The sequence below is a fragment of the Candidatus Chryseobacterium colombiense genome (assembly GCA_029203185.1).
Lineage (GTDB): Bacteria > Bacteroidota > Bacteroidia > Flavobacteriales > Weeksellaceae > Chryseobacterium > Chryseobacterium colombiense.
Genome location: CP119310.1, coordinates 288,358 through 346,028 on the forward strand (window position 1 = coordinate 288,358; position 57,671 = coordinate 346,028).

The following is a 57,671-nucleotide window of genomic DNA, read 5'->3' on the forward strand; positions in this document are numbered from 1 at the left end:
CAGTTAAAAAAGGAGACGCTGTTGTTTCTAACGGAGGTAGAGTACTGAATATCGTAGCTACCGGAGCAACTTACGAAGATGCCCGTAAAAAAGTTTACGAAGATGCAAGTCATGTACATTTCGATTACGGCTTCTACAGAGAAGACATCGGAAAGTTCTAAATAATAAATCAAAAAAAGATTTGGAGAAATCCAGGTCTTTTTTTGTAAAGATTTCATCAGTAGAATCGGACTTTAGTCCGATTAATTAAAAGAAATCAAATTGCCTTTAGCCAAAGCTTAAAAGATTAATTTAAAATTGAGTTTTTATATACAATTTTTGTCTTTCCGAAGGAATCCCTGCAGAAGGCTCCCTTAAAACATTGAAAACTCATCAATTATCAATCATCATTTATCAATTATAATATAATAATGAATAACGGTATTATCATATTAGATTTCGGATCACAGTACAACCAGCTTATCGGAAGAAGAATCCGTGAGATGGGTGTATATTCTGAAATTTTACCTTTCAATACACCATTAGCGACTCTTTTAGAAAAACAACCAAGAGGAATTATCCTTTCAGGAGGTCCAAGTTCTGTAAACGCAGAAAATGCTCATTTGGTTGAAAAAGAATTATATGAACAGGGAATTCCTGTATTGGGAATTTGCTATGGAATGCAACTTACTGCGCATCTTTTAGGAGGAAAAGTTCATAAAGGAGTAAAAGGAGAATACGGAAAAGCACATCTTGAAATTGTAAAAGAATCTTCTTTACTGAAAGGAGTTTCTAACAATTCAGTAGTTTGGATGAGCCACTTTGACGAAGTTGGACAATTGCCTGCTGGTTTTGAATTAAATGCCACATCAGGAGTTATTGCTTCTATGTCCAATGAAGATAAAAAAATCTACTGTGTACAGTTCCACCCGGAAGTTTCTCATACGGAAGAAGGTGGAAAAATGCTGGAGAATTTCGTTTTCGGAATTTGTAATGCAGAGAAAAACTGGAAACTAACCAACTATATTGAAAAAACAGTTGAAGAAATCCGTGAAAAAGTAGGAGATCAGAAAGTAATCTTGGGACTTTCAGGAGGGGTAGATTCTTCTGTAGCAGCAGTTTTGATCCATAAAGCAATCGGAGATCAATTGACTTGTATTTTTGTTGACACAGGTTTATTGAGAAAAGATGAAGGCAAAAAAGTAATGGATAATTACGGTGAGCATTTCCATATGAACATTAAATTGGTTGATGCTAAAGAAAGATTTTTATCCAAGCTAGCCGGAGTTGATGATCCTGAAGCTAAAAGAAAAATCATTGGAAACGAGTTTATTCATGTCTTTGATGAAGAATCTCATAAAATTGAAGGTGCTAAATTCTTAGCTCAGGGAACAATTTATCCTGATGTTATCGAAAGCCAGTCAGTAAACGGACCTTCTGCAGTGATCAAATCTCACCATAACGTTGGCGGACTTCCTGAAGATATGGAGTTTGAATTGCTTGAACCTTTAAGAGAGCTATTCAAAGATGAAGTAAGAAAAGTAGGAGAAGAGTTGGGAATTCCTCATCATTTGGTACACAGACATCCTTTCCCTGGTCCTGGATTAGGAATCAGAGTATTAGGAGCGGTAGATGCTGAAAAAGTAAAAATTCTTCAGGAAGCGGATGACATCTTCATCGAAGAATTGTACAAAAATGATTTGTATGAAAAAGTTTCCCAGGCTTTCGTTGTACTTCTTCCGGTAAAATCTGTAGGAGTAATGGGAGATGAAAGAACATATGAATATACTGCAGTAGTTCGTTCTGCAAACACGATCGACTTTATGACGGCAACGTGGAGCAGACTTCCTTACGAGTTTTTAGATACGGTTTCAAGCAGAATTATCAACGAAGTAAGAGGAATCAACAGAGTCGCTTACGACATTTCGAGCAAACCACCTGCAACGATTGAGTGGGAATAATTTTTTGACTTGAATTTAAATACAAATCCTGCCTTTTGGCGGGATTTTTTTGTTTAATATTTTCTACATTTGTTCTATGAAGATAGCATTTCTTGGTCCGCAGGCGAGTTTTACACAGTTAGCGGCTTCACAGATATTTCCGGAAGAAGAATTAATACCGCAATCAAGTATTTTGGATTGTTTTAATGCCGTAATGAATAATGAGGTGGATAAAGCAGTTGTACCCCTTGAAAACTCAATTGAAGGAACGGTTTCAATGACGCTGGATTACTTATACAATTTCGATGTTTTTATAGAAACGGAATTGGTGATGCCTATTGCCCATCATTTGATGGTGCATCCTGAAAATTCAGTAGTGGAGAAGATCATTTCTCATCCGCAGGCTTTGGCACAAACCTATCATTTCAGACATGAAAATTATCCCGGAATTCCATCGCAGGATTTTAACTCAACTGCAGCCTCTGCAAAACTGGTATCTGAAAATCCAAATGAAAAGTGGGCGGCTGTAGCCAACCGTTCTGCCGCTAAATTATATGGTTTAAAGATTATTCATGAAAATATTCAGGATTTTGAACAGAACCATACCAAGTTTGTGGTGATATCTAAAAGTAAAGAAAGTCTAGATCTCCCATTACAGAAAAGTTCAGAAAAAACATCTTTAATTATTACCCTTCCCGAAGATCATGCAGGAGGTCTTCATCAGGTACTTTCCGTGTTTGCATGGCGAAACATGAACCTTTCAAAAATCGAAAGCCGTACCCTGAAAACAGGATTGGGAAACTATTTTTTCTTCATCAATATTGCAAATGAATGGCATCCTGTTTTATCTCAAAATGCGATTGATGAATTAATTTCACTTAAAGCCAATGTGAAGTTTTTGGGACATTATAATGAATATCTGTTTGTGGAATAAATTCTAATAAATTTATTCTTTAAATTGAATATTGGTGCATTTATTTTTTTCATACCAATTGATCCAGATCTTTCTGTCGTGTTCATAAGCTACTCCAGGATATATTCTTGCATAATTGAGTGTGCTTTCAAATGAGACATGACTATATTTTGAGAGAAACTTTAAAGTTTCATGAAATTTTCTTCCTTGAATTGAATAAATCAATGTATCAATGAATTTTACGGATGTTAAGAATTTTTCTTTAAACTCAAGATTTTCTTTGCAGTTAACAGTTTGTCCGCAAATATCAGGACTATCTAAAAGAATTAATCTAAAATCATCGTAATTAAATGTATCACTATTTCTATCGAGAAAATATGACATGTCTCTAGTTTTTGAATCATAATTGTATTTGGCATCAGTTTTAATCGTCAAATTGTAATTTTTTGCAGTATCGATCACTGTGTTGAAATCCTTGTCACATTGTTTAGGCTTAGTAAAAAATGCCTGTAATGTGTCATTTTTCAGAAAGTATACATAATCATTATCTGTTGAATCAATTCTTGTAATTCTTGCGTTAACATTCAATGTTTCAGATTTAAAATAAACATCTTTTATTCTGTAAGATTTACAGGAAACAACAATGAAAAATAAAAGAACAAGGATAATAAATCTTTGCATATTTAATATTTTAGAGAAGAATTAGGATCAATATATTTTAGAAGAGTAAATCGGGGATTAATCATGTTACCAGTAACATTTTCACAGTCAACAAAATATTCAGATTTCATTCCCCGTTTCCAAACTATAATATCATTTTCTATAATTTTAGTATTAATCACTTCTGTCCTTAAATTAGCGTGAAGCTCTTTATATAAAATTAATGTATATTTTTTATTAAGTTTTATAGGATAGTAATTTTTATGAGCAAAATTAGAATCTATTGCTTTCACGAAAACACCCTCAATAGAATCATTTCTAAAATGAAAAATATGTATTCCGTTCTTTGTTTCTATTTTAAAGAATTTTGCTTTTGTAATGACTGTATTTTCCCGTAAAACATATTGAGTTTCATTTCTCGAAATGCAATTTGTGAAAAAGCTTACAATCATTATTAGTATTATATTTTTCATCATAAATCAAAAATATAAATCTTTTTAGAATATGCATTAATATTTTTATTAGGAACATTTTTTGAATACCTTAGAACAATCTTTTTCATAATAATTATGTTCGATAAACAGCAACGAAAACTCAAAAGATCAGCCAAATTATTTTCTGTGTTAAGCAAATACGGATTCAAGGATGTATTGGCGAGAATGCAGGGGGGAAAAAAGATAGAAGATGCTTCGGATGAAATAGTTTCCAAAGGAAGTGTTTACGAAAGAATCAGACTGGTTTTAGAAGAATTAGGACCTACTTTTGTGAAGCTGGGACAAACGTTCAGCAATAGGGAAGATTTGCTCCCTAAAGAACTGATTCAGGAACTACAGAAGCTGCAGGATAAAGTTGAAACGGTAGAGATGAATGTTGAGGAGATTCTGGAAAATGAATTTGATATTTCTGTGAATGAACATTTTAAGGAAATTCAGAAAGTTCCTTTGGCAACAGCTTCTATTGCACAGGTGTATAAAGGAATTCTGAATGATGGAACTGAGGTGATTTTAAAAATTAAGAAGCCCGATGTTCAGACCGTCATTGAAGATGATCTGTTGTTGATTAAAGACCTTGAAAAACTCGTTTCCTCTTACTCAGAAATAGGAGAGAAGCTTAATCTGAGACAGGCGATTTCCACTTTTGAAAAATCTCTGCTTGAAGAAGTTTCACTCATTAACGAAAAAGAGAACATCCTACAATTCAGAAGAAACTTTAAAAACAATAAAGAAACTTATGTTCCGAAAATCTATCAAGAATTTTGTAACAATAATGTTCTTTGCATGGAATTTATCGATGGAATAAAAGTTACCGATACTGTTTCTCTTATAGAAAATAATATTGATCCGGTCTATATTTCAGAAGTAGGTTTGAGGCTCTTTGTTTCCCAAATCATGGATTATGGTTTTTTCCATGCCGATCCTCATGCAGGAAATATTTTAGTGACAAAAGACGGAAAAGTTGTTTTCATAGATTTCGGAGCGGTAGGAAAAATTCCACCTAATGATAAAGAAGTGTTGGAAAATCTTATTGTAAGTTTTGTAGCTAAAAACCCTCATAAGATTGTAAGATACCTTAAAAAAATGGCAATAAGCTATGAAATTCCGGATGAGAGAAGGTTTGAAAACGACGTAGAAGATATCCTGAATTTTGTTCACAGTACTTCTTTAAAAGAGATCAATGCACAGGTGATCATCAATAAAATGAAAGATGTCCTTACGGATAACCGGCTTCAGATGCCCGATTATTTTTATCTTTTATTTAAAGGAATTACTTTGATAGAAGGAGTTGGCCGAAGTATTAATCCGGATCTGGATGTTGTAAAAAGTTTAAGCCCGTTTACCAAAAAGATTTTCGCACGAAAGATCAGTCCTCAGAACCTTTTTAAGACCGGAGTTGACAGGGTGATGAATTTTACGGATAATGTAGATGAAATTCCGAGAGAGTTGCGTTCTGTTTTACAAAAATTGGACGAAAATAAATTCACCGTATCCAGTGAAATCAAAAATCTGGAGAAAACCAATCAATTAATAAAATCAAGTATTATTAATCTGATTCTGACGATGGTTTTAGGAGCTAATATTATTGCAACAGCGATTGTTTTTGTTTCGGAAACTGGTCCCAGAATTGGAGAACTGTCATTGGTTGCTGTATTAGGATTTATCTTTTCAATATTTTTAGTAATTGTCATTTTGCTGAGAATTACACGAAAATAATTATAAATCATATCTGTCATTCTGACGCAGGAAGAATCTGTTACTTTTATTGAGATTCTTCCTACGTCAGAATGACAAACTTACTGTTAAGCTTTATCTTAAAACTTCCTTTCAAACTTTAAAAAATTAAATACCTATCTTTGCAAAATGGAAAAACTCACTTTTGCAGATTTTGACCTTCCGGTCAAAATTCTTGATGTTTTAGCTGACCTTAATTTATTTGAACCTACTCCAATTCAGGAAAAGAGTATAAAGCCGATACTTTCCGGAAGAGATGTAATGGGAATTGCACAAACCGGAACAGGAAAAACATTAGCTTATCTTTTACCGGTTTTAAAAACCTGGAAATACAATAAATCTGGAAATCCAACGGTTTTGGTACTGGTTCCGACCAGAGAATTAGTGGTTCAGGTGACAGAAATCCTAGAAAAATTAACAGAAAATATTACTGCAAGAGTTATAGGAATTTATGGAGGTAAAAATATCAATACACAGAAGCTTTTATTTAACGATGGCTGTGATATTTTGGTAGGAACTCCGGGAAGAGTAATGGATTTGTCTATTGATAATGCGATTTCATTAAAAGAAGTTCAAAAATTAATCATTGATGAATTTGATGAAATGCTGAACTTGGGATTCAGACCTCAATTGACCCATATTTTTGAGATGATGAAAGAGAAAAGACAGAATATCTTATTCTCTGCAACCATGACCGAAGCTGTTGATGAAATGCTGGATGAGTATTTTGCAAGTCCTGTTGAAATTTCATTGGCAAAATCAGGAACACCACTGGAAAAAATTGAACAGACCGCATATAAAGTTGAAAATTTCAATACGAAGATCAATTTGCTTGAAAACTTATTGAAAAACCATGAGGATATGTCCAAGGTTTTGATTTTCAATAACAATAAGAAAAATGCTGATTTGTTATTTACCAAAATTGAGGAACTTTTCCCAGGACAGTTTGACGTCATTCACTCCAATAAATCTCAGAACTACCGATTGAAAGCAATGAAACGTTTTGAGAATGAAGAAATAAGAGGATTGATTACAACAGATGTCATGGCAAGAGGTTTGGATATTTCTGATATTACCCACGTTATCAACTTCGAAACTCCTGATATTCCTGAGCAATATATTCACAGAATTGGTAGAACGGGTAGAGCGGATAAAGATGGTAAAGCAATAACTTTTGTAACAAAGAAAGAAGAACCTTTGATTCTTGACATCGAGCTATTGATGGATAAAGATTTAAAATTCATCGATTTCCCTGCAGATGTGAAAATAAATCCTAAAAAGATTGCTTCTGAAGAAGAGCATATTGCGATGAAAAATCCAGCTCCGGTAAAACTAAATGACGGAGGAGGAGCTTTCCACGAAAAGAAAGCAAAGAATACTAAAGAAAACTGGGGAGGACCTTCGAAAAGAAAAGCACCCAAGAAATTTGGAGCTAACAGATCACAACAGAAAGCAATTTCTAAGTCTAAGAAAAAGAAATAATAAAAAATCCCTCAATCTGAGGGATTTTTTTATCTGTATAATGTTCGATTTTGAAATGGATCTGCTATTTCATATAAGGGTTCATCACAGAAGTCCAAAGTCTGTAACCTTCGGGAGTCATATGCAACCTATCTTCTACAAAAAGTTCTTCACGGACGTTACCGTTAGCGTCATTCATAACACCGGTAATGTCTATGAACTCCGAATTTTTTTGTTTCTTAAGGAATTGGGCGATTTTTTTATTGGCTTCTTTCATTTGAGGCCATAGCTTTTCTCTGCTTGGCGAATACTTGATCGAAATATAATCGACCTCTATTTTCGGGAACTTTTGGCGAATTTTCTGATAGAACGTTTTGAATCTGTTAACAACAACATCTGCTTTTAGCTTGTCATCATCTGCAAAATCGTTTTCACCACAGTAGATAATGATTTGTTTAGGCTGATAATTGAGAAGATCATTCGCATAATAATTGAGATCTGTTAATCTGGAACCTCCGAAACCTCTGTTAATAATAGTTTTGGTAGGAAAATAAGTGGCAACATCCTTCCATTTTGTGAAAGAGGAACTTCCGATCAAAAGAATGGCGTTTTTGGGTGGAGTGTTTTCCTGATCAAGTTTTTTAAAATTTTGAATGTCCTGCCAGAACATGGGCTTTTTTTCCTGTGAAAAGAAAAGGGCAAAAGTCAGCAATAAGAATGCTGATAACATCTTCTTCATTGTTCTAAAATTTTTGTAGGATAAAGGTATAAAAAAACTCCCGGAAAAACCGGGAGTTATGTATTATTATCTTTTAAACGACATATAAACTCGATCATTTACTCCATCTCCATTATAGTCAATATCAGTGGATAAATCTAAAATTTTAAGCTCAGAGCTTGATAAAATTTCTACTTTATAAGGTTGGTCAGGGTTATTATTATACTTTATGGTAAGAAGTTTAGTTTCTGTATCATAAGTATATTTACCTTCGCTTTTACCTGCGACTTTACAGTCTGCACCGGTACCGTTATAATATGTATATGAAGTAGAATAATCAATGCTGAAATAAGTAATGTCTTTTGTACTGCATCCGGTCACCGGAGTTGTTAAAAGAACTGTTTTGCCATCTTTTCCTGATACAATTTCCGTTTTACTTGTCTTCCAATCTCCTTTTAGAATATCTAATTCGTATGCTTGCATATCGTCATCTTTACAAGAAGTAAGCGCCAAGGCTGAAAAGGCAAATAAAAGTAGCTGTTTTTTCATTATCACAAATTTAAGAATGTGCTAAAATATAAATAAATTTGTAATATCAGTAATGAAATAAAGGATTTTTAAATGAATGTTTGCAAAAAAAATGAATTTATCTGTTTAAGGTTAAAAGTTTAGAGTTTCATGTTTAATATTTTAACTGTAAACTGAAACCCTAAACCTTATTTTTATTAATAACTCATTTCTACAATCTTGTAGGCATCTTGCGGAGTAAGTTTTTTGTATTCTCCTAAACCTAACCAGTTGCGGTCTGTAAAGGCCTTTTCCACTTTTTCAGCGGTTCCCTTATAATCTTCTGTATATTCTGAAAGTTTGGTCTGGATATGTAGGCTGTGAAAGAACTCTTCCAATTTTTTTATTCCCAATTCTGCTTTTTCTTCTGTACTACCGTCTTTAATTCCCCAAACTCTTTCTGCATACTGAGCCAGCTTCCCCTTTTTAGTTTCAAAATTATAACGATAATGTGAAGGTGCGATAATTGCTAAGGTTCTTGCGTGATCAATTCCGAAATAAGCAGTTAATTCATGTCCCATTGCATGCACGGCCCAGTCTGTAATCACTCCTTTCTGGATAAGTCCATTAAGAGCCATCGTACAACACCACATAAAGTTTCCGGCTGCTTCATAATTAAAATCATCTGCCAATACCTTCGGAGCTGTTTCCTGTAAGCTGATCAGAATACTTTCAGCAATTCTTTCCTGTAAATCTGCAGAAGAAGGAGCGGTCATATACTGTTCCAAAACGTGCGTGTAGGCATCCGTTAATCCATTTACAATCTGGTTTTTAGGAATAGATCTTACGACTTCAGGATCTAAAACAGAAAATTGCGGAAAAAGTCCGGGACCTCCGGAAGATAATTTTTCATTGGTCTCTCTTCTTGAAATCACATATCCCGAATTCATTTCAGAACCTGTAGCCGGCAATGTTAAAATACTTCCGAAAGGCATTCCTTCACCTTCAAAAGTTCTCACAGGTTTTGTAAGGATTTCCCACGGCTCACCATCATAATTCGCAGCTGCTGAAAGGAATTTTGTTCCGTCAATTACAGAGCCTCCGCCGACTGCTAATAAGAATGTGATGTTTTTTTCTTTAATAAAGTCTAAAGCATTGATCAGAACTTCATATTCAGGATTCGCCGGAACACCACCGAACTCATAAAGGTCGTGATCTTTTAAAGCTCCTTTTACCTGATCGTAAACACCGTTGTTTTTGATGCTTCCACCTCCATAAATCATTAAGATTTTAGCATCTTTAGGGATTTCGTTGGAAATTTTAGCAATTTCACCTTTTCCGAAAAGTATTTTTGTTGGATTTTTAAACTCGAAATTAAGCATTGTTCTTACATTTTTTGTTACCCAAATGTACGGAATGCTTTTTCAAAAATAAGTTAAGATTGTTTTAAAATTCCAATGATGATCTTAAATGATACCTATTGAAACTTTGCCTTTATTTCTTCCAAAGTATAAGTAGCAGGTATTATTTCTTTTCCCGTTCTGTCCACGAAACCATAAAGATCTGATCTTGATTTAACCAAAGCACAATCTTTTTTGATGGCATCAAATTTTTCTATTTTAGAATAGATGGCAGGAACTCTTTCTTTTCCTGATTTATCAATCAATCCATACCCATCAGATATTGATTTAACCAAAGCAAAATTATTATCCAAAACTCCAAATTTTTCAATTTTGGAATAAATAGGCTGTACAATCAGCTTTTTTTGTTTGTCAATAAAACCAAAAGTTCCAGAAGATGTTTTTACTAATGCCCAATCCTTGTTGTATTCATCATATTTATAAATTTTTTGATATTGAGCAAACATAAAATGGCTGAAGAAAACAAATAGCATGAGGGCTGCTTTATAGAATGGCCCAGTTGCGGATCTTTTGAAGTTCTGATTTTTCATAGTTTGTAAATTGGTAGAGCGAAACTATTGAAAAAAGGTGTATAGACAAAATTAAATTTATCAGTATTGATGAATTATAGAATAATCAGATGTTTTTTAATAGAATCCTTTACTTTTAGAATCTATTTTTCCTGTTTTCCTATTTATCTTAACCAGAAATGATTCTTTTGTGACGGAAGAAGAGTTACTGAGCTTTGAGAGATACATAATGATATAATGATCTTCAATCTTATAAGCGCCTCCGGATATATTGGAGGAATCAAACAGAAAACCATATGTTTGGGCAATCAGAATAGCTTCCGGAAGATTATCAACATAGCCGATAAAATTTCTTAATTGCTGTTCATTTGAAAAGTATCTAGACTGGCTGTTTTCACAGGCAATAAGGTAAGAAAAGCAGTTTTCACCTAAACATTTCTGAAAAAAACCTTTCTCGGGAGCAGGATCATTAATCGTCATGTATTGCGGTGCCTGGCTTTCATAGATGATAGCTTGGTCAGGATCCGGATTGTTATGAAATACAGACCAGTATTCGTATTTTTTATCAGGAACAATAAAAGGATAGAGCAGTTCGGTATTATCCAGGATTTCAGGGATTTTTCTGAAATAGGAAGGAACTGTATTTTGAGAAAATAATAAACTCGATACCAGAAAAGAAATGATTGAAATAATTTTCATACTATTTTCTCAGATAAATTAATGCCAAAGTAAATTATTGCAATACAATTTTATAATATCCTTTTTCATCCGTTACATCTATACCGACTCCTGTAAAGGTTAGTTTGTTGATCTGATAGCCATTGCAGCCTCCTTTGAACTCTGATGACTGAATGGAGAAATCAAAATTTTTGATATTGGAGCTAAATTTATAGTTTTTTGTGCCATTATAGGCGCCTACATTTTCCAGAATTATTTTATCATCAGAAGTTTTAGTCAGTTGTATTCCTGTTTGGTTTTCCTCAGCAATTGAATATGATGTTAAAGTTCCTTTTGTAATCAGGTTTTCGTCATTAGAGTTAACGAATTCAAAAACGATTGGTTGAGGAGCGTTATAGCAATCCTCTCCACAAGCTGTGAAAATGAGAGCCATTACAAGGAATATGAATATTTTTTTCATGGGATTAATTTCTGTGAAAAAGTAAAATTAATCATTAAGTGGTTTAATTCAAAATTATTATAAAGCTGAATTATTATATTGAGATCTGAATATTTTTAAAACCTGGGAAAGCTGATAATCATTAATATCAAACTCATCAATGTTAATCTCTATTTTTTCATTGTTGTGAAAAAAATACAAATAATTATTTTCAGGAGTATAATCGTGTCTGGAAGGTTCGCGACTTACTCTACGTTTTACAATAATTTTTTCAAGCTGAATATCATTCCATAGATATCTTTTGTTGTTCTTTATTTGTATTCCTTTTCCATTGATAGAGAGTATAATTTGGGATATTTTTTTACTTCTGTAATGATTTTAAAAATAAAATAACCTGTAAATCCGCTAAGTATAATTAATGCAAATATCGTTGCTCCGTTGAGTTTGAATCTAATGCCTACAAGAAAAAATAATCCTAGGATCATAAAAATACTATACATCGTAATAGCAATAATTCTACCTGAACGTGAATATTTGATAATAACTTCTTCTGGAGGTGTATTTTCATTGTATTCTATTTTTTCGTTTTTATGAACAGAGTATTCTTTATAAATGAAAACACCGTTAATAAAGGTGCCAATAAAGAAAATAAGTGAAATTGGAATGGAATATTGTAATAAATAGACACCTAATAAAAATACTAAAATTCCTAAGATCGCGTAAAAAATAATTCCGAATTTCATCTATAGTTATAGTTTTTGCGAAGATACATATAAACTTAATTTACTTTAGGTTTCTAAAAAAAGTATTTTCATTTCTGTAATATTCATGGTTTCAATAAAAAAATAATATAACTGAATTGAATTTTTTAAGAAAACACTTTGCAATGGGATAGTCTATATATCCTGCAAAAATATTCATAAAATTTATATAATTTTAAACTAAACGTGATTTGAATTCAAAACAAAATCTCCTACATTTGTTATATGATACACGACCAACGCGCAGAAAAATTCAGGCAGATCGTGGAAAATAAGTTCCAGATCTACAATTCATTATTTATGAGCCTGCCTTATGATAAAATGACAAATATCGGGATGTTGCTTCCATTCCTTTGTGAAGAAAGCAAGATCGGTTATGAAGCCGGAAAAACACCCGAAGAAATTGTTGAAGAATTTTTTAAAAATCATACCGATTTACAGACCGAAGAGCAGAAGCTCGAACTGCTTTTTAAAATCATACAATATATAGAGAGGCAGGTTGTGTTGTTTGACAGTATTGAAGATGCCGCATTTCCGAATCTTCACTCCGAAAGTGATAACGGAACAGTAACTAATATGTATGAACGTTCATTGCAGGATCATAAGCTTGAAAAAATCCGTGAAAAGCTGAAAGATTTTGCGGTGAAAATTGTTTTTACGGCTCACCCAACGCAGTTTTACCCGAATTCGGTCCAGAGAATCCTTCATGATCTTAGAAATGCAATTACAACAGATTCTATCACGAATATCGATATGTTGCTTCAGCAGTTGGGGAAAACTCCTTTTGTAAATAAAGAAAAACCAACTCCTATTGATGAGGCTTTGAGTATTATTTATTACTTGAGGTACGTATATTATGATACTATCGGAGAGCTTTTCACCAAAATAAAATCAACTTTTGGAAGCGAGCATTTTCATTTACATGAAGATTTGATTCAGCTTGGCTTTTGGCCGGGAGGAGACCGCGACGGAAATCCTTTTGTGACCGCAGAAGTAACGAAAAGAGTTGCTGAAGAACTTCATTCAGCTATTTTAAAGGCTTATTATAATAATCTGAAAACGGTCCGAAGAAGGTTAAGTTTCAGAGGGGTTTCAGATGTTTTGACCCAACTGAGCAATGAGCTGTATTCAGCAATTTTCAGAAATGAAAAAATTACGTCCGATGATATTATCAAAAGGCTGGATGAAGCTGAAAAGATCTTGGTAGAACAGCATAATTCGTTATTCCTTGACTTGCTGGTAAATTTCAGAGATCGTGTAAGAATTTTCGGGACTCATTTTGCAACGTTGGATGTTCGTCAGGACAGCCGAATTCATCAGAAAGTCATAGATGAAGTATTTGCTAAAGTTTACGGTGATTTAGAAGTAAGTAATGAAGATAAGTTTAATCGATTGATTCAAATATCCGAAAAGGTAAATGCTGATGATTTTGAAGATATTGTTAAAGATACTTTACTGACGGTTTCTCAGGTTTCAGAAATTCAGCAACTGAACGGATTAAGAGGGATGAACCGTTATATTATCTCCAATTCCGATGCGATAAAAGATGTGATGAATGTGTACGCATTTTTCAAAGTCTGCGGCTATAAGGATGAAGATATCAATATGGACATTGTTCCGCTTTTCGAAACCATGGAAGGTCTTTCCAATGCTGAAAATGTAATGAAGGAATTATATCAGAACCCAGTTTACAAAAAGCATCTGGAGAAAAGAGGAAATCAGCAGACGATTATGCTTGGTTTCTCAGACGGAACAAAAGACGGAGGATATCTGAAAGCAAACTGGGAAATCTATAAAGCCAAAGAAGTATTAACGAAACTTTCTGAAGAAAACGGAATTAAAGTCGTGTTCTTTGATGGTAGAGGAGGACCACCGGCAAGAGGAGGTGGTAAAACACATGATTTCTACGCATCTCAGGGAAAAACAATTGCGAATAATAAAATAGAATTAACGATTCAGGGGCAAACCATTACCAGTATTTTTGGGAATAAAGAGCAGGCGAAATATAATTTCGAGCAGCTTCTGACTGCCGGAGTTGAAAATGATGTTTTTAAAAACGCTAAGAAAGATTTAACGGAGAAAGAAAGAGCTTTAATTATAGAATTGGCAGAAATCAGTTATCAGAAATATTCAGATCTGAAAGCACATCCAATGTTTGTTCCTTATCTTCAGGAAATGAGTACGCTCGAATATTATGGGAAAGCCAATATTGGAAGCCGACCTTCGAAAAGAGGAAACGGAAACGAGCTGAAGTTTGAAGATTTAAGAGCTATTCCATTTGTAGGTTCCTGGGCTCAATTGAAGCAGAATGTTCCCGGATTCTTTGGTTTTGGTTTTGCCATGCAGCAGATGAAAGAGCAGGGAAGATTTGATGAAGTAAGAGAATTGTATAAAGGTTCAGATTTCTTTAAAACTTTGGTGCTGAATTCAATGATGAGTATGAATAAGACCTATTTTCCGTTAACTTATTACATTAAAAACAATCCTAAATTCGGTGCGTTCTGGAATGTACTGTTTGATGAGTATAATCTTTCTAAAAATATTATGCTGGAATTAACAGGGTTTAAAATGCTTCAGGAAGAAGATCCGCTTTCAAGAAAATCGGTGAAAATCCGTGAAAGAATTGTGCTTCCGTTATTGAGTATTCAGCAGTATGCTTTAATGAAAATCCAGAAAGGAGAAGGTGATAGGGAAGCCTATGGGAAACTCGTGACACGTTCGTTGTTCGGAAATATTAATGCGAGCAGAAATTCAGCATAAAAGCTATTCCAACTGTCATTCTGAACGAAGTGAAGAATCTCTAAATAAAACAAATTATAATAAAAATAAAAACCTCTCAAATCGAGAGGTTTTTTAATTTATTCCTTTATAAATTTCTCATAATATACTTTATCCTTCGTTTGAATTTTCAGATAATAAACTCCTTTTGCAAAACTTTCAACTTTTACAGATTTTTGATTGTTAACTTTAGTGATTAATCGCCCCAAATTATCATAAATTTCAACAGAACTCACTTCATGCTCCGAAGCAATATTTAAAATGTTTTTTACTGGATTCGGAAAGATGGCAATAGAATTTTTCTTAACGAGGTCAGAGGTATTTAAAACCGAGTTATAAAAACTTCCGAAATTAAGAATTCCAAAGCCCATTTGATCGGTATGACTGGGAAAGAGCGAGGCGGTCTGCCGCAGTTTGTTTCTCATCAACTCTCTGTTCATGGTAGAAAATGCCTGGATAAGACAGGCTACTCCTCCTGCTGCAATCGGAGTGGCAATAGAAGTTCCTGAAACAGTAATAAGTGATCCGTTATCTACGGTTATAGAATTGGTTCCTCTTGCCGCAGCATCTGGTTTGATTACTCCAGCCGAATTTGGACCGTATGAGGAAAATGCTGATGATAAATTAGCAGAATCTACCGAACCTATTGAGAAAACTTTAGCATTATCTGCAGGGGTTGTAATATAATGCCATGTCTGTTCTCCGGAATTACCGGCTGCAATCAGTACAAATATTCCTTTATTAACCGCAATTTCAGCACCTCTCGCAATAAATGAAGTTGTTCCGTTCATATTGGAGTAGGAATAGTTGTACTTAGGATCGTCAAAGACAGAATATCCTAAGGACGAGGTAATAAGATCCACCCCTTTTCTGTCTGCTTCTTCTGCAGCTTCAATCCAGTACATTTCCTCTTCGGGGATTTCTACTGTAGTATTTTCGCTTCTGTAAAGATAAAAATCTGCATCCGGAGCTGATCCTACAAAACTGTTCTGAAGGTAACCTCCGATGGCTCCTAATACTACAGAACCATGATTATTCAGTGAAGTATTGTAAATGTCTGTGCTTTTTGCAACAAAATCATAACTGGCTTTTATTTGATTATTGGTCCATAATCTTGAAAAAGCAGCACCAGTATTTACGAAAGGAAATCCGGTATCAATTACAGCGATAGAAACTCCCGTTCCTGTATATCCTGCAAGGTGTAATGGTTTAAGATTGATTTGATCAATCTGTTCTAAACCAGAGCCATAATTAAAAATTGTAGATATTGTATTGGTTTTCTCAAAACCGTTCCATTTATTTTGATTCTGGACTTTTAACGTTAATGCAGAGTTTTTGGCAAAACTTTGTACAGACGATACAAACGGAAGTGTTTTTATCAGATTTACCTGTGTCTGATTAACAGTGACAGCGACCCCATTTAACCATTTGGAATAATCAGTAACAGGAATTCCTAAGTTCTGTATGCTTTGTATGTAAGACTGTTCTATAGGAGCGTCCTGATCGTTAAGTGCAATACCAAGATTGGTTCTACGGTTTAAAGATTTTTGGGTAAGTTCTAATAGTGGATTGGCATAAAATGCAGCTTTATTCGGTTTATCATTAAAATAAACAAAAACAAGTTCCGTCTGAGCAGAAAAAGAAGAGCAAATTGCTAAAAAACAAAAAGATAGAAATTTATTCATGCATTTATTTTGTATAAAGATAAAACAAAATCAATAAAATTTTTGAAAGGATATTAAAATCCTTATTTTTACAGAAATAAATTATTACAGAATCCTGATATAACAAATTTATAAGTAAATATTAATAATTAGGAGGCTGTGTATAATTAAAAATAAATTTATATATGAAAAAAATTCAGATGGTTGACTTACAGAGTCAGTATTACAAAATAAAGAATGACGTAGATAATGCAGTTTTAAATGTAATGGATTCAGCGGCTTTTATCAACGGTCCTGAAGTAAAGTCTTTCCAGAATGAATTGGAGTCTTATTTAGATGTGAAGCATGTGATTCCTTGCGCCAATGGAACAGACGCTTTACAGATTGCTTTAATGGCGCTGGATTTACAGGAAGGTGATGAGGTAATCACGGCAGATTTCACTTTTGCTGCAACTGTAGAGGTGATTCATTTGCTTAAACTTAAATCAGTATTGGTAGATGTGGATTATGATACCTTTACCATTTCAACAGAAGCAATTAAAAAAGCTATTACTCCAAGAACAAAAGCAATCATTCCGGTTCATATTTTTGGACAATGTGCGAATATGGAAGAGATCCTGAAAATTGCTGAAGAGCATAATCTATACGTTGTTGAAGATAATGCACAGGCAATTGGTGCGGATTATACTTTTGCTGATGGAACCGTGAAAAAATCGGGAACGATGTCAACAGTTGGGACAACTTCATTTTTCCCTTCTAAAAACCTGGGTTGCTATGGTGATGGTGGAGCTATTTTTACCAATAATGATGAATTGGCACACCGTTTAAGAGGAATTGTTAATCACGGAATGTATGAAAGATATTACCATGATGAAGTAGGAGTAAATTCTCGTTTAGATAGTATTCAGGCTGCAATTTTAAGAAAAAAACTTCCTAATCTTGATTCTTACAACGATGCGAGAAGAAAAGCGGCTGACTATTATGATGAAGCTTTTGCTAGTCACGAACATATTTTAACGCCGAAAAGGGCAGAAGATTCTACCCATGTTTTCCACCAATATACCTTGAGAATTTTGAATGGTAAGCGTAATGAATTACAAAAATTCTTAACGGAAAAAGAAATTCCTGCCATGATCTATTATCCTGTAGCTTTGAGAAAACAAAAAGCATATTATCAGGAAAGTAATGATGCAGATTTCGTAAATACGGATAAGCTTTTAGATCAGGTGATTTCTTTGCCAATGCATACAGAACTTGATGACGAACAGCTGAAGTATATTACGGATGCTGTGTTGGAATTCATGAGTTGATCTGATGAAAAAAAGGATATTTAAATATAAGCTGGTGTATTACTTAGCTGTTATGACCAGCTTATTTCTTTTTATAATATCAACATTTTCGATTCTCGGATTGTTTAATGATTTTAGCATATTTAAAACATTAATCACTTGTTTTTCAATTATTATTAATTCATTTGCATTTATTAATTTAATTGAGAAATATAATAAAGCAGTTTTGTTTCTAAACCTTAGTCTATTTTTATCCATATTTATTGTCGGGTATCCCTTGCTATTAAATTTTCTTAATGGATATAATGCTTTAGAACATTTTAGCTTTAAATTCTTAGTTTTGTTTACATTAGTTTTAATTGTTGTTAATGTATTTAAAATAAAGGAATACAAAGGAATTAATGAAATAGAAGATATAGGAATACACAAAGATTAAAAAAATATTACTAAAAAAATGGCAATACTCGTAACAGGTGGTCTTGGATATATCGGTTCTCATACGGTTGTAGAACTATTAAATAATAATTTTGAAGTTGTCATTGTAGATGACCTATCAAATTCTGAAAAGTTTATTTTAAAAAATATAGAGGAAATTACGGGAGAAAAACCAGCTTTCTATCCTTTTGATTTAAAGAGAAAAGAGCTTTTAACTCAGGTTTTTGATGCTTATACCATTGAAGGTTGTATTAATTTTGCGGCTTATAAAGCAGTGGGAGAGAGCCAGGAAAAACCTATTGATTACTATGAAAATAATTTATTTTCATTGATTAATATTCTGCAGGAATTTAAAGAAAGAGGTATTTCAAATTTTATCTTTAGTTCTTCCTGTACAGTTTACGGACAGGCAGATCAAATGCCGATTGACGAAAGTACACCGCTAAAAATGCCGGAAAGTGTTTACGGAAAGACGAAACAAATGGGAGAAGAGATTTTGATTGATTTTGCGAAAGCATATCAACGTAAAATTTCTTTATTGAGATATTTTAACCCAATTGGAGCGCATCCGTCAGCAAAAATCGGCGAACTTCCGATTGGAGTTCCCAATAATCTTGTACCTTATGTAATGCAGACTGCTGCGGGAATAAGAGAAAAATTAAGTGTTTGGGGAGATGATTATCCTACAGAAGACGGAACAGCAGTGAGAGATTATATCTATGTTGTTGATTTGGCGAAAGCCCATGTTGCAGCCCTGAAAAGGTTATTGGAGAATCAATCCGAAGAGTCTGTAATTGATATTTATAATTTGGGAACAGGAAAAGGTTCTTCTGTGTTGGAAGTAGTAAAAGCTTTTGAAACGGCCAATAATGTTGAGGTTCCATATCAGATTTGTCCGAGAAGAGAAGGGGATATTACGATTGCTTATGCCAATGTGGAAAAAGCTGAAAAAGAGCTTAACTGGAAGTCAGAGACAACTTTAGAAAATGCTTTGAAAACAACTTGGGAATGGCAGAAATATTTGAATTCGAGAAATTAAATTTTTGAAATTTGTAAAGAAATTATAAATTTAAATAATACCTTAGCTAAATATTGGTTGATTAAAAGCCCTTATCATCGAAATTTAATACACATTATGAAAACAGAAAAAATAGGCATTACATTTTCCTCCTTTGATCTGCTTCATGCCGGTCATATAAAAATGTTGGAAGAAGCCAAAACGGTATGTGATTACCTTATTGTAGGACTACAGATTGATCCTTCGCATGACCGACCTAGTAAAAACAAACCTACCCAGACTATTGTAGAAAGGTATATTCAGCTTAAGGCAGTCAATGCGGTTGATGAGATTATTCCTTATTATACAGAAGAGGATTTAGAAGATATTTTGAAATCATTCGTAATAGATGTACGAATTATCGGTGATGATTATATGGATAGAGATTTTACCGGTAAAAAGTACTGCGAAGAAAAAGGAATTCAGATTTTTTACAATAAAAGAGATCACAGATTTTCATCGAGTGATTTAAGAAAAAGAATTTTTGAAGCTGAGAAATTAAAATTAACAAAATAAACAAAAAAATCCCGAAATTTAATTCCGGGATTTTTTTATGTTATATAAAGAAGGATTACATTGGTCCTCCTTGCTGATCGTCTCCTGTTGCATTGGAGTTGATATCTTTCTTTCTTTTAGGCTGGTCTACTTTTTCTCCCTGCTTAAATCTGTAAGTTAAAGAAACTGAGAACTGTCTTGGCTGCCATTGCATGTATGAGTCTCTAACACTATTTGCTGTATATGTTGTAGATCTCATTGATCGGGTATTGAAGATATCCTGAATATTAAATGCTAAAGTCCCATCTCCTTTCCATATTGTTTTTGATGCTCCAAAGTTGATGGCATACATATCTTTTCTGTCTTGGTAAGCTGTTTTTTGTCCACCTCTATAAAAACCTTGTAATTGGAAGCTGAAGGTTTTGTCCACTTTAACTGTTGAGGACAGCCTTGCTCTTGTTGAGAATCCTTTACCTTCAAAATTAGCAACTGCCTGGATAGGATTTCCGTTTATATCAAAAGTATCATATAATGTACTTCCTTTTGTATTGTATCCAAATAAATCAACATTTCCTAAGAACTTTAGCCAGCTTGTTGCATCCCAGTTGAAATTGAAATCTAAACCATAACGGTCATCCGTACCCAAGTTTATTGGTTTTGTGTGAGACTCTATACGTTTTGGATCACTAATATTTCCATTGTCGTCTGTTGCTAAAATATTATAAACCAACATTTTTGTGTCATCTGTCTGATGTCTGTAATATAAAGTAGGATTTAGTGTAAATTTCTTTTTAGAAATACTGTATCCAAATTCAAAAGAGTCAACGTAAGAAGGATTTAGATCTATATTTCCGTCAAAGATATTTTGATTGTCACTATAATTTGGGTTAGGAATCATAAAAAATGATCTTGGACGATCTATTCTTTTTGTGTAATTCAATAAAAATTGATTGTCTTTTGCAAATTCATAACTTAAATAAACACTAGGAAATAAGTTATTATAATTTTTAGTTGTTACAACTGTATTTTTTTTAGGATTTGGATCAAGACTTAAGTAATTAATATCTACATTCGATAGTTCATCTCTCACTCCAACCTGATAACCAAATTTTCCTATTTTACTTTTAAATTGTAAATAAAAAGCATTAAAAGTTTCCTTATATGTCGCATCATAAGTATATGGCTTAAGGAAATCCAAAGGTTTTTTAGAAGTGCTTTCACGAACATCATTACTGTAGTCATTAGTATTGAGATCAATTCTATATCCTGCTTCTAATTTTGAATTTTCGCCAATAGGTAACTCATAATCGACTTTACCAATAACAGATCTATTAATCGTATTTTGATTAATAATATCTTTTAAACTATCGATAGTGTCATCAATATTGGTGTCATTATATGATCGGCTTCGTTGTAAACTCAATGACAGTGATAAATTCTGCCCTTTATCATCAAATTTATGATCTAGTCCGAAATCACCTTGAAAAGCTAGATTGTTATTTGTACCAAGAGTAGTTCTCCTTGATGTATAAAAAGGATTTTTAAAAGGAGTGTAAGCATAATCAATATTACCGAAATTTTCACTGTCGAATGTTCTTACTGTCCCAGAAGCATTTACCGATGTCTTTTCAGTGATATCATATACTATTCCTGCAGAAGCGTTATAATTGTTATTTTTACTTTTAGTTTCAGAATTAGTATCTCTTTGTACCAAGTCATCATTTAAAATAGCATTGTTAAAATAATCATTATTTCTACTGATGTTTTTAGATTCTCTGTAGCCTCCTCCGCCATTTAGAAACCATGTAAAATTACCCTTTCTCCAATTAAGGTTAGCGTTTAAGTTGGTTTGAGGAAGGTATCCTAAAGTTCCGATAACACTACCGTTAAAACCGGTTTTCTTACTTTTCTTTAAAATAATATTTAAAATACCAGCAGTTCCGCTTGCTTCAAATTTTGAAGAAGGATTAGTAATGACTTCAATTTTTTCAATCTGGTCAGCAGGAATACTTTGTAAAGCATTCGCACCATCATCAATTCCAAGAAGAGCAGAAGGTTTACCATTGATAAGGAATTTCACATTTGAGCTTCCTCTCATAGAAACCGTTCCGTCTGTATCTACAGAAACTGAGGGTACATTAGAAAGTACATCCTGAAGATTTCCTCCTTTACTTACAATATCCTGAGAAGGATCATAAGTTCTTTTATCAAGTTCAACTTTATAAGGTTTTGTGGATTGAGCGGTGATGACAACCGCTTGAATATCTCCGGTTTTTATATTGGTTGCACTTTTTTCAGGCTCAATAGATAAGGCTCCGATATTTCCTGCTGCTGCAATCTGTTTGTTGATTACATTTTTTTTGTAATCGATTGCTTCTACTGTAATATCATAGTTTCCAGGAGTAAGGTCTAATTTATACTGACCTTTTTCATCAGTAAGAGCAGCATCGCTGAGAAGTTTACTTGTCTTGTTGCTGAAAGTAACTGAAGCATAGGGTACAGGCTGATTATTTTTATTAACCACAGTTCCTGAAATTCCTACTTTTTCCTGCCCAAAAGCAAAGGCAGCCGCAGAAAGTACAAAGGTAAGTCCTAAGGTTTTTTTAGTGAAAATGTTAATGATTTCCGTCTGATTCATAACGTTTTTTTTGTGTAAAATCGTGAAATATTGCCATTAATATTATGAAATTATAAATGTGTAAAATTTTCAGAATATTAAGATTGTTTATTATTTATAATGTATATGTCGCGTTTTAAAGCTGAATGTTAATTATTGATTAGTTAAAATAAAGTTAAATTTATTTTTTATTTGATATTGTTTGAGTTAAGCCAATCCTGATATGCTTTTGCATTAATTGCATGCTCTTCGGCATTATCAGTAAACTTATGATAGCCGGGTTTTGCCGGGTTTGCACACATATAAATATAGTTGTTGTTTTCAGCGTTTAAAACGGCATCAACAGAATTTTTATCAACCACACAAATTGGTCCCGGTGGAATTCCCTTGTTAGCATATGTATTATAAGGAGATGGAGTAGACAAATATTTATAGAATACTCTTTTGATTTGCTCCTTAAAATTGGTCTGTTTATTTATGGCATAAATTACTGTTGGATCAGACTGAAGCTTCATTCCTTTTCTGTAACGGTTGAGATATAACCCGGCAATTGTTTTCTGCTCATCTTTTTTACCTCCGGATTCCTTATAAACGATAGAAGCAAGAGCATAAATCTGATCTCTCGTTAAACCTGATTGTTGTTCTTTCGCTTTTCTCTCGCTGTTCCAGAATTCATTGTACTGATCATCAAATTTTTTGAAGAATTCTTTCGGAGTTACTGTCCAGAAAAAATTGTATGTATCAATGAAGAAATATTTTTTCAGATCTTCCGCGTTATTGTAACCTTTTTCGACTGCAATGGCATTCAGATCGTTCACAAATTTTAAAGAGTCCAGTTCTGTTTTTTTAGAAACTTTACCGATCATCTGGTAAACGTCTCCAAAATCACCAATTCTAAAGCTGTTCTCGCTTTGGTTTCCGGCTTTGATCATATTTACCAAATTCGCATTCCCTAATCCTTTCTGAAAGTGGTATCTCCCTGCCTTGAAATATTGAGCCAAATCTTTTTCTTTTGCTACTGCTTCGAAAGATTCTTGATTATCAACATATTTTGATGCGGAATCCAGGATTTGTTTGAAATTCGCTTTGTGAGGAATCAAAACATATCCGTCTTTTTTAATATTGTTTCCGTAATATTTTTTATAAAATCTAAATCCAAAAAATCCGCCTACTCCCAATACGAGCAGGATGATAAAAAGAATTGCTTTTTTCATTTAAATGGCGATTAAAGTTTTTGTTTTTTAAATAAGATCTACTTTTCCTCTAAAAACCTGTTTTGCGGGACCTTCCAGCCAGATGTTTTGAAAAGAATTTCCGCTTTTTTCAGCATAAACCTTAAGATTTCCTCCCAGGGTTTTTACTTTTACAGAAATTAGATTGTTATTTTGAAGAAAAGTTAAAGCAGAAGCCGTAACTCCTGTTCCACAACTGTAAGTTTCGTCTTCAACGCCTCGTTCATAGGTTCTTACGAAAATTTCTTCATCAGAAATTTTTTCCACAAAGTTGACATTAATTCCTTTTTCTTTATAGTTTTCAGAATTTCTGATCCCGTTTCCGTGGGCAAAAACATTATAATTGATAATATCTTCAACATATTTTACATAATGAGGAGATCCGGTATCCATTACCATATCTTCTCCATCATTGGAAATCGTTTCTACATCTCTCATTTTAAGTTTTACAATCCCATTATGGATTTCTGCTTCATGCTCCCCATCGATGGCCATGAACTTACACTTTCCTTCAAAAATGTCAAGAAAAAATGCAAAAGCCACTGAACAACGGGCCCCGTTTCCGCAAAAGCTTTTTGAACCATCAGAATTGTAATAATCCACTTCAAAATCGTATCCTTCGGCTACATTAATTTTAATAAACCCATCTGCGCCAATTCCAAAACGGCGGTCGCATAGTTTTTGAATGTTTTCGACCGAAAGATCATTCCATTCTCCTGAACGGTTGTCTATCATGACGAAATCATTTCCAGTGCCCTGATATTTATAAAAATCCATATTTTTTGTCTCAATTTGAACTTGCAAAATTACTATAATTAATACAAAAAACGAACAGTGTTAGCTGTTCGTTCTCTTATTTATAATCGTTTTATCTAAATCCTCCGCCGCTTCTGTTAGGAGTACCGTTTTGCTGAGAATTATTCTGGGGTGTGCTTTCCGAATTATTTCTGAAGCCACCGTTTGAGTTGTTATTTGGCTGATTTTGATATCCGCTGTTTGAATTATTATAAGTAGAAGTATTATTTCTAAATCCTCCCTGATGGTTATTATTTTGGTTTTGATTCTGATTTTGGTTTCCCTGATTACCAGGATTTCTAAATCCGTTATTAGGTCTTTGACCTCCCTGGTTGTTTTGTCCGGTGTTAGGTCTGTAGCCGCCATTATAAGAACCGTCATTTACTCCGCCTCTAAATCCGTTATTAGGTCTTTGTGAGGTAGTATTTCTTCTTTCTACATATACTTTTCTCCTAGAATTATTATAGTTGTAATAATAATAAGGCATTCCGTTGTCGTAGTAATAGGTATAATCATTTCGGTAATAATATCCGTCATTTCCCCAATATCCTCCATTTCCGTAATATCCGCTTGGAGCATAGTAATATCCGTTATTATAATATGGGTCTCCATATCCTCCGTATCCTGTATCTGAATATACTGCACAGGAGGTAAGGCTACTCATCATTAAAATGCCAAATGCTATTTTTAATAAATTTTTCATGACTTTATTGTACTTTTTTTTCTTTATAATTTTTTTTCCAAGTGAGGTATCCTAAGATAGCCATTATAGTAAATACCAAATATTGAACCGAAGTGATTCCGAGACCTTTATAAATCATCATAGGCATACAAATAAAATCTCCTATAATCCAAAAAATCCAGTTTTCAATGCGCCTTTTAGCCATAAACCACATTCCGACTAAAAAGATGGATGTTGTGACAATGTCTAACTTATTTCCCCAATCTAAATGATATAAACCAAGATTCGTGCCTTTCATAGAAAAATGGTTGTCTATATAAGGTTTATAATAATAGATGATAGTAACTAATATTAAACTGAACAAGAAAAGGATAATTCCATACATCCATTCTTTTCTGGAAGCCCATGTTACTTCCACATGAATATGATCTTCAGAGTTTTTTGCCCATAATATCCATCCGTAAATACTCATTACAGTATAATAAACATTAATCATGCAATCTCCCAATAATCCAAAATTGAAAAGAATGTAAACATATATTAAAGTGGAAATAATTCCGGTAGGATAGACCCAGATGTTCTTTTTAATGGAAAAATATACGCTCAGGATTCCGAAGACCGTTGCAAAGGCTTCCAGGAAAATCTGGAGAGAAGTGTAGCTTTCATAGGGTTTTATGAAAAGATCGTATATATTCATGAGCCCAAAAGTAAACAAAAAATAAGAGAGTTGAAAATGATTTAAATGTAGTGGTAATCAGTTTTTTAAGCTTGATTGTTTAAAATTAATGACGAAAAATTGTCAATAAACGTTAAGGTTTCTAAATTTTTTATATTTTCGTAAATCTTTAATAAATAGTAAAATATGTCAAAAATCTGGACGAAAAAGCCAATGAGTGCTTTTGAGAATGATGTTAAAAGTAGTCAGCTTAAAAGAGTACTTGGTAAATGGAGTCTTACAGCTATCGGTATCGGAGCGATCATTGGAGGCGGAATTTTTGTGTTAACGGGTACAGGGGCTTATTATCATGCAGGTCCTGCATTGGCACTTTCCTTTATTATCGCGGGAATTGCGTGTGTTTTCGCAGCTTTATGTTATTCTGAATTTGCTTCTATCCTGCCTGTAGAAGGCTCTGCTTATGCTTATGCGTATGGTACTGTAGGAGAAATTTTTGCATGGATTATCGGTTGGGGACTTATCCTTGAATATGCGATGGGGTCCATGACGGTAGCGGTTTCGTGGTCCGGATATTTTAATAAATTGTTGAAAATGTTCGGCCTTCACTTGCCGGATTATCTTACTTCTGATCCAGCAAGTTATACTGGAGAGGGATTTTCCATGAATTTACCTGCTTTTGTTATTGTTCTGGTTGTGATTTCTTTATTGATAAAAGGAACTAAAGAAGCAGCAAAAGCGAATAACCTTATTGTAATCATGAAGGTTTCTGCAGTATTATTTGTAATTATTGCAGGGGTATTCTTCATCAATACTTCCAACTGGGATCCGTTTATTCCGGCTCAGAAAATGGTAATGGAGGGTGATAAAATGAAAGAGGCTTACGGAATCCAAGGAGTTATTTCGGGAGCTGCTGCAATATTCTTTGCATATGTTGGATTTGATGCTGTTTCCACTCAGGCCGGAGAAGCGATTAATCCAAAGAAAGACGTACCGTTTGCAATCATTGTTTCACTTTTGGTATGTACGGTATTATATATTTTGGTTTCATTAGTTCTTACGGGAATGATGAATTATACGAACTTTGATCCTCATGGCAAATTCCCTGATGCAATCAAAGCGCCTGTAGCGTATGCATTTGAAATTGCAGGTCAGGGATGGGCAGGATATATTATCACAATTGCAGCAACGGTAGGTTTGATCTCTGTATTGATGGTAATGATTATGGGGCAATCAAGAATTTTCTTAGGAATGTCTAAAGACGGACTGATTCCTAAAATGTTCAGCGATGTACATCCGGTAAGAAAAACTCCTGCAAAAAGTTTGATGCTTTTAGGAATTGTAATTGCTACGGTAGCTTCTTTAACGCCGATCAGTAAATTAGCTGATATGACGAGTTTCGGAACCCTGTTTGCCTTTACTATGGTATGTGTAGCGGTTTGGATTTTAAGAAAAAGAGAGCCTAATTTGCCTAGAAACTTTAAAGTTCCTGCATTGCCTGTGATTGCAACATTAGGGATTTGTATCAATGTGTATTTGATTTGGAATTTAAGTCATGAAGCGAAACTATTATCAACAGCATGGCTTGCTTTAGGGGTGATTATCTACTTTGCTTACAGTCTCAGACATTCTAAATTACATAAAGTAGGATATGGCGAAACGTTCAAAGCAGAGCAGGAGCCTTTGCAAAAACCTGATTTAGATCTATAAAAAATTAAAATCATACAAATCCACAGATTTTTCTGTGGATTTTTTATTTTTGTTTCTATGAAAAAAATATTCCCTCTGTTATTTTCTTTTTTAGGAATACTTTCGTTTTCTCAACAGGTAAGTTTAGAAACCGTCTTTAATGATAAAATTAGTATCCGTGCTATTGAGTTATATGATCGTAAAGTCTGGTATAGCGGAACGGATTCTAAATTTGGTTTTGTAGATATAAAAAATCCTCTAAATCAGAAGCAGATCAGGTTGTCAGAGAAAAAATTACAGTTCAGAACCCTGGCTCAGGATAACAACTCGTTTTATGCCATCAATATTGAAAGTCCGGCAGAGTTTTTTAAGATCAGTAAAAAAGATTTAACCTCTGAAATTATTTTTAGAGATACAGTAAAGACTGCTTTTTATGATGCCTTACATTTTGTAAATAATAAATTGGCCTATACTTTTAGCGATGCAGAAAAAGATAATCATCTGAAATTAGCTGTTTTTAGAAATGGGAAATGGAGCAATTTTAAAAACAATATAAGTCTGAATACAGGAGAAGCAGCTTTTGCTGCGAGCAATACAAATATAGCTTCAACAAAAAAACACCTTTGGATTGCAACAGGCGGAAAAGCATCAAGAATTTTAAGAATGGATTTAAAAAATGAAAAAATTGAAGTTTTTAATACTCCATTTGTGCAGGGGGAATCTTCCCAGGGAATGTATTCGATAGATTTTTATGATGACAAATTTGGAATAGCTGTTGGTGGAGATTATACAAAACAAGCTGATAATATCAACAATATTGCAACTACGAATGATGGAGGAAAAACATGGAAAATTCAGGCGTCAGGAAAAAATGCAGGGTATACGACTTGTGTGAAAATTAAGCCCGGTTCTAAAGGAAAAGAAATGATTTCCGTAGGAGATCAGCATATCAGTTATTCAGCAGATTTTGGAAAGACATGGAAAAAGATTTCTGATGAAAAAGGATTTTTTGTTTGCCAATGGATAGATGAGAATACCGTAGTTCTTGCGGGAAAGGATAAGATTTCGGTGATGAAATTAAAGTTTTAAAGGATGTACTAAATTTAAATTTTAAATCCTTATTATAGATCATATCTTTTCAAATACAGTCTATTCAATTTTCCTTCAATTAAATTTGCTTAAAATTTCTGCATGAAAAATTTAAAGATATTTTTCCTTTTATTGATTCCGACACTATTTTACACTCAAAAAATAAGGGTTTTCATTTTGGCCGGACAGTCGAATATGAATGGTTTTGGTTTTAATAAAGATTTAGTGAATGATCTGAAAACATTTAAAGATGTTTACATTTTTCAGGGAAACTCTGTTCCTGATGGGGATTTGAATGGTGGGATAGGTAAATGGGATATTTTAAAACCAGGAAATGGAACAGGTTTTAAAACAGACGGTAAAATAAATGTACTTTCCGATAGATTTGGGCTAGAGATGTCTTTTGCGAAAAAGATCAAAGAGCTATTCCCCAATGATAAAATTGCTTTAATAAAATATGCGAGAGAGGGAACTTCTATCGACAGTCTTGCTGCTGGACCTTTCGGGTGCTGGGATGCGGATTTTAACGGTAAAAACGGATTGAATCAATATGATAACTTTTTAAAAGCCGTAAAGAATGTTTTATCCGAAACTGATATTGACAAAGATGGTAAGAAAGATCAGATCGTTCCGTCCGGAATTCTCTGGATGCAGGGAGAAGGTGATGCCAGTTATGATGAAGCTATTGCCAATCGCTATTATGATCATTTAAAGATATTGATGAATCAAATGAGAGCTGCAATGCTGACGGATGATCTTCCTGTCGTGATCGGAAAAATATCAGATTCAGGGAAGGATAAATCAGGTAAAGTATGGAAAATGGGAGAGCTTGTACAGTATGCTCAGGAGAAATTTGTAAGAAATGACAGCAATGCAGCAATTGTCCGCTCAACTAAAAATTACGGTTATGGTGATGATCCATGGCATTACAACAGTGCAGGGTATATTGATATGGGACAAAAATTTGCAGAAGAGGTATTTAGACTCATTATAAATTTCGAAAAAAGACCCTAATATATTTCATGATTAAATATTCATAAGATATATTTAATTTTGCAGTAAGAAATTTCAATTTGAAATTCAGTTTAAAATTAAGCCTAAAATGAATTCTTTAATAGATAAATACAATATTCCCGGACCTCGCTACACCTCTTATCCTACTGTTCCATACTGGGATGAGACAGGTTTTTCATCTGAAAAATGGACAGAAAGTGTAATCAGGACTTTTAAGGAAACCAATGCAGAAGAGGGAATTTCTATTTATATTCACTTGCCTTTCTGCGAGGCGCTATGTACGTTCTGTGCATGTCATAAACGTATTACAAAACAACACAGCGTTGAAATTCCGTATCTGGAAAGCGTTTTGAAAGAATGGCAGTTGTACCTTCAAATGTTTAATGAAAAGCCAAAACTAAAGGAACTTCACTTAGGAGGAGGAACACCGACTTTTTTCTCTCCGGAAAACTTAAAAACTTTATTGGAGGGTATTTTTGAAACGGTTGAAATTGCGGAACATCCTGAGTTTTCCTTTGAAGGACATCCTAATAATACCTCTAAAAAACATTTACAGACTCTTTATGATTTAGGTTTCAGAAGAGTGAGTTTTGGAGTTCAGGATTATGATCCTAAAGTTCAGAAAGCCATCAACAGAATACAGTCTTTTGAAAAAGTAAAAGAAGTGACGGAATGGGCAAAAGAAATTGGCTATAGAGGAATAAGTCATGATTTGGTTTTCGGGCTTCCGCATCAAACGTGGGAAGCTATGGAAAATACTATCCATAAAACAATGGAACTGAGACCCGATCGTTTGGCGTTTTATTCTTATGCACACGTTCCATGGGTAAAAGGAGTTGGACAAAGAGGATTTGACGAAAATGACCTTCCAAGTGGTGAAGAAAAACGACGGTTGTATGAAGATGGTAAAAAACTGCTGGAAGAATTAGGCTATATTGAAGTGGGAATGGATCATTTCTCTCTGGAACATGATGATTTGTATCAATCTTTAATTCAGAAAAAACTGCATAGAAACTTCATGGGCTATACTTCAAGCAAAACTCAATTGATGGTTGGCTTGGGAATGTCGGCCATTTCAGATTCCTGGTATGCTTTTGCTCAGAATGTGAAAACCGTGGAGGAATATCAGAAAATAGTGGAAGAAGGAAAAATTCCTGTAGTAAAAGGACATATCCTGAACGAAGAAGACCTTATCGTAAGAAGACATATCTTGAATTTGATGTGTCAGCTTGAAACGACTTTTGATGTCAACAATTCTTTTCCTGAATTAGAAAATGCTTTTGAAATGTTGAAGGAAATGGAAAGTGATGAATTGGTTGAAATTCATGATCATCAGATTAAAATAACAGAAAAAGGAAGAGCGTTTACCAGAAACGTAGCCATGGTTTTTGATTTGAGAATGATGAGAAATAAACCTGAAACTAGAATTTTTTCGATGACGATTTAAAAATTAAAATTATTATTATACTGAAAAAATCCAGCCATTTATTGGTTGGATTTTTTATGATATTTGAATATATTTTATTTAATAATTAATTTTTGACTGTAATATTTTAAATTTTCTGAATTCAGACTAATAAAATAAACTCCGGCCGGAATCCCTGAGATGTCAATCCCCTTATTCTTTTCTACTTTTTGAGATTGTAAAACTGTTTTTCCATCAACACTAAAAATTTCAACAGAAATATCTTTGTCTTTTACGCCATCAATAAAAACTCTTTTTGATGCGGGATTGGGATAAATTTTTATTTGTGGGGCAAGAGTATTTTCCTGTGTAGCCAATGTTCCTGAAGTAATTTTAAATATTTTTCCATTATTAACGGCAGCTACAAATAATTCATTTTGATTATTGAGTCCAAATGTTGAAAAATTGTTTCCGGAGAATGCTGAAGTCCAGGTTATGGAGTCGTCTGGATTTAAAATTCCAAGCTGGGTAGAGCAGTAATCGGCAAAAATGTACCTTCCCTGCAAAGCCGGGTATTGTGTACCTCTGTAAACATATCCTCCGGTAATTGAACATTTCCCTCCGGTATGATTATACGCCGCAACTGGGAAAGTCATCGTAGAAGTACTTGGACAGCCTGTTGTATTGTAGGGTGTATTTCCTTCATAACATCTCCAGCCATAATTGAGACCCGCTTGAGAAATTGGCTGCCGGTTAATTTCTTCTATCTGACCTTGACCTACATCTGCAATCATTACATTTCCGGGAGTAGTATCAAAATTAAATTTCCAGGCATTACGCAATCCGTAAGCCCAGACTTCATCGGCCCCATCTACACCAACAAAAGGATTCGTAGGTGGAATATTATAAGGCCCTGTAGAATTGATATCTAGTCTAAGCAGTTTTCCCAGAAGTGAATTTTTATTTTGGGCATTATTGTTAGGATCACCACCGCTTCCTCCATCTCCAGTTACGATCCATAAATATCCATCCGGTGCAAAGTGAATACTTCCTCCATTGTGATTATCAAATGGTTTAGGGAGATTCAGAACGATTTTTTCTGTTGTTGCATCAGCGACATCAGGATTAGAACTTCGCGTATATCTTGCTACCGTTATATTTCCGTTGGTATCATTATAATATACAAAAAAATAGCCGTTTGTTGCGTACTGAGGATGGAAAGCAAGTCCTAAAAGTCCCCTTTCGCCGCCATAAGTTACTTTTGAGCTTATATCCAGGAAATTAGCGGAATTAATGGTTCCGGTAGGTTGTACGATTCTGATAATTCCATTCTGCTGAACAACAAACATTCTGCTGTCATTCGCATGGGCGATTTCGACGGGAGCTGTAAATCCCGTGGCAAATTCTTCTATATTAATGCTTTGGGCATTAACAATAACGGAAGAAAAAATACCTGCATAAAAAAGTAAATTTTTCATAATATTTTGATATTTAGTGTATTAAATCTGAATGAAAATTTCATACCAATCAAATGTTGAAAAATTCACTAAAATATTGTCAAAAAATTATTAAATCTTAAATGAAAATGAGAATGCCGATATATCTGAAAATAAACGATTTCTGTTGTTAAAAATTCATAAAATTCAATAAAATGATTATATTTGCCGACTTAATTTAACGTAGTTATAACAAAATGCAAGGAAAAGGACTTATTACAATTGTTGCTATTGTACTAGGGTTGATTTGCTTAAATGAGCTATTACCAACATGGTACGCCAGCAAAATTGAAAAGCAGGCAACTGCTATTGCAGGAGACAATCCGGAAAAGTATCAGAGAGAGATTGCAAAGCTTTCTAAGGATACTCTGAACCTAGGATTCACAAAACTTTATTACACTAAAGCCAAAGACAAGGAAATGAAACTTGGTCTTGACTTGAAAGGAGGGATCAACGTTCTTTTGGAAATCAACCAAAGAGATCTTGTGAATGATTTAACCAATTATTCTACCAATCCTGTTCTTATTGAGGCTTTAAACAAAACTGATGAAGCACAAAAGAATTCTACAAAAGCCTACATCGACAATTTCTTCGAACAGTTTGATGCAGTAAACAAAGCTAAAGGTACTAACCTGAAGTTGGCAGATCCGGAAATTTTCGGAAATACAACACTTACTGAGGTAAAGTACAATACACCGGATGAACAGGTAAAAAGCATTGTTAAAAGAAAGATCGATGCATCTGTAGGAACAGCTTTCGAGGTGATCAGAACGAGAATTGACAAGTTAGGTGCAATTCAGCCAAACGTTCAGAGAGTGCCTGGAACTGCTAGAATTTCAGTGGAAATGCCGGGGATGAAAGACATCGACAAAGTAAAGAAGATGCTTCAGACTTCTGCAAAACTTCAATTCTGGGAAGTACAGCAAATCACTGAGATCGCTCCTTATTTCCAAACATTGAGCACAATGGTAGCTGCAAAAGGAGATTCTATGGGGGTTGCAAAAAACACAAATTTTGCAAATATCATTCAGGGAGGAAAATCTATGAGTCCAAGTGCGGTTGGAAGTGTAAAATTATCTGATACAGCTGTTGTAAACAAAATTTTGAACAGCAAGGTAGCTCAGTCTTTACGTCCGGCTAATATTAAATATACCCAATTTATGTGGGGATACAAACCTGAAGCTTCAGATGCTGAAAGCTTGGTATTGTATGCAATCAGAGGTAACATCAACCAAAAAGCTCCAGTAGATGGTGCTGTTGAAACTGCAAACATTAGCTATGATGAGCTGAGCAGAGTAGTAGTAGACATGCAGATGGATTCTAAAGGGGCGAAAGAATGGAAAACTTTAACAGAGAAAAACGTTGGTAAACCAGTTGCGGTAACATTGGACGGTAGAGTTTATACTGCTCCGAACGTTGTAGGTGCAATTCCTAACGGTAGAACTCAGATCTCTGGTAACTTCTCTCAGGAAGAAGCTAAAGAATTGGTAGACGTTTTAGGAGCGGGTAAACTACCTGCAGGTGCAAAAGTAGTTCAGGCTACAGTTGTTGGACCATCTCTAGGACAGGAGTCTATTGATGCTGGTTTAATGTCATTCATGATTGCATTTGCGATCATTATCGTATATATCATTTTCTACTACGGTGGAGCTGGTGTTTATGCGGTAATTGCGATGGTTATTAACTTATTCTATATTTTCGGTATTATGGATTCGGGAGATTTCACTCTTACCCTTCCTGGTATCGCGGGTATCGTTTTGACGATGGCAGTTGCGGTCGATACGAACGTTATCATATATGAAAGAACAAAAGAAGAATTATTTGCAGGAAAGAGTATTCTTGAAGCGTATAAAGATGGTTTCAAACACGCATTGAACGCGATTATCGATGGCCACACAACAACTTTCTTAACGGCAGTTGTATTGTTCTTCTTCGGAACAGGGCCTATCAAAGGTTTTGCTTTGACCTTGATGATCGGGGTTGCGATGACATTGTTTACTTCTGTATTGCTTTCGAGAGTAATGATCTTCGCGAGATTAAATAAAGGAAAAGGACTTTCTGTTTGGACTCCTGCAACAAAGAATCTATTCAGAAATACTTGGATCGATTTCATCGGAAAAAGAAAATATGCTTACATTTTCTCAGCAGTTTTAACAGTGGTTTGTATCATTTCAATCGCTACTCACGGTTTCAAATATGGTATCGACTTTACCGGTGGTAGAAATTATGTGGTAAGATTTGATAAAGACGTTAAAGCGGAAGATGTTGAAGAAAAATTGGTAGCATTATTCAAAACTGAAGACGGAAAAAACTCTTCAGTAGAAGCTAAAACGTTTGGAAACAACAATCAATTGAAGATTTCTACAGATTATCTTATCGAAGATGAATCTTTAAAAGCCGACCAAATCATTGAACAAAAATTGTTCGAAGGATTAAAATCAAACTTGCCTGCAGGAACTACTTTAAAAGATTTCAAATCTGCAGATAAAGACCATGCAGGAATTATTTCTTCTGAAAAAGTAGGACCTTCCGTTGCAGACGATATTCAAGTTCACGGAATCTATGCAGTAGTAGCTGCATTGGCAATGATCTTTGTCTATATTTTAGTAAGATTTAGAAAATGGCAGTTCTCTTTAGGTGCGGTTGCAGCATTATTCCACGATGCGATAATTATTTTGGGAGCGTATTCATTGCTTCATAAATATATGCCGTTCAACATGGAGATCAACCAGGATTTCATTGCTGCGATCCTGACTGTATTAGGGTACTCCATCAACGATACGGTAATTATCTTCGACAGAATTAGAGAATACCTAAGAGAGAAAAAATCTTTAACATTAGCTGGATTATTCGATGACTCTATTTCTAGTACATTGGGTAGAACATTCAACACCTCATTTACTACAATCTTGGTAATTTTGGCGATCTTCATTTTCGGTGGAGATAACTTAAGAGGATTTATGTTTGCAATGTTAATCGGTATCGGATTCGGTACGTATTCATCCATCTTCGTGGCATCAGCAATCGCTTATGACTTCCTTAAAAAAGGAAAAGAGGAGGAAGTACATGGTAAATCTACTTCAAACAAAGAAGTACTTGCTTCAAAATAACTTATACTACAATAAATAAGAAAAAGCCTTCCAATTTGGAAGGCTTTTTTGTTGTTCAAAATGTTCCGTTTTGAAATTAATACTTTCAAATTTTTGTAATACACTATTAACTTTTTGCTTCTTACCTCTTACTTTTCACTTACTACTAATTTAGAATCATTATTTTTCCTTATTTGATTATTTTTGCAGGGTATGGAAAATTCAAGGGAAAAAGCTGCTATTGGCTTCATATTTATTACGTTATTAATTGATATTACGGGGTGGGGAATCATCATTCCGGTAGTTCCGAAATTAATTGAGGAACTTATTCATAGTGATATAAGTGAAGCTGCCAAATATGGCGGTTGGTTGGGTTTTGCTTATGCTTTTACACAATTTATTTTCTCTCCGGTAGTTGGGAATTTAAGTGATAAATTCGGACGTAGACCCATTATTCTGATTTCGCTTTTCGGTTTCGCGATAGATTATATTTTCCTGGCTTTAGCACCCACAATTTGGTGGTTATTTTTAGGAAGAGTTATTGCGGGAATTACCGGAGCAAGCGTTACTACGGCAAGTGCTTATATCGCGGATATTTCAACCGATGAAGACAGAGCCAAGAATTTTGGTTTGATTGGCGCCGCTTTCGGACTCGGATTTATTGTAGGGCCGGTTTTAGGAGGACTTCTGGGGCATTATGGATCAAGAGTTCCTTTTTATGCAGCCGCAGGATTATGTTTGTTAAATTTCCTTTATGGGTATTTCATCCTTCCTGAAAGTTTGGATAAGGAGAAGAGAAGAGAATTCGACTGGAAAAGAGCCAATCCAATCGGCTCATTTAAATTTTTAGGCAAACACCCGGAAATTTCAGGATTGATTGTTTCATTGATATTAATTTATATCGCCGGACATGCTGTACAGAGTAACTGGAGCTTCTTCACCATGTATAAATTCGGGTGGACTGAAAGAATGGTAGGAATTTCACTTGGAGTTGTGGGTTTATTGGTGGGATTGGTTCAGGGAGGTTTGATTCGTTGGACTACACCAAGACTGGGTGAACAGAAAAGTATCTATTATGGATTGGCTCTATATGCGGTCGGAATGCTTTTATTTGCTTTTGCATCTCAAGGCTGGATGATGTTTGTATTCCTTATTCCTTACTGTCTGGGAGGAATCTGTGGTCCGGCTTTACAGTCAGTCATTACGAAAAGTGTTCCTTCTAATGAACAAGGAGAGCTGCAAGGAGCTTTAACGAGTTTAATGAGTGCAACTTCTATTATCGGGCCTCCGATGATGACGAATTTATTTTATTTCTTTACTCATGATAAAGCACCCTTTAAGTTTTCAGGAGCGCCATTCTTCTTGGCATTTATATTAATGACGGTGAGTGTAATTATTACTTATTTCAATTTTAAAAATAAAAATGCAGAGAAGGAAAGTATTAAATAAAAACAAGGGGATCGAATTTGATCCCCTTGTTGCTTTTGAAGAAGTATATGAATTTATGAAATGAGTTTTGTACTCATTGTTGTTTTAAATATAATAAAATATTTTAATTATATCAAATTAAAGTGAATTAATTTTTCTTGAACAATTTTAAATTGCTTGTTAAAATAGAAGGTTTTAATTAAAAATAATAGATTCTTTCTGCATCGGAATGGCAATCATATATGAATGTTCTAAAAGTGAAACAATACAACTCTAACTAAATATTTTAAAACTCTAATTATTTAAATTCTTAAAATTTATTTAAAATTGATACATAACATAAAACAATTGCATAATCTTTCGTAATTTTGACAAATGGAATTAAGCATTGGAGAAATGGCATTGATTGCCGTAGCGATCGTTGTATTATTCGGACCGGATAAACTTCCTCAGATTGCGCGTGACTTGGGAGCAGGCGTAAGAAAGATGCGTGGGGCAGTGGAAGACATCAAAACTGAGATTATGAAAGAAACGGATAATCCTGTTTCTGAGATCAAACGTGAGATTGAAAAAGTAAAAGATGCTGCCAAAGATTTTAATCCCATGAAAGATATTGAAAAAGATGTCTTAACCGAACCTTCTTCCATCAAAACAGAGCAGGAGAAAATTAAACCCTCAGAAGACGAAACTCATGAAGGGCCTGTAAGCAGATAGAATAGACTATGGAAGAAATTATTCAGGATGATAAAAGCGTATTTTTATATCTAAACAATTTAGGAAGTTCATCTTTCGATCAGTTTTGGATGTTGATTTCAAGTACCTGGATATGGGTTCCGCTTTACATTATTTTCTGTTATCTACTTTTTAAAAATTATAAACTAAGATCATTTGTTTTTATATTAATATTTATCGCGATTGGAGTTACTATTTCTGATCAGTTAGCAGGTATATTTAAATACGGAGTAGCAAGATTAAGACCTTGCCATGACCCTAGTTTACAGGATCACATGAGAATTGTGAAATGTGGTGGTCAGTTTGGTTTTTATTCGGCGCATGCTTCCAATACTTTCTTTTTAGCGACTTATTTAAGTTTTCTCTTAAAAAGTAAGCTAAAATGGTTTCCTTATTTTATATTTGTGTGGGCTGCAATTGTAGCGTACAGCAGAATTTATTTAGGTGTGCATTTCCCGATAGATATTTTGGTGGGGGCGTTTGTTGGATCTTTATTGGGAGGGCTTTTTGCTATGCTCGCCAAAAAAGTGATCAACAAACAAACTAAAACTATATGAGAACACAATTCCTACTTTTTACTTTCGCCACTTTTTCGGCGGTTCAATTATTTCACGCACAAGACAAAAAAACAGCAGAAGAATGCTTCAGTAAAGCCAATTACAAATGTGCTGAAGAACAATACACAAAGCTTGCTGAAAAAGAACAGATTCAGAAATTTCAGTCGGAATATTATGATAAACTAGGAACTTCACAGCGGAGATTAGGCAAAACTGCACAAGCGTTCAAATCCTATGAATCTGCTTTAAAGTCAAACCCGAAATCTGTTTCTGTTTATGAAAATCTGGCGTCTTTGCACAATCAGAAAGGAAATAAAACGAAGGCTCTAGAATACATCAATACAGGAATATCATTAGAACCGGAGAGTGCTAATCTTTATCTGCTTCGTTCCAAAATATATGAGAATTTAGGTAAGAAAGATTTGGCACAGAAAGATTTACAGTATGTTTTAAGTTTCGCGCCGGATAATATTCTTGCCAGAACAGGACTTGCGAATCTTAAAAAAAGAAACGGAGATCTGGAAGGTGCCTTAAAAGATTATAATCAGTTAATCTCGGAAAAGCCGGAATCGCTATTATACAGTGGGAGAGGAGATATTTACCTTAAAATGAAAAAAACGAAAGAAGCGCTTGCTGATGTTAATAAATCAATTTCTGTTGATCCGAAATTTGCTCAGGCTTACGTTACCAAAGCACAGATTCTGTTTGATACAGCAAAACCCAAAGAAGCCTGTGCCAACTTAGATAAAGCAGTAAGTTTAGGTTACGAAAAAGCTTTACTGCAGGAATATTATGCTAAATGTGAGAAAAAATAATCAAGATATTATATGAAATTACCCAATCTAAAACTATTTGTAACTACAATTTTCAGTCTGGGAGTGATGACTTCCGTAAACGCTCAACAAGCTAAAGCAAAACCACAGGAAAACTCTCTTTTGGCAGCCGCTTTGAAAAAATCTCAGGAGTTACCCTCTAAATCCCTTTTCTACATCGATAATGTAGAAAGTACTTTTGATGCTGTAAAAGAAGTTCCTTCTGGAAATATAAAAAATGTAATGGTTCTTACAGATGATAAAATCAAGAAGAAATTCAAAGAAAAAGGGATTACTCAAATAGTGATGGTAAATACGAAGAAATAATCTTATTTTATCTTTATAATATTCTTAAATCAATATCAATTTCATGCTGAACATTGTTCTCGTAGAACCGGAAATACCCAATAACACTGGAAATATTGGAAGATTGTGTGTAGGAACAGAAAGCCGCTTACACCTTATTCATCCCTTTGGATTTGTCATTAATGATAAAAATTTAAAACGTTCCGGTTTAGATTATTGGGTTCATCTCGATGTTTCTGAATATGAAAATGTTGAAGAATGGATAAAAGCCATTCCGGACTTATCCCGGGTATTTTTAATGAGTTCTCACGCTGATAAATCCTATCTGGATATAGATTTTCAAGACGGTGACTGGCTGGTTTTCGGAAAGGAAAGCAAAGGATTGAGCAAAGAGGTTCTGGATCGATTTGAAAATCATGTAACGATTCCTATGTCAAAATTGATCCGAAGTTTTAATGTAGCTAATTCTGTGGCTTTTGTGGTAGGTGAAGCAAAAAGACAGATTGGTTTAAAAATTTAGTTAAAAAGAATTAGTCGTTATGATAAGGTTTTCCCTGCAAAATCTGATCGGCGCGATACAACTGCTCCACAATAAACAAGCGGATCATTTGATGGGTAAATGTCATTTTAGATAATGACATTTTTTCGTTGGTCCTGCTATAGATTTCGTCAGAAAAACCATAGGCTCCTCCTATTAAAAGATGGATCTTTTTTACGGATAAATTCATCCAGGTATCAATTTTTTGTGCAAATTCCCGGCTGGTAAACTGTTTTCCTTTCTCGTCCAGAATCACAACCAGATCATTTTTATCAATATGGTTCAGGAAAAGTTTTGCTTCTTCTTTTTTTAGAAGATCTGAAGTTAGATTTTTAGCATTTTTTACATCCGGAATTTCTATAATTTCAAAATTCCAGTGTTTAGGGAGACGTTTCAGATAGTAACTGATTAATGAAGTGATTTCCTTATCATCTGTTTTTCCGATACAAAGCAAATTGATCTGCATTTTCTGGCTTTAAGTATTTACAGCGGCAAAGATATTCATAAATTAAAGAACGTCATAATCTGCGCTGTTTTTGAAGATTTATAAGTTTAAAAAAATCATTACTTTTGTTAGAACGCCAATCCGATGCAAGTAAAAATCCTTTCTTGTCTGCTTTTTTGTTTTTCATCAGTTTCTTATGCTCAGGAAATTGATGAAAATCCGGATAAAAAATACCTGGAAGACGATAGAAATAAAGTTTCGGTAGTTACAGGATTGAGTTATATCCACAATATTTTCGGATTGCTATATCAGAATAAAATTTTTCGTTTAAGACCCAATGATGCTTTCTATACCGAGTTTTTCTTACGCTATAGATGGCTGGATGTTAGCTTTTCATTTGCTCCGAAGCTCACAAGAATCAACAATGATGATCCGGAAAAAGGAAAATCAAAATACTTTAATATAGGATTTACTTTTTTTGTGAGTCCGAAACTCAGGCAATATGTTTATTTTAGTCAGGTAAAAGGAATGTATTTTCAGGATACTAAAGAATTTATGCGCCTGATTTATGGGGATGATTATAATGAGGAAGGATATCTGCAGTTTCCTGATGCAAGATACAGATCCTTTAAAGGGGAAACAAGTTATCTGTTACTGGGAAATAAAACGGATTACAAAAGTTTCAATAATATAACGTATAAGCCATTGAAAGACGTTTTTATTGTGAGCACAGGTCTATTTTATCAGTATAATATTCTCAATGATTTTAATAAAACAATTTATCAGGGCGAAGTCTTTAACGAAAGTACTGATAATTCTCCTTCAAAAGATTTTAGAATTGCTTTAAGGTCGGGTGGCGGTGTACAGAAAAAGATTGAAGGAAATTGGTATGCCATTGTGGAAGCGTATCCGGAATTTTATTATTCTAAACTCATTAATGAGGATTTTCACGAATTTAATGTCGGGTTGTATTCTAATGCGAGAATTGGGTATGATAATGGAATATGGTTTTTCGGGGGAGGGTTTCAACTGAACTGGATCAACAGTTCTAACGAGAATTTTTACTCAACAACACAATGGCTGTTCCGGGCGGGAATTGGTTTCCGGTTTAATTCCCCTACATTTGTAAACAGAAACTTTGATAAAATAGATCATATTTTAAAATAGAACATGGGTATAAAACTTCCTAGATTTATCTTGAAGATTCAAGAGTTTTTTGACGGTATTCATATTCCTGTTTTGGGAATATCGCTTTGGCAGATGTTCCAGATCTATATTTCAGGGATTTTTAAAGGAAAAATAGGTAGAAAAGCAGCGGCAATTTCCTGGAGTTTTACCATAAGTTTATTTCCTTTTCTTCTTTTCCTGCTTTCTGTATTACCTTATATGCCGCATTATGACAAGCTTCAGTTCTATATTTTTGAAGTTTTAATGCACAATGTTTTTCCATCCAATATGGAAGGAGATGTAAGAGGGTATATAGAGACCAATATTATTCCCAATATGAAAGGCATCAGTAATCTGACGATTATTCTGGCTTTGGTCTTTGCTACAAACGGTACTTTTTCATTAATTAATGGTTTTAATGAAAATTCTGAAGAAAAGCTGACGGATGTAAAAGAGTTTATCCTTTCTTTTTTTATTACAATAGGGTTTATTTCCATTGTATTTTTGGCACTTTTCGGAGTGTATTATGTAGAGGTTGTTATGAAGCTTTTCACGCCGTCTTATGATATTTCATGGCTTGTCAATAACCTTTCGAAAATCATTGGATTTGTTTCGTTTCCGGTATTTTACTTTATTCTTTTGGCTTTGTTTTACTGGTTGGGAACGGTGAAAATTACCAGGTTCAGACAGGCAATTCCGGGAGCTATTCTGACGACAGTTTTATTTGTTCTTACGACCTATATTTTCGCCATTTACGTAAAAGATATTGCACGATATAACGTTTTATACGGCTCTATCGGAAGTATGATCCTTTTGATGGTCTGGGTAAATGTAAATGTATACCTTCTTCTTTTCGGAAATGAGCTGAATATGGCAATCAGAAAATTAAGGCTTGAAAAATTACTTTCCGATGAACTTCAAAAAGAAGCTCTGTTATATAAAGCAGAAGTTAAAGAACCCGATTTAGCATGTGACGAAGAGCACACTAGAAAATTAAATCAGAAAAAAAATTCCAAAACTTAATATATTATGTTTCTGAAAGTTTCTTAGAGCTTATTTTCAAAATCATATATCCTAAAAAAGCAGATAAAAAAGAAGCGACCAATATGGCAAATTTGGCTTCATCCTGAATCTGTATTTCTGTTTTAAAAGAAAGTAAAGCGATAAAAATAGACATTGTAAAACCAATTCCTGCCAGACAACCCACACCGATCATTTGCATCCACGAGCTATTCTGTGGCAGTGAACTCAGTCTGAATTTGATGGCAAGAAAAGAGAAAAGATTAATCCCGATAAGTTTACCTAAAACCAATCCGCAGACAATTCCTAGCCCTAAAGTATTAGTGAGTCCTCCAATCATGGTGTTGTTGAAGGTGATATTGGTATTGGCAAGTGCAAATATGGGCATAATTAAAAAACTTACCGGAATGCTTAATGTATGTTCAAGTTTTTCTAGAGGAGATGTTTCCGTATCAGATTCATTGGTGGGAATTGAAAAAGCAAGTAAAACTCCCGCAATAGTAGCATGAATTCCTGAATGATGAAGAAAATACCATAAAAATACCCCTGGAATAATATAGAAAACAAGCCGGGTAACCTTTAAAAAGTTTAAAATAAATAATAAAAGAGCTACTCCGAAAGAAAGTAATAAATACATCCAATGGATCTGATCGGTATAAAATATGGCAATTACAAGTATTGCTCCTAAATCGTCTACAATAGCCAATGCGGCCAGAAAAATTTTAATAGAGTTCGGAATCCTGCTTCCTAACATGGAAATAATAGCCAGGGAAAATGCAATATCAGTAGCCATGGGAATTCCCCATCCGTTTTCATATTTCGTTCCCAAGTTAAAAGCGGTGAAAATTACAGCTGGTACGATCATTCCGCCAATAGCCGCAAAAATAGGAAGAGAAGCATTCTTAAATGAAGAAAGTTCTCCCTCAATGATTTCTCTTTTAATTTCTAGACCTACCAAAAGGAAAAAAATGGCCATCAAACCATCATTAATCCATATGCTTATCGGGTATTCCAAATGAAAAAGAGAAATACCGATTTTTTTATCCAGAAAAAGCTGAAAACTTTCACCAATAGCCGAGTTGGCAATCAGCAGTGAAATGATAACACATAAAATGAGTATAATTCCAGAAAACTGACTGTTACTAAAGAATCTTTTAAAATATAAACTCAAATTCATACCACTTATTATATCCTTCTGATTCTTGAAACACCGTTGATTGCTTTAAGCTTTTTAAAGGTTTCTTCCAGCTGACTTCTGTTCTTCACTTCAAGATTGATAGTTCCGTTGAAAACACCGTTATTGGATTCAATAGACATACTTTTCATATCCATTCCCATTGCACCACTTATCACAGCTGTTATATCATTAATCATTCCCATTCTGTCCAAGCCTTCAATTTCAATTTTTATTCTGTTTTTAAAGCTTTCTGCATTCACCCATTTTGCAGGAATCACTCTGTAATCGTACTGAGCCCGAAGATTGATAGCATTTGGACAGTTATCACTGTGTACTTTAATACCGTCAGAAATCGTAATAAATCCAAAAATTTTGTCTCCTGGGATTACCGTACAGCATTTTGCATAACTGTAGTTTAGCTTTTCTTCATCTTTTCCAAAGACGATCATGTCCAGATTCTGTTCCTTAGGCTCTTCATAGTGTACATTTTTTGAAGGCGATTTTCTGAATCTGGAAAGTAGGTTGTTGAAAACGTTTTTACTTTCAATATACTTTCTCAGGCTGCTTGCATCCAGTTCATTATTCTGGAATTTAAGAAATAGTTCCTGAGAGCTTTTGAGGTTGAAGAATTTCTGAAGTTTATTGATTTCTTCATCATTGAAATTAATTTTGGCATGACGAAGCTTTCTCTGAAGAATTTCTTTTCCTTCTTCTACCAACTGATTTTTTTGGGAATTCAAATAGCTTTTGATCTTCGACTTTGCTTTTGAAGTCACTACAAATTCCAACCAGTCAGATTTTGGTTTTTGGTTCTGCGAAGAAAGAATATCTACCTGATCTCCATTTTGAAGAGTATAAGAAATAGGAACCAGCTTACCGTTTATTTTGGCGCCCAAACATTTCATTCCCAGATCTGAATGCACTGCAAAAGCAAAATCTAAAGCAGTTGCGTTAGTCGGTAAAATTTTAATTTCCCCTTTTGGCGTAAATACAAAAACCTCTTTTGAATATAAGTTGAGTTTAATATTATCCAAGAGCTCCGATGTGGAAAGGTTTTGCTGCTGTTCCAATACTTCGCGGATTTCTGTTACCCAGTTTTCAAAGTTACGGTCTTCCGAACTTTGTTTGTATCCTTCTTTATATTTATAATGGGCTGCAACACCTTTCTCAGCAATTTCGTCCATTCTCTCGGAACGGATCTGAACTTCAATCCATTTTTTATCAGGTCCAAGAACAGTCAAATGTAAACTTTCATAGCCTGTAGAACGTGGCTGTGTGATCCAGTCACGCATTCTGGAAGGATTACTGTGATAAACATCCGTTACAATGGAATATATTTTCCAGGCAAGAAATTTTTCATTCTTCGCATCCGATTTATAGATGATTCTGATGGCATAATTATCAAAAACCTCCTCAAAAGAAACGCCTTGTTTCAGCATTTTTCTGTAAATAGAAGAAATGGCTTTTGCGCGGCCTTTAATTTTAAAATTGAGTCCTTCCTCATGTAGTTTTTCAGAAACCTCTTTTTTAAACTCTTCAATATACTTTTCGCGGCTTTCTTTGGCTAATTCCAATTTTTCCGTAATCTCGTTATAAATATCGGGATTGTTGTATTTTAAAGAAAGATCTTCAAGCTCAGATTTGATATTATACAATCCTAAACGGTGAGCCATTGGTGCGTAAATATATACGGTTTCGGAAGCAATCTTTTTCTGCTTATCTGGAGCCATGCTTTCCAGCGTACGCATATTGTGAAGACGATCGGCAATTTTAATGAGAATAACCCTGAAGTCTTCGGAAAGTGTTAATAATAACTTTCTGTAATTTTCAGACTGTACGGAAATATTCTGATGATTCATGATGGAAATCTTAGTGAGCCCATTCACGATATTGGCTATTTTTTCGCCAAAAATTTTCTTCAGGTCTTCATAGGTATAATCGGAGTCTTCAATAACATCGTGTAAAAGCGCGCAGGCGATAGAAGTTGCTCCCAATCCAATCTCTGTAGCCACAATTTTAGCCACAGCAATAGGATGGTAAATATAAGGTTCCCCTGTTTTCCTTCTTTGTTCTTTATGGGCATCTAATGCAATATCAAATGCTTTTCGGATGAGTTTATTGTTTTCCTCATCCAAGGTTCTGTATGTATTGGAAATTAAATCTTTATATCTTGCAAGGATCTCTTTATTTTCCTGCTCTAAGTCGTAACTCATGTGAATGCCTATGTTATAAGACGAATATACGAAAAAATAAGGACTTTTCAAATAAGAAAATCCGTAGAATAATCTACGGATTAGTGGTTATTAGAATTTATATTTTTTCAGAATTTTACTTCAGAATCCATGCCGCTGCTTGATCCTTTTATTCTCACTTCTGGACTGGTATGAATTTCAGCCTTATTTCTTGCATCTATATATCCTTTTAAATGAGTGTAGTCAGCTTGATCAATACTCATATCTTCAAACAGATACGTTTTGTGGACAGCATTTTGGGTGAAAATATCTTTTGCCATATTTGCCTGGCTAGTATCTTGTACAGCTACACTTACAAGATATTGGGAATGATGGGGTGAATCATTCAGATATACTATATAATCAGAACTCGGGAAACCTGAGTTTTCTAAATCGGTTTCAAGCTTTTTATAATCGCTGTGATGTTCAAATAATCCAGCTAATATATTTGACATAAGCAATGCATTTTAAATTGTACTTAAAGGTAATACTATTTTTTGATATAAATTAAATTATTTTTAATAAAATTTGATATTTTACATGTTTATCTATGATTATTCGTGGAATTTTTAGTTTTATTCTATTGAACGGTTGTTTAAATTTTGAAATTTACAAATAAAAAAACGGGCTGTAAGGCCCGTTTCCCTGATTTCTCAGTTCATATAGTTTAGTTAATTCTCTCGTTTTTAATTTCCTCTACAATCTCAGGATTTAATAGAGTAGAGATGTCTCCAAAATTACTAAAGTCTCCTTCCGCAATTTTTCTCAGAATTCTACGCATGATTTTTCCTGAACGTGTCTTTGGAAGTCCGGAAACAAACTGAATTTTATCCAGCTTGGCGATCGGACCGATCTGGTCTGAAATCAATTGATTGATCTCTTTTACTAAATTTTCCTGTTTTCTGTCGGCTCCTGTATCTTTTAAAATTACAAATCCGTACAAAGCACTTCCTTTAATATCGTGAGGGAATCCTACAATGGCAGATTCGGCTACAGCCGGGTGTTCGTTGATGCTGTCTTCAATCGGAGCAGTTCCTAAATTATGTCCTGAAACTATAATCACATCATCCACACGACCTGTAATTCTGTAATAGCCTACTTCGTCTCTCAACGCACCGTCGCCTGTGAAATATTTCCCTGGAAAAGCAGAGAAATATGTTTCCTTATACCGTTGATGATCGCCCCAGATGGTTCTTGCGATTCCCGGCCAGGGAAAACGGATGCAAAGATTTCCTGTTACCTGATTTCCTGAAATTTCATTGCGTTTATCATCCATTAAAACAGGCTGAATTCCTGGTAGAGGTAGGGTGGCATAGGTTGGTTTTGTGGGGGTAACAAATGGAAGTGGTGAAATCATGATTCCTCCTGTTTCAGTTTGCCACCACGTATCAACGATAGGACATTTTTTCTTTCCAACATGGTCGTTGAACCAATGCCAAGCTTCATCATTAATAGGTTCCCCCACAGATCCTATGACTTTTAAAGAACTCAAATCATGTTTGTCTACCCATTCTGTACTTTCTTTTGCGAGTGAACGAATGGCGGTCGGAGCGGTATAGAACTGAGTGACTTTATGTTTGTCAATAACCTCCCAGAATCTGTCAGGTTCAGGATAAGTAGGAACTCCCTCGAAAATAACCGTTGTTGCGCCATTTAAAAGCGGTCCGTAAAGAATATATGAATGTCCGGTAATCCAGCCAATATCTGCAGTACACCAGTAAATATCATTTTCTTTATAATTGAATACATTTTTGAAGGTGTATGCGGTATAAACCATATACCCGGCACAGGTATGAAGCATTCCTTTCGGTTTGCCCGTAGATCCTGAAGTGTACAGAATGAAAAGCGGATCTTCGGCATCCATAATCATGGTTACAAAATCTGCAGAAGCGTTTTCATACAAATCAGCCAGCCAGAAATCTCTATGCTCTTTCATTTTAATTTCATTGTGAGTTCTTTTTACTACAAGAACTTTTTCAACGCTGGGACTTTTTTCTAAAGCTTCATCAACAATACTTTTTAGATCTAAAACTTTGCTTCCTCTGTAGCTTCCATCTGAAGTGATCACCATTTTTGCCTCACAGTCATTGACTCTCGACGAAACGGCTGAAGCAGAAAATCCTGCAAAAATTACGGAGTGAACGGCTCCTAATTTTGCGCAAGCCAACATCGTAACAGCAAGTTCAGGAATCATCGGAAGGTAAATACATACTCTGTCGCCTTTTTCGATGCCCATTTCTTTTAAAACATTAGCTGTTTTATTGACTCTTGTATATAATTCGTTGTAAGAAATATGCTGTGCTTCTTCTTTAGGATCGTTGGGTTCCCAGATAATTGCAGTTTTGTCTCCCCTTACAGCTAAATGTCTGTCCAAACAGTTTTTGGTGATATTTAATTTTGCATTTTTGAACCAGGTAATTTTTGCTTCATTCATATCATATTTTACGACCTTGCTCCATCTCTGATACCACACAAAGTTTTGGTCAGCTATCTTATCCCAGAATTTTTTAGGATTTTTAATAGACTTTTTATATTCTTCAAAATAATGTGGTAAATCTTCTATCAGGTAATTTCTCATATTCTTTAAAATTATTTAATTTCTACTTTTACTTATTTTATAATTGTTGTCATTTTAATATGAATCAACAATAACGATTCTGGTATTTTTTTCAGGATTAATTTTTTGTTTCATTTCTATTGATTTGCTTAAAATACTATCCGCACGGTATATTGTGTTTATTATAGGCGAATCTGTATTCTTCTTATGCTCAAAATTAGATTTAATATCATTAAATTCTTCTTCAATAAGATTTAAGAATTTATCGTCATCATGATATTCTAAACTTATTTCAGTTAATATATTTTTCTCAAATTCATTGAGATAGTTTTCAGAATCTTTGTAATATTCATTAATGCCACTACTTAAAATGCGGTTCATTAGTAATATTATATAATCGTTAAACCTCAAAAAGTCTTTAGCATCAATATTTTGTCCTTGTTCGTCTTCGTCAGTTTTTATTTCTTTAATAGGATAATAATGTGTAAAATTTCCATATTGAAACATATAACTGTAACATGTTGTAGTTCCTGGCAATTCATACAAAAGTGTTATACCATATTTTGAATAAATACTGTTTCTTACATCTCTATTTACTTGAAATTCTTCATAATGTTTACCATAAACTAACTCTTCATTCAAATAATAGATTAACTCAAATAATTCAACCGGACTGATTCTATTAATATCTTCTTTTACGATGTTTAATATTTGTTCGTAAGATTTTCCTATCTCAGTTTTTCTTTCATTAATAAAATCTTCAAATGTTTTTCTATAAAGTTTTTTATCCGTTAAGTCATTATAAAGGACTTTTGAAGCAATCTCTCTGTTAAAAATATAAATTTCGGTATTTCGACTCATTAATTATTACTAATTTTTATTTCTATACTGCAAAATTTTTTCCTGAATTTCCTCAATGATTTTCTCATCATCAATCGTTGATGGAATCTGGAATTCTTTTCCGTCCAACAAGGTTCTTATCAGTTTTCTTAAAATTTTTCCTGAACGTGTTTTGGGTAAACGTTTTACGATCATCACATTTTTAAGACAGGCAACCGCTCCGATTTTTTCTCGAACGGTTTTTACGATGTCTTTTTCAACTTCTTCTTCGGTGATGAGTGAACCATTTTTTAAAACAACAGAAGCAAAGGGGATCTGTCCTTTCAATTCATCATCAATTCCGACAACCGCACATTCTGCAACATCGGGATGTGAAGCAACAATTTCCTCCATTTCCGAAGTTGAAAGTCGGTGTCCCGCAACGTTGATCACATCATCCACTCTTCCTGTGATGAAAATATATCCGTCTTCGTCTTTAATGGCTCCGTCTCCCGAAAAATAATATCCATTATATTGAGATAAATAACTATCATGAAAACGGTCATTATCATTCCAGATTCCCAGCAAAGCACCTGGAGGAAGCGGAAGTTTAATGATTAAATAACCTTCCTGATGCGCATTCAGTTCATATCCGTTTTCATCAAAAATTTTAATATCATACCCCGGAATTGGTTTTCCGGCAGAGGCTCTTTTGATTGTATAGTTGTCATTATAAGTCATTAAGCCCAACATTGGCCAGCCGGATTCTGTTTGCCACCAATGATCAATCGCAGGAACTCCAATATGTTCTGCAAACCAATCTAAAGTCGCCACATCGCATCTTTCACCGGCTAAAAATTGTTTTTTGAAATGGCTTAAATCATATTTTTTCACCAATTCTCCATTCGGATCTTCTTTTTTAATTGCCCGAATTGCTGTAGGAGCCGTAAACATTACAGAAACTTTATATTCTGAAATAATCCTCCAAAATGTCCCAGCATCAGGTGTCATAATGGGTTTTCCTTCGAAAATAATAGTTGTGTTTCTGTTGATCAACGGTCCATACACTGAAAAACTATGTCCAACTGCCCATCCAAAATCAGAGGCCGCCCAATAGGTTTCCCCCGGCTCAACTCCATAGATGTATTTCATGGAAAATTTCAAAGCCGTTGCATAGCCTCCTGTGTCGCGTGTAATTCCTTTGGGTTTTCCAGTTGTTCCTGAGGTGTACAATAGATAGAGTGGGTGAGTGGATTCTACAGAAATACATTCTGCAGGTTCTGATTGTTGAACCAGTTCTTCATAATCAATTAGTCCGTCAAACATTTCATGTTGATTATCCACTAATTTTCTATTGTAAACGATGATATTTTCAACTTTATCCTGAGCTAATTCAATGGCTTTTTCAACCAGTGGCAGGTACGGAATTCTTTTCGCTATTTCTACTCCTGCAGTTGCTGTAATTAAAGCTTTTGGTTTACAATCATCGATTCTCACAACCAGCTCATTCGGTGCAAAGCCACCAAAAACAACATTGTGAATCACGCCAATTCTCGCACAAGCCAGCATTGCAAACAAGGTCTGCGGAATCATCGGCATATAAATAACCGCTGTGTCTCCTTTTTTTAATCCTAAAAAAACCAAACCTCCAGACAGTTTTGAAATTTCTGCCTTGGCCTGATTGAAAGTATAGGTTTTCTTTTGCTTGGTAACGGGAGAATCGTAAACTATGGCAACCTGTTCGCCAAAACCGTCTTCTATATGTTTATCAATACACAGATAGCACATATTCAGCTTTCCGTCGGAAAACCATTGAGGATAATCGGTTTCGTTTTTTGAGAGGATTTGTGCGGGAAACTCAAACCAGTCGATTTCCTGAGCCTGTTCTTTCCAGAAATTCTCTTTGTCTTCTATGCTTTGTTTAAATAAAATATCTGTATCCATATTAATTTTTTGTGTTTTAAGTCATTGCGAGGAGCGAAGCGACGAAGCAATCTCTTAATAATCTTAATTTCTTAAAATCAATCTTAATGGTTTAAAATTTTAAGTATTCAATTTAGATTCTTCACTCCATTTTATTCCGTTCAGAATGACAATTGAGCACATATTTTTCAGTCTCTTTATCAAAACATTTCCTCAATCTGTTGTATCAGTTTTTTAATGGAATAAGGTTTTGTGACGTATGCATCGGCTCCCATTTCCAAACCTTTTTCGATATCTTTGGGATTGTTTTTCGCGCTCAGGAAGATAACTTTTGTATTTTTCAATTTCTCATCCTGTTTAATGATTTCCAGGGTGCTGTAACCATCAAGATTCGGCATCATAATATCCAGTAAGATTACATCAGGAGTCATTGTTTTTAAAAAATCCAAAACCTCTGTTCCGTCTCTGGCTATGAAAACATCATAGTTGTTTTTTTTGAAACTGTATTCCAGTGACATTAATATTTTGTGTTCGTCATCCGCGATAATTATTTTTTTCATAGGGTGTGTTTAGCTGTGTTCAACTTCATTGTTATTCTTTATTTTTTTGCAGGATAATGGTGAAAATCACACCAAGTCCGCTGTTTTCTGCTTTTATTGTGCCTCCTTGCGCCTGAACTATTTTTTTTGAAATAGCCAGTCCAAGTCCGCTTCCTGTAGGCTTTAAAATATTTTGATTTTTTGACTGGTAAAATTTATCAAAAATCATTTCCAGATCTTCTTCGGGAATATGCTTTCCGGTGTTGAAAATTTTAATGACTAATTGATTTTCATTTTCAGATAATTTAGTTTGAATCGTTCCCTGTTCATCGGTAAACTTTAAAGCGTTTCCTAATATATTCTGAAATAATTGAATCATCCTTGCTTCGTCATATTCAAACAAAAATTGATTCAAAAGATTCACTTCACTCAAATGGAGATTTTTCTGCTGAATCAGATGAAGAAGCGGATTTAAAGCTTTTTTATAGGTTTCAATAATGTTATTTTCCTGAATATTTAAAACTATTTCACCATGTTGAAGTTTGTCGAGATAGAGAATATCATTGATGATTTCACTTAATCTGTCGGATTCTGTAATGATATTATTTAAGAATTCTCTTTTGATTTCCAAAGGAATATCGTCATCATCCGCCAAAATTTCTCCTGCAGAGCGGATTGCGGTAATCGGAGTTCTTAATTCGTGAGCAACAGAATCGAGGAAATCATCTTTCTGGTGGTCTTTGATGATTAAACTTTCATTGGCCTTTCGGAGATCATCGGATAATTTTTGCAGCTCTTCAGACTGTTCAGTCAGTTTTTTATTAAGTGTAATATTTTCTTTAGATTCCTCTAAAATGTTTAAGACTTCTTTTAGAGAAATTTTGTCTTCTTTGGTTACACCTTCAATTAAAATTTTTGCGGAAGCGGTTCCGATTCTTCCTGCCAAAAGGTTTTCCGAAAATTTGATAAATCTGGAATCGGCAGTTTCTGTCTGTGAATCAATACTATATTTTAAATTGAAAATTCTGAGTGCCTGTTCGGTTTTGTTTTTACCTAAAAATCTTTCCAGAATATTTTTAATATCTGAAATATAAGCTGTTCCGCGCCAGATAAATGCGTTTTCATGATTTTGAATGTATTTATCGATATCCACATACAATTCGGCAAAATTTCTTTCACGGTAATTTCCTTTACTGCTCACGGAAATAATGGCGAATAAACCTGTATTCGCCAGAATAGACCAAAAGAAAACTTGTGGAATTCTGTCGAGAAAAGTAATTTTAAAGAAATCAAAAGCATCGTACATTTCTCTCAAAACACCTTTGAATTCCTGATTATAAGAAAAATAATACTGAGGAATAATCAGTCCAAAATAACAGATTATTAAACCTGCCAATAGACCGGTTACTGCACCCTTATAGCTTCCTCTTCGCCAGAAAATAGCTCCGAAAAATGCAGGTGCAAGTTGTGCAATCACAACAAATGAAATCAATCCAACTGAATCCAGCGAAGTTTTTAAAATAAAATACTTATAGAAAGCAAATGCCATGATAATCAGAGCGAAAATGCTGAACTTTCGGATATTGGTAATGAGCTTTGTATTTTGAGTTTCATTTTCGGATTTAAGCTTTCCCAATACTCCGTAAGGAATAATTAAATTGTTGGAAAGCATGATGGATAAAGTAATTGCTGAAATAATAATCATGGAAATGCAGGAGCTTAATCCACCCAAAAAAACCAAAACGGTAATTAAGGTATTGTCAAAATGTTGCGGAATTAAAATAGAGTAGAATTCCGGATTTACTTTTTGTCCGTCGAAAACCAATCTTCCGCCCCATGCAATCGGAAAGATAAATACGGTGAAAATCAACAGGTAAAGTGGAAAAAACCAAATCGCTGTTTTGATGTGCTTTTCCTGTCTGTTCTCAACAATGGCAGTATGAAACTGTCTTGGAAGAATGCAGATCGCAGTTCCTGAGATCATGCACAAAACCATCCAGTTCATCGCGCCTTCAACACCGTTGAATGTGTTTTTTTCTTTAAAGTCTTCAAACTGACTGGCTTTTTGATAGATATCCGAAAATCCGTCAAACACAAAATAGAGAACGAATAGTCCTAAAATGATGATAAAGAAAAGCTTAAGAAAACTTTCCAAAGCAATCGCAGAAATAATTCCCAACCGTTTTTCGGAAGCATCAACGTAACGTGTTCCATAATAAGATGAAAATAAAGCGATTAAAACAACAACAAAAGTAGCATTATCGGTTAAAATATCATTAGACATCGGTGTTTCCGTTACCAGATGAAAAGTTTCGGAAATCGCTTTGATCTGCAAACCGATGTATGGAACAATTGCTAAAAGGCAAACAATGGTAATGATGGCACTGAAACTTCTGCTGTTCCCGTACCTTAACGAAATAAAATCTGCCAAACTACTTATTTTATTGACTCTTGAGATTCGTACGATTCTCGTATTGATATAAATCCATGCGGGGATAATGATGATGGGACCAATGTAAATCGGAAGGTAATTCAGTCCGCTGGTTGCAGCAACACCAATGCTTCCATAGTACGTCCATGCTGTGCAGTATACCGCCAGAGAAAGCGCGTAGATATAAGGATTGTTGATCCAAAGCTTACTCTTCTTCTTCTCCGCCAAATGAGCGACTAAGAACAAAAGGGCTAAGTAAAACAAAACCACAGTAAATAACGCGAAACTACTCATCATATTTTTTTACGATTACAAAAGAAATAATGATGGAAACCATCCAGACGGCGAAAATGTAAATCAGGATCATCGGATAACCAAAAACTTCCCTGCCGCTATTGAACAGTAAGGAAACAGGAATACTGAAAGCAATCAGAAGTCCGATGCTTAGGATGATGAGCTTTTGTTCGTGTCTTTTTTTCATGATCTATAAAAAATAATTGACGGACAGAAAATATCCGCCAATTATCACTAACTTATTTTGTTTAAACTTTGTCGTCAGAATATTCTCCGGTTAAAGCATAATAACCGAAAATCGCCATTCCACCTGATATAATCGGCATCAAAACGAATAGAATGATGATTCCGAAAACCAGATCTTCCTGTTTTCCTGAAGTGATTTTTGGAATTCCCAACACTGTAATTCCGAAATATCCCACCACCAAAGCGATGGCTATCCAAAGTATGCCTAATATTTTTTTGAGTCCGTTCATTTTCGTTGTTTTAAAATTAATAAAAATTTGAGTGATTCAGTGCCTAATCGTGAATATTATTGTTCTTATTTTTAAGATAAAATAATCCGATCAATAAACATACTGCGGCAACTCCAATAGGATACCAAAGTCCTTCCAGATACCATGTAGCGTGTCCTGCTTCTTTTCCGGTTGTTACCAAATAGGTTGCAACTGCCGGAAGCAACCCTCCAAACACGCCGTTTCCAATGTGATAAGGCAGAGACATCGATGTGTAACGGATTCTCACCGGGAACATTTCGACTAAAAATGCAGCAATCGGACCATAAACCATCGTTACAAAAAGCACCTGAACAAATACTAAAAATACCAGATACCATTTTGTATTGTCAGCTAGCTTAATGCTTTGAGAAACTTTTGGTTCTTCCGCTTTTCCGTCTTTCATTACGGGTCCACTTGGCGACCAGTGCACAACGCTGTCTTTTTTAATTAAAGTTCCATCGGTATATAATGTTTCTTTATGAAAGCTTACTAGACTATCGGTTGTGATTTTATCATGAATTTTAGCTGTTCTTTTTTCTGAAATTCCATTCGATGCAACAGTTTTGTTTTCAAGATTAATGCTTTTAAACATGGAATCATAAATGGGTCTGTATGCTAAAATTGCAACCAGCATTCCTGTCATCATCACCGCTTTTCGACCAATTTTATCCGAAAGCCATCCGAAAAATACGAAGAAAGGCGTGCCTAAAAATAAAGCGGTTGCCATTAATGAATCGACTTGTGCAGATTCTACATTCATTACTTTTTGAAGGAAGCTCATCGCGTAGAATTGTCCGGTGTACCAGATTACTCCCTGTCCCATTGCAGCTCCGAATAATGCCAATAAAACGAATTTAAAATTGAATTTATTCCCGAAACTTTCTTTTAAAGGATTTTTTGAAGTTTTTCCTTCACTTTTAGCCTTGGCAAAAAGCGGAGATTCTTTCATATTTCTTCGAATGATGTAAGAAACCCCAACCATTAAAATGGATATCCAGAAAGGAATTCTCCAGCCCCAACCGTCAAATTCTTCTGCGGAAAGCGTAGTTTTTGTAACCAAAATAACAATTAATGAAATGAAGAGTCCCGCTGTTGCAGTGGTTTGAATCCATGATGTCCAGTACCCCCTTCTTCCTGGCTGTGCATATTCTGCGACATAAGTTGCAGCTCCTCCGTATTCTCCTCCTAACGCTAAACCTTGCAATAATCTTAAAATTAAAACTAAAACAGGCGCCATAAATCCAATGGTTTCATAACTTGGGATACATCCGATCAGGAATGTTGAGAATCCCATAATTAATAAAGTTACCAAAAAGGTGTATTTTCTTCCAATGATGTCTCCCAATCTTCCGAAGAACAAGGCTCCGAAAGGTCTTACTACAAATCCTGCTGCGAAAGTCGCAAGCGTAGATAAAAATGCTGCAGTCGGATTATCTGCCGGAAAAAATTTAGTTGCCAAAACTACAGCCAGACTTCCGAAGATGTAAAAGTCGTACCATTCTATTAATGTGCCGAGTGATGAGGCGGTGATTACGCTCCAAATGGTGCGGTTCTTCTGCTTCTCGGTCATATTTTCGTAGGCATCGTGATGATTTTCGCTCATATTGTTTAAATTTTGATGTTAGTTTAAATTGATTGGATTTTTATAGTTTTTGTTTTTTATCGCAAGGGCGCAAGGAAAGTTTTATATGCTTTATGTTATAAGGCGCAAGGATTTTATCTTCGATAAAATTTAAACAGTACTTGCTGAAAATCTTTGATTTTCTTGCGTCTTAAAAACGTTTAGGTTTAAAAAAAACTTTGCGTCTTTGCGATTGTAAAAAAAATTAATGATTAATATTTTTATAAATAAATCTGGAATTGTATAATAAATTCTCCTTTAGATTTCGGGCTTTCCGTTGGATTTGTATAAATAGGTCTTGTAGAATATTGCGTTGTAATTTTCGCATGATGACCGTCGATAAACCAGTTGGCGCCGACATCAAATTGTGAGGAAGATTTATCAAAAGCCTCAAAATTTTTATAAGTATACGCCGCAAAAGGCTGAATTCTGATTTTCGGCTTTTCTGTTTGATTTGGCAAAAGCAAACCCGCTTGTGCATAGATAATATTACCTGTTCCGATCGTAGGTTGTAGATTTCCCGGTCCTGCAATCGCTTTATCGCCAATAAAATTTGGATCTGCAGAAGCGATATTCATAATTCCTAAATTTCTGATGTAATTTGGACCAAATTGATAGTTGTAATACCCCGCATAGGCCGAAACTGCCATTTTATTTTTAGCATTTCCCAAAGGAATATCCGCAAAAGCATCGATGGCAACAAGTGTAATGTCGTGTTTTTCAATATTTGAATTCACGGAAGTTCTCGTTCCTTCTTTTTGATGATAAAAACCTGCGCCCAGATTGAAAACCTTTTTTGTTCCTAAATAAGATCCCACTTTAAAGGGTAATAAATTAGATTCTTCATCCAGAAATTGATATTCA

At 34.5% G+C, this 57,671-nt stretch carries 52 protein-coding genes (2 of these 52 only partly in view); 22 read left to right on the forward strand and 30 right to left on the reverse strand.

Annotated elements, in window-relative coordinates; translation table 11 throughout:
• The 3 genes from purD to pheA all read left to right on the forward strand — a co-directional run.
• On the forward strand, nt 1-161 hold the 3' portion of the coding sequence (gene purD, locus P0Y62_01275; GenBank protein ID WEK70185.1) for a phosphoribosylamine--glycine ligase. 1,078 nt of this gene lie to the left of the window's left edge; 161 of the gene's 1,239 nt are visible here — the last part of the coding sequence; the start codon falls outside the window, past its left edge; its stop codon occupies nt 159-161.
• A gap of 249 nt (nt 162-410) precedes the next feature.
• A complete protein-coding gene (guaA, locus tag P0Y62_01280; GenBank protein WEK70186.1) occupies nt 411-1,940 on the forward strand; it encodes a glutamine-hydrolyzing GMP synthase in 1,530 nt (509 codons plus the stop codon).
• A gap of 76 nt (nt 1,941-2,016) precedes the next feature.
• Nucleotides 2,017-2,853, forward strand: coding sequence for a prephenate dehydratase (gene pheA / locus P0Y62_01285; protein WEK70187.1), 837 nt, complete (start codon nt 2,017-2,019; stop codon nt 2,851-2,853).
• Nucleotides 2,854-2,865: 12 nt separating this feature from the next.
• On the opposite strand, the gene P0Y62_01290 is transcribed toward pheA, so the two are convergent.
• Complete coding sequence (locus P0Y62_01290; protein ID WEK70188.1) at nt 2,866-3,513, reverse strand: hypothetical protein; 648 nt, start codon at nt 3,511-3,513, stop codon at nt 2,866-2,868.
• 2 nt (nt 3,514-3,515) lie between these two features.
• Nucleotides 3,516-3,968 carry a hypothetical protein gene (locus P0Y62_01295; protein WEK70189.1) on the reverse strand — a complete coding sequence of 151 codons (453 nt, stop codon included), beginning with the start codon at nt 3,966-3,968 and terminating at the stop codon, nt 3,516-3,518.
• Between the two features lie 93 nt (nt 3,969-4,061).
• Between P0Y62_01295 and P0Y62_01300 the strand changes: the two genes are divergently transcribed.
• Both P0Y62_01300 and P0Y62_01305 read left to right on the forward strand, forming a co-directional pair.
• Entirely contained in the window at nt 4,062-5,702 is a 1,641-nt protein-coding gene (locus tag P0Y62_01300; protein ID WEK70190.1) for an AarF/UbiB family protein, read from the forward strand.
• Nucleotides 5,703-5,849: 147 nt separating this feature from the next.
• Nucleotides 5,850-7,202, forward strand: coding sequence for a DEAD/DEAH box helicase (locus tag P0Y62_01305; protein ID WEK70191.1), 1,353 nt, complete (start codon nt 5,850-5,852; stop codon nt 7,200-7,202).
• A gap of 64 nt (nt 7,203-7,266) precedes the next feature.
• Here P0Y62_01305 and P0Y62_01310 read toward each other — a convergent pair whose 3' ends face one another.
• From P0Y62_01310 to P0Y62_01340, 7 genes are all read right to left on the reverse strand, one after another.
• The gene (locus P0Y62_01310) at nt 7,267-7,920 is read right to left on the reverse strand and encodes a GDSL-type esterase/lipase family protein (protein ID WEK70192.1); all 654 of its coding nucleotides are present in this window, start codon (nt 7,918-7,920) and stop codon (nt 7,267-7,269) included.
• A gap of 66 nt (nt 7,921-7,986) precedes the next feature.
• Nucleotides 7,987-8,448, reverse strand: a complete 462-nt coding sequence (locus tag P0Y62_01315; GenBank protein ID WEK70193.1) for a lipocalin family protein — start codon at nt 8,446-8,448, stop codon at nt 7,987-7,989.
• A 176-nt stretch (nt 8,449-8,624) separates the two neighbouring features.
• The gene (locus tag P0Y62_01320; protein WEK70194.1) at nt 8,625-9,788 is read right to left on the reverse strand and encodes an iron-containing alcohol dehydrogenase; all 1,164 of its coding nucleotides are present in this window, start codon (nt 9,786-9,788) and stop codon (nt 8,625-8,627) included.
• 95 nt (nt 9,789-9,883) lie between these two features.
• The gene (locus tag P0Y62_01325; protein WEK70195.1) at nt 9,884-10,357 is read right to left on the reverse strand and encodes a WG repeat-containing protein; all 474 of its coding nucleotides are present in this window, start codon (nt 10,355-10,357) and stop codon (nt 9,884-9,886) included.
• A gap of 96 nt (nt 10,358-10,453) precedes the next feature.
• On the reverse strand, nt 10,454-11,035 hold the full coding sequence (locus tag P0Y62_01330; GenBank protein ID WEK70196.1) for a hypothetical protein: 582 nt from the start codon (nt 11,033-11,035) through the stop codon (nt 10,454-10,456).
• A 34-nt stretch (nt 11,036-11,069) separates the two neighbouring features.
• Complete coding sequence (locus tag P0Y62_01335; GenBank protein ID WEK70197.1) at nt 11,070-11,474, reverse strand: hypothetical protein; 405 nt, start codon at nt 11,472-11,474, stop codon at nt 11,070-11,072.
• Between the two features lie 290 nt (nt 11,475-11,764).
• Entirely contained in the window at nt 11,765-12,196 is a 432-nt protein-coding gene (locus P0Y62_01340; GenBank protein ID WEK70198.1) for a hypothetical protein, read from the reverse strand.
• 243 nt (nt 12,197-12,439) lie between these two features.
• On the opposite strand from P0Y62_01340, the gene P0Y62_01345 reads away from it, so the two are divergent.
• Nucleotides 12,440-14,974 (forward strand): phosphoenolpyruvate carboxylase, encoded by a 2,535-nt coding sequence (locus tag P0Y62_01345; GenBank protein WEK70199.1) that lies wholly within the window; start codon nt 12,440-12,442, stop codon nt 14,972-14,974.
• A 98-nt stretch (nt 14,975-15,072) separates the two neighbouring features.
• Here P0Y62_01345 and P0Y62_01350 read toward each other — a convergent pair whose 3' ends face one another.
• Nucleotides 15,073-16,677: a S8 family peptidase gene (locus P0Y62_01350; GenBank protein ID WEK70200.1), complete on the reverse strand. Its 1,605-nt coding sequence runs from the start codon at nt 16,675-16,677 to the stop codon at nt 15,073-15,075.
• 164 nt (nt 16,678-16,841) lie between these two features.
• Between P0Y62_01350 and P0Y62_01355 the strand changes: the two genes are divergently transcribed.
• On the forward strand, nt 16,842-17,966 hold the full coding sequence (locus P0Y62_01355) for a DegT/DnrJ/EryC1/StrS family aminotransferase (protein WEK70201.1): 1,125 nt from the start codon (nt 16,842-16,844) through the stop codon (nt 17,964-17,966).
• Between the two features lie 39 nt (nt 17,967-18,005).
• On the opposite strand, the gene P0Y62_01360 is transcribed toward P0Y62_01355, so the two are convergent.
• Entirely contained in the window at nt 18,006-18,203 is a 198-nt protein-coding gene (locus P0Y62_01360) for a hypothetical protein (GenBank protein ID WEK70202.1), read from the reverse strand.
• 196 nt (nt 18,204-18,399) lie between these two features.
• Here P0Y62_01360 and galE point away from each other — a divergent pair, with 196 nt between their 5' ends.
• Nucleotides 18,400-19,419, forward strand: a complete 1,020-nt coding sequence (galE, locus tag P0Y62_01365) for a UDP-glucose 4-epimerase GalE (protein WEK70203.1) — start codon at nt 18,400-18,402, stop codon at nt 19,417-19,419.
• Nucleotides 19,420-19,515: 96 nt separating this feature from the next.
• Nucleotides 19,516-19,953, forward strand: a complete 438-nt coding sequence (locus P0Y62_01370) for an adenylyltransferase/cytidyltransferase family protein (GenBank protein ID WEK70204.1) — start codon at nt 19,516-19,518, stop codon at nt 19,951-19,953.
• A gap of 55 nt (nt 19,954-20,008) precedes the next feature.
• On the opposite strand, the gene P0Y62_01375 is transcribed toward P0Y62_01370, so the two are convergent.
• The 5 genes from P0Y62_01375 to pnuC all read right to left on the reverse strand — a co-directional run bounded on the left by P0Y62_01375 (nt 20,009) and on the right by pnuC (nt 25,955).
• Entirely contained in the window at nt 20,009-22,570 is a 2,562-nt protein-coding gene (locus P0Y62_01375; GenBank protein ID WEK70205.1) for a TonB-dependent receptor, read from the reverse strand.
• A 167-nt stretch (nt 22,571-22,737) separates the two neighbouring features.
• Nucleotides 22,738-23,763 (reverse strand): endolytic transglycosylase MltG, encoded by a 1,026-nt coding sequence (gene mltG, locus P0Y62_01380; GenBank protein ID WEK70206.1) that lies wholly within the window; start codon nt 23,761-23,763, stop codon nt 22,738-22,740.
• Between the two features lie 27 nt (nt 23,764-23,790).
• On the reverse strand, nt 23,791-24,558 hold the full coding sequence (dapF, locus tag P0Y62_01385) for a diaminopimelate epimerase (protein ID WEK70207.1): 768 nt from the start codon (nt 24,556-24,558) through the stop codon (nt 23,791-23,793).
• Between the two features lie 91 nt (nt 24,559-24,649).
• Nucleotides 24,650-25,279, reverse strand: a complete 630-nt coding sequence (locus tag P0Y62_01390; GenBank protein ID WEK70208.1) for a hypothetical protein — start codon at nt 25,277-25,279, stop codon at nt 24,650-24,652.
• 4 nt (nt 25,280-25,283) lie between these two features.
• Nucleotides 25,284-25,955 carry a nicotinamide riboside transporter PnuC gene (gene pnuC / locus P0Y62_01395; GenBank protein WEK70209.1) on the reverse strand — a complete coding sequence of 224 codons (672 nt, stop codon included), beginning with the start codon at nt 25,953-25,955 and terminating at the stop codon, nt 25,284-25,286.
• A gap of 165 nt (nt 25,956-26,120) precedes the next feature.
• Between pnuC and P0Y62_01400 the strand changes: the two genes are divergently transcribed.
• The 4 genes from P0Y62_01400 (at nt 26,121) to hemN (ending at nt 31,170) form a co-directional block, all read left to right on the forward strand.
• Nucleotides 26,121-27,641: an amino acid permease gene (locus P0Y62_01400; protein ID WEK70210.1), complete on the forward strand. Its 1,521-nt coding sequence runs from the start codon at nt 26,121-26,123 to the stop codon at nt 27,639-27,641.
• Nucleotides 27,642-27,698: 57 nt separating this feature from the next.
• Entirely contained in the window at nt 27,699-28,709 is a 1,011-nt protein-coding gene (locus tag P0Y62_01405; GenBank protein ID WEK70211.1) for a glycosyl hydrolase, read from the forward strand.
• Nucleotides 28,710-28,811: 102 nt separating this feature from the next.
• Nucleotides 28,812-29,723: a sialate O-acetylesterase gene (locus P0Y62_01410; protein WEK70212.1), complete on the forward strand. Its 912-nt coding sequence runs from the start codon at nt 28,812-28,814 to the stop codon at nt 29,721-29,723.
• 88 nt (nt 29,724-29,811) lie between these two features.
• Nucleotides 29,812-31,170 (forward strand): oxygen-independent coproporphyrinogen III oxidase, encoded by a 1,359-nt coding sequence (gene hemN, locus P0Y62_01415; protein ID WEK70213.1) that lies wholly within the window; start codon nt 29,812-29,814, stop codon nt 31,168-31,170.
• A 74-nt stretch (nt 31,171-31,244) separates the two neighbouring features.
• On the opposite strand, the gene P0Y62_01420 is transcribed toward hemN, so the two are convergent.
• On the reverse strand, nt 31,245-32,606 hold the full coding sequence (locus P0Y62_01420) for a PQQ-dependent sugar dehydrogenase (protein ID WEK70214.1): 1,362 nt from the start codon (nt 32,604-32,606) through the stop codon (nt 31,245-31,247).
• A 215-nt stretch (nt 32,607-32,821) separates the two neighbouring features.
• On the opposite strand from P0Y62_01420, the gene secD reads away from it, so the two are divergent.
• From secD to P0Y62_01455, 7 genes are all read left to right on the forward strand, one after another.
• The gene (gene secD / locus P0Y62_01425) at nt 32,822-35,734 is read left to right on the forward strand and encodes a protein translocase subunit SecD (protein WEK70215.1); all 2,913 of its coding nucleotides are present in this window, start codon (nt 32,822-32,824) and stop codon (nt 35,732-35,734) included.
• A gap of 192 nt (nt 35,735-35,926) precedes the next feature.
• Nucleotides 35,927-37,162, forward strand: a complete 1,236-nt coding sequence (locus P0Y62_01430) for a TCR/Tet family MFS transporter (protein ID WEK70216.1) — start codon at nt 35,927-35,929, stop codon at nt 37,160-37,162.
• A gap of 354 nt (nt 37,163-37,516) precedes the next feature.
• The gene (locus P0Y62_01435) at nt 37,517-37,855 is read left to right on the forward strand and encodes a twin-arginine translocase TatA/TatE family subunit (GenBank protein WEK70217.1); all 339 of its coding nucleotides are present in this window, start codon (nt 37,517-37,519) and stop codon (nt 37,853-37,855) included.
• Between the two features lie 8 nt (nt 37,856-37,863).
• The gene (locus tag P0Y62_01440; GenBank protein ID WEK70218.1) at nt 37,864-38,430 is read left to right on the forward strand and encodes a phosphatase PAP2 family protein; all 567 of its coding nucleotides are present in this window, start codon (nt 37,864-37,866) and stop codon (nt 38,428-38,430) included.
• A complete protein-coding gene (locus P0Y62_01445; GenBank protein WEK70219.1) occupies nt 38,427-39,245 on the forward strand; it encodes a tetratricopeptide repeat protein in 819 nt (272 codons plus the stop codon). Before P0Y62_01440 ends, P0Y62_01445 begins: the two co-directional genes overlap by 4 nt.
• Before the next feature lie 12 nt (nt 39,246-39,257).
• Entirely contained in the window at nt 39,258-39,569 is a 312-nt protein-coding gene (locus P0Y62_01450; protein WEK70220.1) for a hypothetical protein, read from the forward strand.
• Nucleotides 39,570-39,612: 43 nt separating this feature from the next.
• The gene (locus P0Y62_01455) at nt 39,613-40,068 is read left to right on the forward strand and encodes a tRNA (cytidine(34)-2'-O)-methyltransferase (protein WEK70221.1); all 456 of its coding nucleotides are present in this window, start codon (nt 39,613-39,615) and stop codon (nt 40,066-40,068) included.
• Between the two features lie 10 nt (nt 40,069-40,078).
• On the opposite strand, the gene P0Y62_01460 is transcribed toward P0Y62_01455, so the two are convergent.
• The gene (locus tag P0Y62_01460) at nt 40,079-40,552 is read right to left on the reverse strand and encodes a 23S rRNA (pseudouridine(1915)-N(3))-methyltransferase RlmH (GenBank protein ID WEK70222.1); all 474 of its coding nucleotides are present in this window, start codon (nt 40,550-40,552) and stop codon (nt 40,079-40,081) included.
• 123 nt (nt 40,553-40,675) lie between these two features.
• Here P0Y62_01460 and P0Y62_01465 point away from each other — a divergent pair, with 123 nt between their 5' ends.
• Together P0Y62_01465 and P0Y62_01470 are read left to right on the forward strand one after the other, a co-directional pair.
• Nucleotides 40,676-41,698, forward strand: coding sequence for a DUF4421 family protein (locus tag P0Y62_01465; GenBank protein ID WEK70223.1), 1,023 nt, complete (start codon nt 40,676-40,678; stop codon nt 41,696-41,698).
• A gap of 3 nt (nt 41,699-41,701) precedes the next feature.
• The gene (locus P0Y62_01470) at nt 41,702-42,721 is read left to right on the forward strand and encodes a YihY/virulence factor BrkB family protein (protein ID WEK70224.1); all 1,020 of its coding nucleotides are present in this window, start codon (nt 41,702-41,704) and stop codon (nt 42,719-42,721) included.
• Nucleotides 42,722-42,725: 4 nt separating this feature from the next.
• Here the strand turns inward: P0Y62_01470 and nhaA are convergent, their stop codons facing one another.
• From nhaA to P0Y62_01530, 12 genes are all read right to left on the reverse strand, one after another.
• Nucleotides 42,726-43,895 carry a Na+/H+ antiporter NhaA gene (nhaA, locus tag P0Y62_01475; protein WEK70225.1) on the reverse strand — a complete coding sequence of 390 codons (1,170 nt, stop codon included), beginning with the start codon at nt 43,893-43,895 and terminating at the stop codon, nt 42,726-42,728.
• Nucleotides 43,896-43,903: 8 nt separating this feature from the next.
• Nucleotides 43,904-46,108, reverse strand: a complete 2,205-nt coding sequence (locus tag P0Y62_01480; protein ID WEK70226.1) for a RelA/SpoT family protein — start codon at nt 46,106-46,108, stop codon at nt 43,904-43,906.
• A gap of 107 nt (nt 46,109-46,215) precedes the next feature.
• Nucleotides 46,216-46,581, reverse strand: a complete 366-nt coding sequence (locus tag P0Y62_01485; GenBank protein WEK70227.1) for a hypothetical protein — start codon at nt 46,579-46,581, stop codon at nt 46,216-46,218.
• 212 nt (nt 46,582-46,793) lie between these two features.
• Nucleotides 46,794-48,704 carry an acetate--CoA ligase gene (gene acs / locus P0Y62_01490; protein WEK70228.1) on the reverse strand — a complete coding sequence of 637 codons (1,911 nt, stop codon included), beginning with the start codon at nt 48,702-48,704 and terminating at the stop codon, nt 46,794-46,796.
• Nucleotides 48,705-48,758: 54 nt separating this feature from the next.
• Nucleotides 48,759-49,544, reverse strand: a complete 786-nt coding sequence (locus P0Y62_01495) for a hypothetical protein (GenBank protein WEK70229.1) — start codon at nt 49,542-49,544, stop codon at nt 48,759-48,761.
• A gap of 9 nt (nt 49,545-49,553) precedes the next feature.
• Nucleotides 49,554-51,446 (reverse strand): AMP-binding protein, encoded by a 1,893-nt coding sequence (locus tag P0Y62_01500; protein WEK70230.1) that lies wholly within the window; start codon nt 51,444-51,446, stop codon nt 49,554-49,556.
• A 179-nt stretch (nt 51,447-51,625) separates the two neighbouring features.
• Nucleotides 51,626-51,985, reverse strand: coding sequence for a response regulator (locus P0Y62_01505; protein WEK70231.1), 360 nt, complete (start codon nt 51,983-51,985; stop codon nt 51,626-51,628).
• A 31-nt stretch (nt 51,986-52,016) separates the two neighbouring features.
• Complete coding sequence (locus P0Y62_01510; protein ID WEK70232.1) at nt 52,017-54,692, reverse strand: ATP-binding protein; 2,676 nt, start codon at nt 54,690-54,692, stop codon at nt 52,017-52,019.
• Nucleotides 54,682-54,876 carry a hypothetical protein gene (locus P0Y62_01515; protein ID WEK70233.1) on the reverse strand — a complete coding sequence of 65 codons (195 nt, stop codon included), beginning with the start codon at nt 54,874-54,876 and terminating at the stop codon, nt 54,682-54,684. Before P0Y62_01515 ends, P0Y62_01510 begins: the two co-directional genes overlap by 11 nt.
• 61 nt (nt 54,877-54,937) lie before the next feature.
• Nucleotides 54,938-55,165: a hypothetical protein gene (locus P0Y62_01520; GenBank protein WEK70234.1), complete on the reverse strand. Its 228-nt coding sequence runs from the start codon at nt 55,163-55,165 to the stop codon at nt 54,938-54,940.
• A gap of 43 nt (nt 55,166-55,208) precedes the next feature.
• Nucleotides 55,209-56,789 (reverse strand): MFS transporter, encoded by a 1,581-nt coding sequence (locus tag P0Y62_01525; GenBank protein ID WEK70235.1) that lies wholly within the window; start codon nt 56,787-56,789, stop codon nt 55,209-55,211.
• 239 nt (nt 56,790-57,028) lie between these two features.
• Nucleotides 57,029-57,671: the 3' end of a porin gene (locus P0Y62_01530; GenBank protein ID WEK70236.1), read on the reverse strand. 737 nt of this gene lie beyond the right edge of the window; only the last 643 of its 1,380 coding nucleotides appear in the window; its start codon lies beyond the right edge, outside the window; its stop codon occupies nt 57,029-57,031.

What these genes read in the sequence shown, in the direction of transcription:
- pnuC (WEK70209.1), bottom strand. Translation starts at nt 25,955, where the DNA reads ATGAATATATACGATCTTTTCATAAAACCCTATGAAAGCTACACTTCT.
- P0Y62_01470 (WEK70224.1), top strand. Translation starts at nt 41,702, where the DNA reads ATGGGTATAAAACTTCCTAGATTTATCTTGAAGATTCAAGAGTTTTTT.
- P0Y62_01325 (WEK70195.1), bottom strand. Translation starts at nt 10,357, where the DNA reads ATGAAAAATCAGAACTTCAAAAGATCCGCAACTGGGCCATTCTATAAA.
- P0Y62_01300 (WEK70190.1), top strand. Translation starts at nt 4,062, where the DNA reads ATGTTCGATAAACAGCAACGAAAACTCAAAAGATCAGCCAAATTATTT.
- secD (WEK70215.1), top strand. Translation starts at nt 32,822, where the DNA reads ATGCAAGGAAAAGGACTTATTACAATTGTTGCTATTGTACTAGGGTTG.
- P0Y62_01505 (WEK70231.1), bottom strand. Translation starts at nt 51,985, where the DNA reads ATGAAAAAAATAATTATCGCGGATGACGAACACAAAATATTAATGTCA.
- P0Y62_01305 (WEK70191.1), top strand. Translation starts at nt 5,850, where the DNA reads ATGGAAAAACTCACTTTTGCAGATTTTGACCTTCCGGTCAAAATTCTT.
- P0Y62_01350 (WEK70200.1), bottom strand. Translation starts at nt 16,677, where the DNA reads ATGAATAAATTTCTATCTTTTTGTTTTTTAGCAATTTGCTCTTCTTTT.
- P0Y62_01390 (WEK70208.1), bottom strand. Translation starts at nt 25,279, where the DNA reads ATGAAAAATTTATTAAAAATAGCATTTGGCATTTTAATGATGAGTAGC.
- P0Y62_01410 (WEK70212.1), top strand. Translation starts at nt 28,812, where the DNA reads ATGAAAAATTTAAAGATATTTTTCCTTTTATTGATTCCGACACTATTT.
- P0Y62_01525 (WEK70235.1), bottom strand. Translation starts at nt 56,789, where the DNA reads ATGAGCGAAAATCATCACGATGCCTACGAAAATATGACCGAGAAGCAG.
- P0Y62_01295 (WEK70189.1), bottom strand. Translation starts at nt 3,968, where the DNA reads ATGATGAAAAATATAATACTAATAATGATTGTAAGCTTTTTCACAAAT.
- P0Y62_01445 (WEK70219.1), top strand. Translation starts at nt 38,427, where the DNA reads ATGAGAACACAATTCCTACTTTTTACTTTCGCCACTTTTTCGGCGGTT.
- P0Y62_01485 (WEK70227.1), bottom strand. Translation starts at nt 46,581, where the DNA reads ATGTCAAATATATTAGCTGGATTATTTGAACATCACAGCGATTATAAA.
- P0Y62_01440 (WEK70218.1), top strand. Translation starts at nt 37,864, where the DNA reads ATGGAAGAAATTATTCAGGATGATAAAAGCGTATTTTTATATCTAAAC.
- P0Y62_01420 (WEK70214.1), bottom strand. Translation starts at nt 32,606, where the DNA reads ATGAAAAATTTACTTTTTTATGCAGGTATTTTTTCTTCCGTTATTGTT.
- P0Y62_01465 (WEK70223.1), top strand. Translation starts at nt 40,676, where the DNA reads ATGCAAGTAAAAATCCTTTCTTGTCTGCTTTTTTGTTTTTCATCAGTT.
- nhaA (WEK70225.1), bottom strand. Translation starts at nt 43,895, where the DNA reads ATGAATTTGAGTTTATATTTTAAAAGATTCTTTAGTAACAGTCAGTTT.
- P0Y62_01370 (WEK70204.1), top strand. Translation starts at nt 19,516, where the DNA reads ATGAAAACAGAAAAAATAGGCATTACATTTTCCTCCTTTGATCTGCTT.
- P0Y62_01480 (WEK70226.1), bottom strand. Translation starts at nt 46,108, where the DNA reads ATGAGTTACGACTTAGAGCAGGAAAATAAAGAGATCCTTGCAAGATAT.
- guaA (WEK70186.1), top strand. Translation starts at nt 411, where the DNA reads ATGAATAACGGTATTATCATATTAGATTTCGGATCACAGTACAACCAG.
- P0Y62_01310 (WEK70192.1), bottom strand. Translation starts at nt 7,920, where the DNA reads ATGAAGAAGATGTTATCAGCATTCTTATTGCTGACTTTTGCCCTTTTC.
- P0Y62_01320 (WEK70194.1), bottom strand. Translation starts at nt 9,788, where the DNA reads ATGCTTAATTTCGAGTTTAAAAATCCAACAAAAATACTTTTCGGAAAA.
- P0Y62_01360 (WEK70202.1), bottom strand. Translation starts at nt 18,203, where the DNA reads ATGGATAAAAATAGACTAAGGTTTAGAAACAAAACTGCTTTATTATAT.
- P0Y62_01330 (WEK70196.1), bottom strand. Translation starts at nt 11,035, where the DNA reads ATGAAAATTATTTCAATCATTTCTTTTCTGGTATCGAGTTTATTATTT.
- P0Y62_01345 (WEK70199.1), top strand. Translation starts at nt 12,440, where the DNA reads ATGATACACGACCAACGCGCAGAAAAATTCAGGCAGATCGTGGAAAAT.
- P0Y62_01375 (WEK70205.1), bottom strand. Translation starts at nt 22,570, where the DNA reads ATGAATCAGACGGAAATCATTAACATTTTCACTAAAAAAACCTTAGGA.
- P0Y62_01495 (WEK70229.1), bottom strand. Translation starts at nt 49,544, where the DNA reads ATGAGTCGAAATACCGAAATTTATATTTTTAACAGAGAGATTGCTTCA.
- P0Y62_01405 (WEK70211.1), top strand. Translation starts at nt 27,699, where the DNA reads ATGAAAAAAATATTCCCTCTGTTATTTTCTTTTTTAGGAATACTTTCG.
- P0Y62_01520 (WEK70234.1), bottom strand. Translation starts at nt 55,165, where the DNA reads ATGAACGGACTCAAAAAAATATTAGGCATACTTTGGATAGCCATCGCT.
- dapF (WEK70207.1), bottom strand. Translation starts at nt 24,558, where the DNA reads ATGGATTTTTATAAATATCAGGGCACTGGAAATGATTTCGTCATGATA.
- P0Y62_01500 (WEK70230.1), bottom strand. Translation starts at nt 51,446, where the DNA reads ATGGATACAGATATTTTATTTAAACAAAGCATAGAAGACAAAGAGAAT.
- P0Y62_01455 (WEK70221.1), top strand. Translation starts at nt 39,613, where the DNA reads ATGCTGAACATTGTTCTCGTAGAACCGGAAATACCCAATAACACTGGA.
- P0Y62_01450 (WEK70220.1), top strand. Translation starts at nt 39,258, where the DNA reads ATGAAATTACCCAATCTAAAACTATTTGTAACTACAATTTTCAGTCTG.
- P0Y62_01340 (WEK70198.1), bottom strand. Translation starts at nt 12,196, where the DNA reads ATGAAATTCGGAATTATTTTTTACGCGATCTTAGGAATTTTAGTATTT.
- P0Y62_01460 (WEK70222.1), bottom strand. Translation starts at nt 40,552, where the DNA reads ATGCAGATCAATTTGCTTTGTATCGGAAAAACAGATGATAAGGAAATC.
- P0Y62_01290 (WEK70188.1), bottom strand. Translation starts at nt 3,513, where the DNA reads ATGCAAAGATTTATTATCCTTGTTCTTTTATTTTTCATTGTTGTTTCC.
- P0Y62_01515 (WEK70233.1), bottom strand. Translation starts at nt 54,876, where the DNA reads ATGAAAAAAAGACACGAACAAAAGCTCATCATCCTAAGCATCGGACTT.
- P0Y62_01315 (WEK70193.1), bottom strand. Translation starts at nt 8,448, where the DNA reads ATGAAAAAACAGCTACTTTTATTTGCCTTTTCAGCCTTGGCGCTTACT.
- mltG (WEK70206.1), bottom strand. Translation starts at nt 23,763, where the DNA reads ATGAAAAAAGCAATTCTTTTTATCATCCTGCTCGTATTGGGAGTAGGC.
- P0Y62_01510 (WEK70232.1), bottom strand. Translation starts at nt 54,692, where the DNA reads ATGATGAGTAGTTTCGCGTTATTTACTGTGGTTTTGTTTTACTTAGCC.
- P0Y62_01400 (WEK70210.1), top strand. Translation starts at nt 26,121, where the DNA reads ATGTCAAAAATCTGGACGAAAAAGCCAATGAGTGCTTTTGAGAATGAT.
- hemN (WEK70213.1), top strand. Translation starts at nt 29,812, where the DNA reads ATGAATTCTTTAATAGATAAATACAATATTCCCGGACCTCGCTACACC.
- acs (WEK70228.1), bottom strand. Translation starts at nt 48,704, where the DNA reads ATGAGAAATTACCTGATAGAAGATTTACCACATTATTTTGAAGAATAT.
- galE (WEK70203.1), top strand. Translation starts at nt 18,400, where the DNA reads ATGGCAATACTCGTAACAGGTGGTCTTGGATATATCGGTTCTCATACG.
- P0Y62_01335 (WEK70197.1), bottom strand. Translation starts at nt 11,474, where the DNA reads ATGAAAAAAATATTCATATTCCTTGTAATGGCTCTCATTTTCACAGCT.
- pheA (WEK70187.1), top strand. Translation starts at nt 2,017, where the DNA reads ATGAAGATAGCATTTCTTGGTCCGCAGGCGAGTTTTACACAGTTAGCG.
- P0Y62_01430 (WEK70216.1), top strand. Translation starts at nt 35,927, where the DNA reads ATGGAAAATTCAAGGGAAAAAGCTGCTATTGGCTTCATATTTATTACG.
- P0Y62_01435 (WEK70217.1), top strand. Translation starts at nt 37,517, where the DNA reads ATGGAATTAAGCATTGGAGAAATGGCATTGATTGCCGTAGCGATCGTT.
- P0Y62_01355 (WEK70201.1), top strand. Translation starts at nt 16,842, where the DNA reads ATGAAAAAAATTCAGATGGTTGACTTACAGAGTCAGTATTACAAAATA.